The sequence below is a fragment of the Paenibacillus sp. ALE2 genome, assembly GCF_054113385.1.
This window is the reverse complement of the sequence record NZ_CM134213.1, coordinates 3040856-3098526: the sequence shown is the minus strand read 5'-3', so window position 1 is coordinate 3098526 and position 57671 is coordinate 3040856. Positions and strand designations below refer to the sequence as shown.

The 57671-nt window shown below is 46.1% G+C and carries 49 protein-coding genes (2 of these 49 running past the window's edge); 9 read left to right on the top strand and 40 right to left on the bottom strand.

The features are described 5' to 3' along the window. The 3 genes in view from ACXHJ1_RS13585 to ACXHJ1_RS13575 are tightly spaced (at most 17 nt apart) and all read right to left on the bottom strand, a layout consistent with a single transcriptional unit that may run on beyond the window. Window positions 1–904 carry the 5' portion of a UDP-glucose--hexose-1-phosphate uridylyltransferase gene (locus tag ACXHJ1_RS13585; protein ID WP_457904759.1) on the bottom strand. 740 nt of this gene lie to the left of the window's left edge, so the window shows 904 of its 1644 coding nt (coding positions 1–904); its start codon is at window positions 902–904; its stop codon lies off the left edge, out of view. A gap of 17 nt (window positions 905–921) precedes the next feature. After that, window positions 922–1911 carry a UDP-glucose 4-epimerase GalE gene (gene galE / locus ACXHJ1_RS13580; protein WP_457904758.1) on the bottom strand — a complete coding sequence of 330 codons (990 nt, stop codon included), beginning with the start codon at window positions 1909–1911 and terminating at the stop codon, window positions 922–924. A gap of 1 nt (window position 1912) precedes the next feature. Continuing rightward, entirely contained in the window at window positions 1913–3091 is a 1179-nt protein-coding gene (locus ACXHJ1_RS13575) for a galactokinase (RefSeq protein WP_026065404.1), read from the bottom strand. Between the two features lie 220 nt (window positions 3092–3311). Here ACXHJ1_RS13575 and ACXHJ1_RS13570 point away from each other — a divergent pair, with 220 nt between their 5' ends. Then, complete coding sequence (locus ACXHJ1_RS13570; protein ID WP_457904757.1) at window positions 3312–4178, top strand: helix-turn-helix domain-containing protein; 867 nt, start codon at window positions 3312–3314, stop codon at window positions 4176–4178. Window positions 4179–4315: 137 nt separating this feature from the next. Here the strand turns inward: ACXHJ1_RS13570 and mgrA are convergent, their stop codons facing one another. From mgrA to ACXHJ1_RS13550, 4 genes are all read right to left on the bottom strand, one after another. After that, window positions 4316–5335 (bottom strand): L-glyceraldehyde 3-phosphate reductase, encoded by a 1020-nt coding sequence (gene mgrA, locus ACXHJ1_RS13565; protein WP_017426735.1) that lies wholly within the window; start codon window positions 5333–5335, stop codon window positions 4316–4318. A gap of 84 nt (window positions 5336–5419) precedes the next feature. Next, window positions 5420–6160, bottom strand: a complete 741-nt coding sequence (locus ACXHJ1_RS13560) for an NAD-dependent protein deacylase (RefSeq protein WP_117289402.1) — start codon at window positions 6158–6160, stop codon at window positions 5420–5422. After that, entirely contained in the window at window positions 6157–6927 is a 771-nt protein-coding gene (locus tag ACXHJ1_RS13555; protein WP_107734579.1) for an HAD family hydrolase, read from the bottom strand. The genes ACXHJ1_RS13560 and ACXHJ1_RS13555 overlap by 4 nt, the downstream gene beginning before the upstream one ends. A gap of 14 nt (window positions 6928–6941) precedes the next feature. Next, a complete protein-coding gene (locus ACXHJ1_RS13550; RefSeq protein ID WP_107734578.1) occupies window positions 6942–7748 on the bottom strand; it encodes an alpha/beta fold hydrolase in 807 nt (268 codons plus the stop codon). Between the two features lie 314 nt (window positions 7749–8062). On the opposite strand from ACXHJ1_RS13550, the gene ACXHJ1_RS13545 reads away from it, so the two are divergent. The 3 genes from ACXHJ1_RS13545 (at window position 8063) to ilvD (ending at window position 11549) form a co-directional block, all read left to right on the top strand. Then, window positions 8063–9097 (top strand): acyltransferase family protein, encoded by a 1035-nt coding sequence (locus tag ACXHJ1_RS13545; protein WP_340865293.1) that lies wholly within the window; start codon window positions 8063–8065, stop codon window positions 9095–9097. A gap of 173 nt (window positions 9098–9270) precedes the next feature. Then, a complete protein-coding gene (locus ACXHJ1_RS13540) occupies window positions 9271–9519 on the top strand; it encodes a KGG domain-containing protein (protein WP_013372595.1) in 249 nt (82 codons plus the stop codon). 341 nt (window positions 9520–9860) lie between these two features. Beyond that, window positions 9861–11549 carry a dihydroxy-acid dehydratase gene (gene ilvD / locus ACXHJ1_RS13535; RefSeq protein WP_016819075.1) on the top strand — a complete coding sequence of 563 codons (1689 nt, stop codon included), beginning with the start codon at window positions 9861–9863 and terminating at the stop codon, window positions 11547–11549. An 84-nt stretch (window positions 11550–11633) separates the two neighbouring features. Here the strand turns inward: ilvD and ACXHJ1_RS13530 are convergent, their stop codons facing one another. After that, window positions 11634–13082, bottom strand: coding sequence for a polysaccharide deacetylase family protein (locus tag ACXHJ1_RS13530; RefSeq protein WP_457904756.1), 1449 nt, complete (start codon window positions 13080–13082; stop codon window positions 11634–11636). Between the two features lie 178 nt (window positions 13083–13260). Here ACXHJ1_RS13530 and ACXHJ1_RS13525 point away from each other — a divergent pair, with 178 nt between their 5' ends. Next, window positions 13261–14415 carry an AI-2E family transporter gene (locus ACXHJ1_RS13525; protein WP_016819077.1) on the top strand — a complete coding sequence of 385 codons (1155 nt, stop codon included), beginning with the start codon at window positions 13261–13263 and terminating at the stop codon, window positions 14413–14415. On the opposite strand, the gene ACXHJ1_RS13520 is transcribed toward ACXHJ1_RS13525, so the two are convergent. From ACXHJ1_RS13520 to ACXHJ1_RS13470, 11 genes are all read right to left on the bottom strand, one after another. Continuing rightward, window positions 14403–16178, bottom strand: a complete 1776-nt coding sequence (locus tag ACXHJ1_RS13520) for a peptidoglycan D,D-transpeptidase FtsI family protein (RefSeq protein ID WP_244944226.1) — start codon at window positions 16176–16178, stop codon at window positions 14403–14405. The two genes, ACXHJ1_RS13525 and ACXHJ1_RS13520, sit on opposite strands and share 13 nt — an antisense overlap. Window positions 16179–16436: 258 nt before the next feature. Beyond that, complete coding sequence (locus ACXHJ1_RS13515) at window positions 16437–18686, bottom strand: methyl-accepting chemotaxis protein (RefSeq protein WP_457904755.1); 2250 nt, start codon at window positions 18684–18686, stop codon at window positions 16437–16439. A gap of 224 nt (window positions 18687–18910) precedes the next feature. After that, the gene (locus ACXHJ1_RS13510; protein WP_013372602.1) at window positions 18911–20242 is read right to left on the bottom strand and encodes a peptidase U32 family protein; all 1332 of its coding nucleotides are present in this window, start codon (window positions 20240–20242) and stop codon (window positions 18911–18913) included. A gap of 32 nt (window positions 20243–20274) precedes the next feature. Continuing rightward, window positions 20275–21204 carry a peptidase U32 family protein gene (locus tag ACXHJ1_RS13505; RefSeq protein ID WP_016819081.1) on the bottom strand — a complete coding sequence of 310 codons (930 nt, stop codon included), beginning with the start codon at window positions 21202–21204 and terminating at the stop codon, window positions 20275–20277. Between the two features lie 11 nt (window positions 21205–21215). After that, window positions 21216–22244, bottom strand: a complete 1029-nt coding sequence (gene mltG / locus ACXHJ1_RS13500; RefSeq protein WP_193190004.1) for an endolytic transglycosylase MltG — start codon at window positions 22242–22244, stop codon at window positions 21216–21218. 94 nt (window positions 22245–22338) lie between these two features. Then, on the bottom strand, window positions 22339–22644 hold the full coding sequence (locus ACXHJ1_RS13495) for a DUF1292 domain-containing protein (RefSeq protein WP_457904754.1): 306 nt from the start codon (window positions 22642–22644) through the stop codon (window positions 22339–22341). Continuing rightward, entirely contained in the window at window positions 22641–22943 is a 303-nt protein-coding gene (locus tag ACXHJ1_RS13490) for a DUF1292 domain-containing protein (RefSeq protein WP_013372606.1), read from the bottom strand. Before ACXHJ1_RS13490 ends, ACXHJ1_RS13495 begins: the two co-directional genes overlap by 4 nt. Window positions 22944–22956: 13 nt before the next feature. Beyond that, entirely contained in the window at window positions 22957–23373 is a 417-nt protein-coding gene (ruvX, locus tag ACXHJ1_RS13485; RefSeq protein ID WP_016819084.1) for a Holliday junction resolvase RuvX, read from the bottom strand. 9 nt (window positions 23374–23382) lie between these two features. Then, window positions 23383–23643: an IreB family regulatory phosphoprotein gene (locus ACXHJ1_RS13480; protein WP_007431624.1), complete on the bottom strand. Its 261-nt coding sequence runs from the start codon at window positions 23641–23643 to the stop codon at window positions 23383–23385. Window positions 23644–23779: 136 nt separating this feature from the next. Continuing rightward, entirely contained in the window at window positions 23780–26413 is a 2634-nt protein-coding gene (gene alaS / locus ACXHJ1_RS13475) for an alanine--tRNA ligase (RefSeq protein ID WP_457904753.1), read from the bottom strand. A 350-nt stretch (window positions 26414–26763) separates the two neighbouring features. Then, window positions 26764–27831, bottom strand: a complete 1068-nt coding sequence (locus tag ACXHJ1_RS13470) for an AI-2E family transporter (protein WP_107734572.1) — start codon at window positions 27829–27831, stop codon at window positions 26764–26766. Between the two features lie 211 nt (window positions 27832–28042). Between ACXHJ1_RS13470 and ACXHJ1_RS13465 the strand changes: the two genes are divergently transcribed. Beyond that, window positions 28043–30016, top strand: a complete 1974-nt coding sequence (locus tag ACXHJ1_RS13465) for a methyl-accepting chemotaxis protein (RefSeq protein ID WP_016819087.1) — start codon at window positions 28043–28045, stop codon at window positions 30014–30016. Window positions 30017–30193: 177 nt separating this feature from the next. Here the strand turns inward: ACXHJ1_RS13465 and ACXHJ1_RS13460 are convergent, their stop codons facing one another. The 4 genes from ACXHJ1_RS13460 to cymR all read right to left on the bottom strand — a co-directional run bounded on the left by ACXHJ1_RS13460 (window position 30194) and on the right by cymR (window position 33035). Next, window positions 30194–30406, bottom strand: coding sequence for a hypothetical protein (locus tag ACXHJ1_RS13460; protein WP_013311529.1), 213 nt, complete (start codon window positions 30404–30406; stop codon window positions 30194–30196). Window positions 30407–30416: 10 nt separating this feature from the next. After that, the gene (locus ACXHJ1_RS13455; protein ID WP_016819088.1) at window positions 30417–30938 is read right to left on the bottom strand and encodes a PRC-barrel domain-containing protein; all 522 of its coding nucleotides are present in this window, start codon (window positions 30936–30938) and stop codon (window positions 30417–30419) included. 135 nt (window positions 30939–31073) lie between these two features. Beyond that, the gene (locus ACXHJ1_RS13450; protein ID WP_019688315.1) at window positions 31074–32225 is read right to left on the bottom strand and encodes a cysteine desulfurase family protein; all 1152 of its coding nucleotides are present in this window, start codon (window positions 32223–32225) and stop codon (window positions 31074–31076) included. 390 nt (window positions 32226–32615) lie between these two features. Further along, window positions 32616–33035 carry a cysteine metabolism transcriptional regulator CymR gene (gene cymR, locus ACXHJ1_RS13445; RefSeq protein ID WP_013372613.1) on the bottom strand — a complete coding sequence of 140 codons (420 nt, stop codon included), beginning with the start codon at window positions 33033–33035 and terminating at the stop codon, window positions 32616–32618. Window positions 33036–33340: 305 nt separating this feature from the next. Between cymR and mnmA the strand changes: the two genes are divergently transcribed. Further along, window positions 33341–34462: a tRNA 2-thiouridine(34) synthase MnmA gene (gene mnmA, locus ACXHJ1_RS13440; protein WP_025365607.1), complete on the top strand. Its 1122-nt coding sequence runs from the start codon at window positions 33341–33343 to the stop codon at window positions 34460–34462. 522 nt (window positions 34463–34984) lie between these two features. On the opposite strand, the gene ACXHJ1_RS13435 is transcribed toward mnmA, so the two are convergent. Then, a complete protein-coding gene (locus ACXHJ1_RS13435; protein ID WP_016819093.1) occupies window positions 34985–35335 on the bottom strand; it encodes a hypothetical protein in 351 nt (116 codons plus the stop codon). 14 nt (window positions 35336–35349) lie between these two features. After that, the gene (locus ACXHJ1_RS13430; RefSeq protein ID WP_045244584.1) at window positions 35350–36555 is read right to left on the bottom strand and encodes a WXG100 family type VII secretion target; all 1206 of its coding nucleotides are present in this window, start codon (window positions 36553–36555) and stop codon (window positions 35350–35352) included. Window positions 36556–36842: 287 nt separating this feature from the next. On the opposite strand from ACXHJ1_RS13430, the gene ACXHJ1_RS13425 reads away from it, so the two are divergent. Next, window positions 36843–37673, top strand: a complete 831-nt coding sequence (locus ACXHJ1_RS13425; protein ID WP_457904752.1) for a PPK2 family polyphosphate kinase — start codon at window positions 36843–36845, stop codon at window positions 37671–37673. A 106-nt stretch (window positions 37674–37779) separates the two neighbouring features. Here ACXHJ1_RS13425 and crcB (ACXHJ1_RS13420) read toward each other — a convergent pair whose 3' ends face one another. From crcB (ACXHJ1_RS13420) to ACXHJ1_RS13355, 14 genes are all read right to left on the bottom strand, one after another. Then, window positions 37780–38145: a fluoride efflux transporter CrcB gene (gene crcB / locus ACXHJ1_RS13420; protein ID WP_016819117.1), complete on the bottom strand. Its 366-nt coding sequence runs from the start codon at window positions 38143–38145 to the stop codon at window positions 37780–37782. Beyond that, window positions 38142–38543: a fluoride efflux transporter CrcB gene (gene crcB, locus ACXHJ1_RS13415; RefSeq protein ID WP_117289406.1), complete on the bottom strand. Its 402-nt coding sequence runs from the start codon at window positions 38541–38543 to the stop codon at window positions 38142–38144. The genes crcB (ACXHJ1_RS13420) and crcB (ACXHJ1_RS13415) overlap by 4 nt, the downstream gene beginning before the upstream one ends. 87 nt (window positions 38544–38630) lie before the next feature. Continuing rightward, on the bottom strand, window positions 38631–39941 hold the full coding sequence (locus ACXHJ1_RS13410; RefSeq protein WP_019688318.1) for a replication-associated recombination protein A: 1311 nt from the start codon (window positions 39939–39941) through the stop codon (window positions 38631–38633). A gap of 267 nt (window positions 39942–40208) precedes the next feature. Next, complete coding sequence (locus tag ACXHJ1_RS13405) at window positions 40209–42341, bottom strand: HelD family protein (RefSeq protein WP_457904751.1); 2133 nt, start codon at window positions 42339–42341, stop codon at window positions 40209–40211. 133 nt (window positions 42342–42474) lie between these two features. Next, window positions 42475–44301 (bottom strand): ABC transporter ATP-binding protein, encoded by a 1827-nt coding sequence (locus ACXHJ1_RS13400; RefSeq protein WP_457904750.1) that lies wholly within the window; start codon window positions 44299–44301, stop codon window positions 42475–42477. Between the two features lie 97 nt (window positions 44302–44398). Further along, window positions 44399–45697 carry an NCS2 family permease gene (locus ACXHJ1_RS13395; protein ID WP_016819122.1) on the bottom strand — a complete coding sequence of 433 codons (1299 nt, stop codon included), beginning with the start codon at window positions 45695–45697 and terminating at the stop codon, window positions 44399–44401. Between the two features lie 172 nt (window positions 45698–45869). Beyond that, a complete protein-coding gene (locus ACXHJ1_RS13390; protein ID WP_016819123.1) occupies window positions 45870–46619 on the bottom strand; it encodes a tRNA threonylcarbamoyladenosine dehydratase in 750 nt (249 codons plus the stop codon). Between the two features lie 158 nt (window positions 46620–46777). Next, complete coding sequence (gene aspS / locus ACXHJ1_RS13385) at window positions 46778–48556, bottom strand: aspartate--tRNA ligase (RefSeq protein ID WP_019688323.1); 1779 nt, start codon at window positions 48554–48556, stop codon at window positions 46778–46780. A gap of 85 nt (window positions 48557–48641) precedes the next feature. Further along, window positions 48642–49886, bottom strand: coding sequence for a histidine--tRNA ligase (gene hisS / locus ACXHJ1_RS13380; RefSeq protein WP_013372628.1), 1245 nt, complete (start codon window positions 49884–49886; stop codon window positions 48642–48644). 658 nt (window positions 49887–50544) lie between these two features. Then, window positions 50545–51015 (bottom strand): hypothetical protein, encoded by a 471-nt coding sequence (locus ACXHJ1_RS13375; protein ID WP_017427782.1) that lies wholly within the window; start codon window positions 51013–51015, stop codon window positions 50545–50547. A gap of 61 nt (window positions 51016–51076) precedes the next feature. Next, window positions 51077–51583: a type 1 glutamine amidotransferase domain-containing protein gene (locus tag ACXHJ1_RS13370; protein WP_019688324.1), complete on the bottom strand. Its 507-nt coding sequence runs from the start codon at window positions 51581–51583 to the stop codon at window positions 51077–51079. Between the two features lie 229 nt (window positions 51584–51812). Next, the gene (locus ACXHJ1_RS13365; RefSeq protein WP_123797531.1) at window positions 51813–52037 is read right to left on the bottom strand and encodes a hypothetical protein; all 225 of its coding nucleotides are present in this window, start codon (window positions 52035–52037) and stop codon (window positions 51813–51815) included. A gap of 69 nt (window positions 52038–52106) precedes the next feature. Beyond that, window positions 52107–52553 (bottom strand): D-aminoacyl-tRNA deacylase, encoded by a 447-nt coding sequence (gene dtd, locus ACXHJ1_RS13360; protein ID WP_013372633.1) that lies wholly within the window; start codon window positions 52551–52553, stop codon window positions 52107–52109. 137 nt (window positions 52554–52690) lie between these two features. After that, window positions 52691–54868: a RelA/SpoT family protein gene (locus ACXHJ1_RS13355; protein ID WP_016819128.1), complete on the bottom strand. Its 2178-nt coding sequence runs from the start codon at window positions 54866–54868 to the stop codon at window positions 52691–52693. A gap of 269 nt (window positions 54869–55137) precedes the next feature. Between ACXHJ1_RS13355 and uraA the strand changes: the two genes are divergently transcribed. Next, the gene (gene uraA, locus ACXHJ1_RS13350; RefSeq protein ID WP_017427785.1) at window positions 55138–56448 is read left to right on the top strand and encodes a uracil permease; all 1311 of its coding nucleotides are present in this window, start codon (window positions 55138–55140) and stop codon (window positions 56446–56448) included. A gap of 146 nt (window positions 56449–56594) precedes the next feature. Here the strand turns inward: uraA and ACXHJ1_RS13345 are convergent, their stop codons facing one another. Beyond that, window positions 56595–57671, bottom strand: the 3' portion of a protein-coding gene (locus ACXHJ1_RS13345; RefSeq protein WP_457904749.1) for a methyl-accepting chemotaxis protein. It continues 972 nt past the right edge of the window; only the last 1077 of its 2049 coding nucleotides appear in the window; its start codon lies beyond the right edge, outside the window — the gene reads right to left on this strand; its stop codon occupies window positions 56595–56597.

The following is a 57671-nucleotide window of genomic DNA, read 5'->3' as shown; positions in this document are numbered from 1 at the left end:
GAGTTAGGATCGACCCTCCGACAATAGGCAGATCCGCATTAGAGCCAATGAAATAATGCGGAAACGCTTTCGTAAAGGCCAGCAACCGTCGCAGCGTATCCTTTGTAAGCTTCATAGGTACATGATCATGATGGAACACAATGCAATGCTCGTTGTAATACACATAAGGTGAATATTGAAAAAACCACGGTTCCCCATTCAATTCGACAGGAATAATACGCAAATTTTGGCGGGACGGATGGTTTACTCTCCCGGCATATCCAACGTTTTCATGGCACAATTGACATTTGGGGTAAACAGGCGGCGGTAAAAGCTTCGCCATTGCAATTTCCTTGGGACTTTTTTCTGGCTTGGACAAATTAATCGTAATTTCCATATCTCCGTAAGGCGTTGACTGATTCCAGTACACATTGCTGGCTACCCGATCCATTCGAATGTAGTTCGAATCGATGGATAATTGATAAAAAGCATCTGTAGCCGCTTCTATACCACGTTCAGCCTCCGTTTGATGAAAGTCACGGATGACTTCAGACGGTCTCGCCATTAGCTGACCCATGATTTTGGAATCCAGCAAATCACGATACGTATCCGTGTTTTCAGGGATAATCCCTATGGCAAAACCATAATCTATCAATACATTAAGCACAGGCTGGAGAGCTTCAGGGGCAATAATGCCCCCTGCTTCCCCACCGGAATAAGGCTCCGAAAACCCGAACTGCTCCAATAGCAGATTACGACTGTAATCCGTATCTTGCAGACCAATCAAGCCCTTCTTATGTGCGAATGCAACCAGTTGCTCCACCGCATATAGAGCCGATTGCTGTACAGTTTCGTCGATGTCATGGGCCAGGTGCCGGGAAAGTTCCCGGTCTTGGCCTTTATCTACAGATTGGCGCTCGCTCATATGTCATCGTCTCCCGTCTATTCGTCGCCGTAGCCTTGAGGGTGCGACTGATGCCATCCCCATGCTCCGCTAATAATATCCTCCAGCTGGGTACGTTTTGGACTCCAGCCCAGCACCGAACGGGCCTTGTCAGAAGATGCAACCAATATTGCTGGATCGCCTGCACGGCGGGGTTCTGTCACAACTGGAATGTCGAGTCCAGTAACCTTGCGTGCCGTTTCAATAACTTCCTTCACAGAGAAGCCCTGCCCGTTGCCCAGATTGAATATGTTGCTGTCATTACCTTCACGCAAGTAATTCACTGCGCGCACATGAGCATCCGCCAAATCACTTACATGAATGTAATCACGGACACACGTACCATCAGGTGTCGCATAATCCTCACCAAACACAGCGATATGTGGACGCTGTTTTAATGCTGTCTGGAGCACCAATGGGATCAGATGGCTTTCTGGTCGGTGATCTTCACCGATTTTGCCGCTCTCATGGGCACCAGCCGCATTAAAATACCGTAAAGACACGTATTTGATGCTTAATACTTTATCAAACCAGGACATCATGCGCTCCATCATCAGCTTTGTTTCACCATACACGTTAGTTGGCTCAGTACGGTCACCTTCTTCAATCGGCACCTTTTCCGGTTCGCCATAAGTAGCGGCAGTCGAGGAAAATACGATCTTGCTTACGCCGGCATCTTTCATCGCCTCCAGCAAGCTCAACGTACCAAATACATTGTTGTCATAATACTTCCCAGGATTTTGCATGCTTTCCCCAACCAGCGAGTTGGCTGCAAAATGAATAACAGCGTCGATTTTATTTTCAGAGAACAGTTTGGACAGAAGTTCTTTATCTCTCAAATCACCTTCATACAACTTGCCTCCAAGTAATGCTCCTTTGTGTCCGGTTTGCAAGTTATCCAGCACAACAACTTCTTCTCCCAGATCCAACAGTTCTGCTACGGTATGTGAACCGATATATCCAGCTCCACCTGTGACTAAAATGGCCATGTTATTCGTCCTCCTTCAGTTCTTTAACTCCGTCTCCTGCCTTGCATACATAAAAGCTGGCTTCCAGCCCTGTACGGGTCTGATAAGCTTCGCCGACTTCCTTCACAAAACGTTCCACATCGTCCTCATGAACCAATGAAACCGTACAACCTCCAAACCCAGCCCCTGTCATGCGAGCACCCAGCGTGCCAGGAATGCGTCGTGCTTCTTCCACCATAACATCCAGCTCGGTGCAGCTGACCTCATACAGGTCACGTAATGAATCGTGAGAAGCGTTCATTAGCTGACCGAAAGCTGCAAGTTCATTCGCCGCAAGAGCTTCGACAGAGGCCAGCACACGAGCGTTTTCCTCCACCACATGCTGTGCCCGGCGGCGAACTGTTTCATCTGCAATATGATGCTGAAGCTCTCCAAAGCGAGCCTCATCCAGCTGTGCAAGGTATTCCAATGACGACTCCTGCTGCTGCAAAATGGACAGTGCTTCCGCACATTGACTGCGACGCTCGTTATAGGCTGAATCTACCAAACCGCGGCGCTTATTTGTATTGCCGATCACAAGCTTATAAGCTCCTGTGCGGAATGGCACTTTACGGTACTCCAGCGTATCGCACATCAGCAGGATTGCATGATCAGCCGCTCCGTTCGCTACAGCGAACTGATCCATAATGCCGCAATTGACACCCACGTAATTGTTTTCTGCCCGCTGGGACAACAAAGCGATTTCGACAGTGTCGGTTTTCTGCTTTTCGGTAGTCAAGAAAGCGTAGCCTGTCACGACCTCAATCGAGGCTGAGGAGGATAATCCAGCTCCGTTCGGTATTTCTCCATGATAGAGCAGATCGTATCCGCTAGAAGGATACACTCCCTTTTGAGCCAACTCCACCAGCACACCCACCGGATAATCCACCCACTCATCCGTTTTGCTTTTACCTATCTCTCCGCGGGGGATAGACACTTCATACGACAGGTTTGTCGAAGCAAAATGAATTTGGTCATCATTGCGCGCACGAAGGATCAGCGTCGTACCAAATTCAAGCGCAGCCGGGAGTACATAACCACCATTATAGTCGATATGCTCTCCAATCAGATTGACGCGCCCAGGGGCATGAAATATCAGCAGTTCATTGCTGCTTTCACCATATTTTTCAATAAAATGTTTCTTTAATTCAGTAGAGTTCATATCCGCATCCACCTCATTCACCGTTAGTAAAAGTCTCCCTGATTTCCCTGTAATATCTTAATCAGGTTGACATCTCTTATGATTTCAGTATAAATGAAAGCGTCACACAATGTAATGCATCCATGTGTTTAAGCTATGGATAAATGTGACTTGGACATGTACAATGTAAGTATACCGCATCCGCTAAACTATTCACAAATGCAGGAAGGATGACTCTATTTTGCAAGCGCATTCATATAGTTATGCTGTCGCCTCTAATCCGGTGTTTTATGAAAATAGCCCGCTGCATGTGCTTTTTGCAGGAGAGAGCCAGACCAAATCCGGTCATGCCGTTGGGCCGAAAATCTATGATTACTATCTGCTCCACTTTGTAGAGTCGGGCAAAGGCATCTTTCGAACAGAACAGCACACATATCAGCTTAAAAAAAACGATTTTTTCCTTATTCATCCCGGTCAGCTGGTGAGCTATACCTCTGATGAAGAGGAACCGTGGCGCTATCGTTGGTCTGCCTTTACCGGACACCATACGGAGCAGGTGGTGCAAGAGGCAGGACTGCGTGTTCATCAGCCTGTTTTCCATGCTGTTGAACAAAGTCCTATTCCCGGTTATTTGGAACAAATGCAATTGGCCTTTTACAGCAGAAAATCTAGCTCTCATCTCTCAGCCTTGGGCTACTTGTACCTAATTATGGGGGAAGCAAGTAATTACCTGAGTGACTGGACTGATCCGTCTGGGGCGGATTCGCAAATTCGACGAACAGTCAAACAAATGGTTCAATATATGTCCACTCAGTACGCACATCCCGTATCCATTGAGCAAATGTCTGAAGGGCTTGGTTATAACCGTGCATACTTATCACGAATATTCAAAAAAGAAACGGGCGTCTCCCCCGTCACCTATCTGCTTAAGCTACGGATCGACAAATCACGTCAACTGCTGCGTGAACGTCCTGAGCTGTCGGTCGAGCAAGTGGCTGCATCTGTAGGTTTAACCGATGCTTTATACTTCTCACGTCAATTCAAACGTTTCTGTGGTCAGTCTCCAACCGAGTACCGGAGCAAGGTTAAGCAGTATCCTCAGTTGTAAAGTAAGCTTTGGCAGGTTTCCCTAGCTCCCTGCCAATAACAAACAGCCCGCATCCTTCAAGCGAATGCGGGCTGTTAAGTATATATCGTATAAGAGAATGTGAAATTAGGTCAATGACTCCGAAATGCCTTTTGTCATTAGGCTGTGCCGCTGTCTTGTCCGTTCCCGGCATTTAGAATCGAATCAATCCGGTCCAGCTCCTCCTGTGAAAACTCCAGATTGGATAAGGCTTCAACATTTTCTTCGATTTGGCTTACACGGCTAGCCCCAATCAGGACAGAGGTCAGACGTTCACCGCGTAGAGCCCATGCCAGTGAGAATTGAGCCAAACTTTGTCCACGTGCAGCAGCCATCTGGTTCAAGGCGCGCACCTTGCGAAGAGTTTCAGGCGTCACATGGTTCTCATTCAGGAAAACCGATGTGCTTGCTGCACGTGAATCCTCGGGGATTCCGTTCAAATATTTATTGGTCAGCAGTCCCTGAGCCAGTGGGCAAAAGGCAATGCTGCCTATCCCGTTTTCGTCCAGTACATCTTGTAATCCATTTTCAATCCAGCGGTCAAGCAGAGAGTATCTCGGCTGATGGATCAACATCGGTGTGCCAAGCTCCTTCAAAATACGAGCTGCTTCTGCCGTTTGCTCTGCACTATAATTAGACACACCCACATACAGCGCTTTACCGGAACGTACGATATGATCCAGTGCTCCCATCGTTTCTTCCAGCGGCGTATTCGGATCGAAGCGGTGAGAGTAGAATATATCGACATAGTCCAGCCCCATTCGCTTCAGACTCTGATCCAGACTGGATATCATATACTTGCGAGATCCCCAGTCACCATATGGACCTTCCCACATATGGTAGCCTGCTTTGGTGGAGATAACCAATTCATCCCGGTACGGCTTCATATCACTGGCTAACACTTGTCCGAAAAATTCCTCAGCTGAACCCGCAGGAGGACCATAGTTATTAGCTAAATCAAAATGCGTAATGCCCAGATCAAAGGAGCGAGTAATCATGCTGCGACCATTCTCCGCGTTGTTAATCCCGCCAAAATTGTGCCACAAGCCCAGCGAAATAGCGGGCAGTTTAAGACCTGATCTCCCTGTACGGTTATATTTCATACTTTCATAACGATCTTCGCCAGCTAAATAAACCATGCTATCACAGCCTCTCTCGAAACATTGTTATGTCCATCACAACATCATCATAGCGCTTTTATCCGGGCGTTGACAAGAAAACGATTACAAGCCCAATTGATGAGCAAGTTTTTCCATAACCTTACCGATCGGTTCAGTGATTAAAAGATCCGCCTTGTGATCATATGAGGTGGGGTCTGTATTCAGCAGCACTGTATGTTTTCCGCGAAAATAAGTAATCAAGCCTGCCGCAGGATGGACTGTTAGTGACGTTCCTCCAATTAACAGCAGATCTGCTTGAGAAATGGCCTGAATGGATTGCATAAGGGTATCTTGATTCAACTCTTCCTCATATAAAACGACATCCGGTTTAATCATTCCTCCATCTAACGGACATTTAGGTACAATCTCGGAACTGTTCATCACTTCATTTAGACCGTAAAAGCGGCCGCATTCCATACAGTAGTTGCGATGTATCGAGCCGTGAAGCTCCATTACATTCATACTCCCTGCAGCCTGGTGTAATCCGTCAATATTTTGCGTCACAACCGCTTTAAGACGGCCTTGCTTTTCCAAAGACGCGAGGAAATGATGACAGCCGTTCGGCTTCGCATCGGGATGCAGCATTTTGCTGCGATAGAAACCGAAGAATACTTCAGGATGCTTCACAAAAAAAGAGCGGCTAAGCATAACCTCGGGAGAATAAGGTAATTTTTCCTCGCTCTGATACAAGCCTGCTGCTGAACGAAAATCTGGAATACCACTTTCCGTCGATGTCCCTGCTCCGCCGAAAAAAACAATATTATGCGATTGCTGTATCCAATCCGCCAACGTATTAACTTTCATGCTCTACGCACCTCCAGCTCTTTATATCCACGAACCACCTTATCCGCATCCAGCAAATGACCGGAACGCTCCGGTTCCGGCGCAAATCCAATGGCTAGCCGTACTCCGGCACGCTTGCCCATCTGCATATCCCCATTACTGTCTCCGATCACTACCACGTCCGCTGGCGACAGCCCTAGTAACGCGCAAGCTGTTTCAGCCATTTCCGGGTCAGGCTTGCCGTATGTAACCCTATCATGTCCGATGATCTCGTCAAAATAGGATGTCAGCCCCATCCACTCCAAATGCTCTTGTGCAGCCTCTGTACTGTCAGAGGTCACAACCGCCAGCTTCAATCCGGCAAGGCGACTTTGCTCCAATAAGGTCCGCAACCCCGGAAACACCTTCGCTGCCCGATGTCGGCGGACGTCAGCCATCGCTGTTTTATTAAATTCGCGGACAAGCCGCACAGCTTCATTCCACGGAACACCGGCAGTATAAAGCTGCCAAGCCAGCACACCTGTACTTTCATCCACCGTCCCCATTGCCAGCGGACCAGAAGGATCGTAACCGATCACACGCCCCTCCTGATCGTGAACAGTGCCTAGAATGTTGCCTTTCTCCATCGTAAAACCGGCTCCCGCCACGACAAGATGCTGCTCCATCATATCCAGTATAGAACGAGCCCAAGGGCCCCACAACTGAATAAAATCCAGTAGTGTGCCATCTTTATCGAATAAGATGCCACGGCATGAGTATCGCTTCCCCTGCACGATCAGCTCAGACATGCATCACACCTCCTTTACGGGTTCTTAGGAGCTGAATCTACACTCTCTTTCATCCAGTCCTGTAAAGCCGTTACCGTCTGATTCCATTGCTCAACGGCGCTAATTTTCGCAGGGTTATCCCCTTTCTGGGCACCGTAACTGCCAAATTGGGCATGGTTCCCCCCTTCGACTGTAAAATACAGCGTGTTGGCAGGTAAATAAGTTCTCCCACTTTGGACATTTTTCATCTGGATGACTCCATCATCACTTCCTAGTAGAGAAATCACTGGCAGATTTTTATCCTTTAAATTACCCTTGTTATCCGGGTAGGAAGCAAGGAAAAATACACCTTTAACCTGATCAGGATGTGCAGCTGCATATCGGGCCGCCATCACACCACCTAACGAATGTCCTCCAATAACAAAGGCTTCCTTCGGGTACGCCTTTAGCACTTCATTCGCCAAATCCGGTGAGATCAATGCAAGGTTCAGTGGCATTTTTACAATGATCACATGGTGACCCTTTTCTGCCAGACGGCGTGCCAAGGGCGCATAGCTTTCGGGTTTAACCAACGCTCCTGGGTACAAAATGACTCCTGATCCACTTCCTTCGGTAGGCTCAAAACTTAACCAATGCTCTTGCTCATCTACTTTCACAGTATCTGCTATTTCGGCTAATGCAGCAGCAGCCGTCTCGTCAGGCTGATAAGGCGTAAATACCTTCCATGCTCCCCAACCCGCAATTAGCACAATGACAATTAGGATGCCTAAAAGAATTTTCCATATTTTCCGAGATCCGCGTGTTCCATAGGAGTTGTATGATCTTCTTGTTCTTCTTCTCATCGTATAAGTTCCTTTCGACTTTCGTACCTCGTGATTCGTAACTTGAATCTAAATGGTGTCGCTGTATTTGTTAGCATAACTATAACCTTGTTAGGGTAACATCGTTGCCTGTACAGGGTCAAATTAGCACACGTTTCCAGACATAAGCCCATCTTTATTCCGTGTTCAAGCTTTCGCCACATAAAAAGGACATGATAACGCTTACTATTGTGAATAAAATCACAATGTTACAATCCAGAGTATCGTACCTTGTTCCTTGTAAAGAATTATTTTTTAAATAGTTTAGTCGGCAGAAGCCGTTCGGAGGGAAACACATGACGACAAGCCATGATGTACAAGGGGAAAGCTTTTTTCTCAATTTGCGATTTCTGTTGATTATATGCGTATTTGCAGGAAACGCCCTGGAGCCATTAGTCGGTTCACTTCATCTTGCCCAACAATGGTTCAGCTGGATATTCATGTTTCATATGCCGTTGTTTGTTCTCGTTACAGGCTACTTTGCCAAAACCACTTTAACGGGTCTCGCAGGACAAAAGGTTCTGCTTCAGATCGGTATGCAATATCTGATTTTCCAATCCCTTTATTCAATTTTGGATGTCGTAATCTTTCACGTTCCCCATATCCATCATTCTTTTTTTGCTCCTTATCTGCTGCTTTGGTTCCTTGCCAGCCACATCTGCTGGAGACTGCTGTTGCTATCTTTCCAGAAAATACCACCAGTCTTCCAACTGGGTATATCCGTGCTGCTGGGTATCCTTGTCGGATATCTCCCCGTAGACGGTATATGGCTAAGCGTATGCAGAACCTTTGTTTATTTGCCTTACTTTGTAGCAGGTTATCATTTGAATTATGCCGACGTTCGACGCTTCTTCACAACACCTGTCCGTATAATCGCCGGTATTGTATCTCTTTTACTTATGGTACTGGCTGGAACGTCGTATTTTGGCATCCCGGCAGGCTGGCTATATGGCAACATGACTTATGGTGAACTGGGCCATACCGAATGGTACGCAGGGATTTACCGTATCGGCATTTATGGAGTTCAATGGATAGCATCTATGGCGTTTCTAAGCTTTGTTCCAGCCGTCACAGGACGTATAACCGAGATGGGACGACGTACATTATATGTCTTTTTGCTGCATGGCTTAATCGTCCGTTCCGTTGTTGCAAAGGGGGTCTACGAGTATATAGATACTCCTGTGGAAGTCATGTTGATTCTAGTGTGCGCCACAGGTCTGTGCTGTCTGTTGACCATGCCTTGGGTTCGAACTGCAACACGGCCTCTGATTGAGCCACAGGTAGAGTGGATGTTGAAGCCCGCTCCTTATCTTTTTAGACGGTCTGCGTAACTTTTTATCCATTTATATTTCACAATCAGCACGCGACAACCCACTTACAGACGAGAATGGAAGTGGGTTTCCCCCTCTTTACTTCGCGCATAGTGCCTGTTTCATACAGGCAAGATGTGGTAAGTAAATGATACGCGCAACAAAAAACAACTTTTAATAAGGAGTGATTTGTAATGGCACGTAATCAAAATCAGGGTAAAATGAGTCGCGAAGAAGCAGGCCGTATGGGTGGGGAAGCTACCTCCAAGAAGCACAATAAGGAATTTTATCAGGAGATTGGCAAGAAAGGCGGACAAGCAACCGCAAACTCACATGATAAAGAGTTTTATCAGGAAATCGGCAAAAAGGGCGGCGATGCTACAGCTGAGTCGCATGACAAAAATTTCTATAGAGACATCGGTCGTAAAGGTGGCAGAAATTAAAATATAGTTTTATATTCCACCCCCCTTTAACATAAAAACAAGTCTGAGCCCTTCCGTTTATTACGGAATGGGCTTTTCCTATTTATCCGATAGGCTAATATATCAGGATATCAGAGTTTTGAAGAATCCAATTCAAATCCTTACAGATGCAATATATAGATAAATAAAACTGTTCCTATCTATATATTGTTGCTTACAGAACACTTCTATACTTTTTTCAAAATCCTCATATATGTAGAAATATGCGCACAACTATGATAGACTCTTTAGAAAACATCTGCGCTATTACGGCGTTCATTGAACGCCATACCATTTTTATACTTTGGGGGGAAACCAGCATCATGACAGCTAAGACGAAAATGCGTTCCGATATGATTAAAAAAGGCTTTGACCGCGCTCCTCACCGCAGCTTGCTGCGCGCAGCGGGCGTCAAAGAAGAAGATTTTGACAAACCGTTTATTGCGGTATGCAACTCGTATATTGACATCGTACCGGGCCACGTCCATTTGCAGGAATTTGGCAAAATTGTCAAGCAGGCCATTCGTGAAGCAGGCGGTGTACCTTTCGAATTTAACACTATTGGTGTAGATGACGGCATTGCCATGGGACACATCGGTATGCGTTATTCTCTGCCAAGTCGTGAAATTATTGCAGACTCTCTGGAAACTGTCGTTTCCGCTCACTGGTTTGACGGCATGGTATGTATTCCTAACTGCGATAAAATTACCCCTGGCATGATGATGGGGGCATTGCGTGTTAACATTCCGACTATTTTCGTCAGCGGCGGTCCTATGAAAGCTGGTAAAGATAAGAACGGACGCTCTATTTCCCTGACTTCCGTCTTCGAAGGTGTAGGTGCATTCCAGGCTGGCAAAATCGATGATCAAAGTTTGCTTGAGCTAGAACAATACGGCTGTCCAACTTGCGGCTCCTGTTCAGGAATGTTCACAGCGAATTCTATGAACTGTCTCGCAGAAGCGATGGGACTGGCTATGCCAGGTAATGGCACCATCCTCGCCGTAGCAGAAGAACGCAAAGAATTCGTCAAACAATCTGCGCGCCAATTGATGGAATTGATTAAGCTTGATCTCAAACCACGTGATATCGTGACGAAAGAAGCCATTGATAATGCATTTGCACTGGATATGGCAATGGGTGGTTCTACGAATACCGTATTGCATACATTGGCACTTGCCCATGAAGCTGAGGTTGACTACCCTATCGAACGCATCAATGAAGTCGCGAACCGTGTACCTCATTTGTCCAAATTGGCACCTGCTTCCGACTATCACATTGAGGATGTTCATAATGCAGGTGGCGTAAGCGCAGTGCTGAATGAGCTATTGAAGAAACCGGGCGCATTGCATGGTGACTGTATTACTGTAACTGGGAAAACCCTTCGTGAAAACGTAGAGGGTCAAGAAATTTTGGACACTAACGTCATCCACAAATTGGACAACCCTTATTCCGAGCGCGGCGGTCTAGCTGTATTATTCGGCAATTTGGCACCACAAGGCTCCATTATTAAAGTCGGTGCGGTTGATCCTTCTGTTGGCGGTTATCACAAAGGCCCTGCCATCTGCTTTGATTCACAGGAAGATGCACTGGCTGGCATCGCTAACGGTAAAATTGCCGAAGGACATGTTGTTGTTATTCGTTATGAAGGTCCTAAGGGCGGACCTGGTATGCCTGAAATGCTCGCTCCGACTTCACAAATCGTGGGCATGGGGCTTGGTGCCAAGGTTGGTCTGATTACAGACGGACGATTCTCAGGTGCTTCCCGTGGTATCTCCATCGGTCATATTTCCCCCGAAGCAGCAGAAGGCGGACCTATCGCTTTTGTTGAGGACGGCGATATCATTGAGCTAGACCTGAACAATCGTAAGATTGAGCTTCACATTACGGACGAAGAATTCGACCGTCGTCGTGCCAATTGGAAAGGCTTCGAGCCGAAAGTAAAGACAGGCTACCTGGCCCGTTATTCCAAGCTGGTGACGAACGCAAGTAACGGCGGAATTATGAAAATCTAAGTGCTTTGCCAATATAGATTATTATATGAACTACTAAAAAGCCACTCGACCCCTACAAAGGATCGAGTGGCTTTTTTTATTAGGTCAACTGCTTGATCCTGTATCCGCTGTTTGTGAAGCCCTAATCGAAGCATACATAGGCTCACCTTCTTCTATCATTTCACTGTTGAGTGTATGAACAACATCCCTTTGATCAGTTGGATCAAAAGCCTGGTCTGCCCGGTGCGAATCCCCCGGTTGGAAACGATCAAACAAGGTATCAATGGGCATCACGATTAGTTTCGGTATCATGACCTCTTTTTTTTCATTCAATTGTTCTGAACCCGAAGGATGGATAATACGAAATAACAGCTTTAAATATACAGTAGATGCATGCTTAAACAGTCCTTGGGGAAGCTCCCGAACTTGAAAGCCTAATTTTTCAGGTCCTCGATGAATCATACTTACTGCATAGATCGCCTTTACACCCTTCATACCAGAATCATGTACAACCCGTTGAGTAAGATCAGGCAGTTGCCTTTTCACAACTCGAATCAATTGAATCGCTAGATGTACCAAGGACTTTGCCGACGATCCCAATTGAAACAACATTTTATTGTCAAAATGAAGCTCAATTATGGGATCCCCTTTTTCCAGCCACCTACCATTCTCCATGTTAATATTGGGTCCATGATAGATACGGCGACGATAATAAAAGATCGTGTTATCCTTGCTAACAGGACGAAGGCGGAACAAGGCGTGAAAAAGGCGCTCGTATTGTAGCCATCCGAATACCATCGTTCTTTTCATCCAATCTGTACTGGACAAGCAGGAGACAGTGGAATGATAGCCAGATTGACGGCAAAACAATGTATCCACGCGGACGCTGCGTAATTGCCGTTCCTGGGCGACCCTCAATAGCTTTTCTAGCGCAATGAGCATATTCTGTGGCGCTTCTGCGTCTGCCCCCAAGGTCGTACCACAGTCATGGAGCAGCATCACCTCGCCACCCCTCAGCTTTTTGAGCATTCTTTCTGCTAATTGTTTCGCTCCAATGCTGGCCTTCCAGTCACCAAACATAGAGGACCATAATACGATTCGACGACCATTGTTTTTGGAAATATCAAAAAAGTTCACAATCCCCCAAGGTGGACGATAAAAGGTCGTTCCTTCGCCAGTTACTCGACGAATGACTGACTCTGTCTGGGCAATTTGTCTTCTAACAGTAACAGGCCGCATAAGCCAATTCGATTTGTGCACATAATTGTGAATACCGATCAGATGACCTTCATCATGCATGCGCTTCAGAAGCTCAGGGTGTTTTTCGGCATTCAACCCTACAACAAAAAAAGTAGCCTTGGCATCAAAACGCTTGAGTAAATCGAGCAACTGTGGTGTATAGACTGGATCAGGACCATCATCAAAGGTTAGCGCATATTCTTGGTCACTTTTGCCACGCCTAAACACCCGGAAACCAAATATACGACTCACCAGCGCCGGAATAAAAGCATAAAAAGTTGAAATGTAAAACATCCATAACAGCAAAGTCTGCACGTTTTATCCCCACTTTTCTATTCTGAACTTCCAAGCAGGCCTCCTGAGGAAAACTCACTTACTTATATGTTATCACAATGATGTAAGCATGCCGAGATTTTGCCATTGCTACTGGTCAGCATTGAGATTCAATTTAGTGTACAATAAATAAAAATCTTAAAGGAGTCGTTGTATACATATGCTTCCATTGTACAAAAAATATTGGCGTACTGTTTTTGATATCGGTCTGATCGTATTAACCGTGTATTTAATTATGTTCGTATCCAGCAAGCTGTATCAGCTAGCAGCACCTGTGTTCCTTTCATTCGTCGTGTTTTGGTGCATTGAACCTGCTGCCCGTTATTTTCATCGCAAAGGCATGAAAAAACCCTTCGCCTCCGCACTCTCCGTATTGCTGTTTATCATCTTATTAATGGCTATTTTTTTCGGATTGGGCCTGATCCTGGTTACTCAATTTACAAAAGTCGCGCAAAACCTCCCACATTATACCCAGATTATCCAAACGGAATTCACGCGGATTCTTCATCTTTCTCAAGATAAAATTGCTGCCTTGCCTCCGGGTGTTACCGAACGTGTGAATGATTATTTTGCGACTGCTACCACCATTGCTACGAAATGGGCACAGCTAGGGTTATCTTTTTTCATTCAATTTCTCAGCTCTTTCACTGTTTTTATGGGCAACTTTGCGGTTGCCATCATTTTAGCGTTCTTTTTGAGTATGGAAATTAATCTCTGGAAAGGAATTGCCCGCAGTAAAACACCGAAGACACTAAAAACGGCGTACCTTTTTCTAAAAAATCATGTACTTAAAGCCATTTCCGCCTTTCTCAAGGCTCAAGCCTTACTGGTAGGAATTACCTTTGTGCTCGTATTTATAGGTTTACTCATTTTGCAAGTAGATAATGCCCTATCGTTGGCGCTCGTAGCAGCTTTGTTTGATATTCTGCCGTTGTTGGGTGTACCTGTTATCTTTATTCCGTGGGCAGTGTATTTGTTCATCACGGGGAATACCGGCTTGGCTGTAGGCTTGCTTATTGTCATGGCTGTCACCGTGATTGTGCGCCAGTTGGCGGAGCCCAAAATTACTGGTAATTCTATCGGCGTCTCATCTGCCTATCTAATGCTTTCCTTTGCCATTATATCGTTATCCATCTTCGGATTGGCCGGATTAATCCTATCCCCCATTCTGATCATTTTGCTCAAGGAATTGTGGCAGCAAGGTTATTTGCAGCAATGGATTCGGTTTCCGACTGAGGAATTTGACGAGCCTCCTTTTATCGTCAAAATTCAGGAGGAAGAGCGTGAAGCTACTCGCAGGACTCAAGAGGATTGAGCTAGCAGATCCATGACTTGGCCGAACAGTGCTGTGGCCTGATTTGCAGCATGCGTTGAAGCATTTTGCACAAGAACGGCAACCGCATAACGTGGCCGCTCTATCGGACCGTAACCAATAAACCACTGGTGATTTATGGGGCGACCGTTTTTTAAAGCTTGGGCCGTACCCGATTTACCGGCCAGCTTCCAGGTTTTGTTACGCAAGGAGGCACCTGTACCGTGTGTCACAACTTGTTCCATTGCTTCACGAAGCGTATGAGCCGTGGATGTGCGAATCGAGCGGCTGCCTTGGGGTAAAGGAGCAGCGTGAGCAGGTAGCTCCAGCAAGGTGCTTCCGTCTGCGTAGCTGACGCGTTTTACGATGCGCGGTGCATGTACTTGACCATCGTGCAGCAAGGTGACGATGAGGTTAGCTGCTTGGAGAGGCGTCACCAGCACATCACGCTGGCCGATAGCTGTCTGCACACGTACGCCTGGATCAGATGCATTTGTATGGGAGCCGAATACGGCTCCCTTTTCTTCGTGATCCATCGGTCTGAATTGAGGTAGTCCTGCCAGATCCCGGTCCTGCCAGCCCACGGTTCGACTCAATCCTAGTGCAGAGGCTGCGGCCTGAATTTGCTCGGCGTTAAGCCGTTCGCCGAGATGGGCGAACACACTATTACAGGATACGGCAAGCCCTTCCTCCAGGTTCAGGGTTCCGTGTCCTTCTTTTTTCCAGCATGACAAGCCGTACTTGCCATAGGCTCCATGACAATGAAATTGCTCCTGCGGTTGAACCACACCTGATTCAAGTGCAGCCGCAGCCGTAACCAACTTAAAAATAGAACCAGGCGTTACTGCTTTGAGAGCACGATTAGACCAGTCTGTTTTCTGCTGCGGATCAACATGAGCGGGATTATAGAAAGGACGAGACACCATCGCCATCACATCCGCGTTGCCTGCATCAAGCACAACGACTGCTCCTTCTGCCAAGTGGTTAGATTCTGTCAGCTTCTCAATCTGTTCCTGCAACGGGAGATCAATTGTAGTCTGCACCTGTAATGGATAGTGACTATTGGATGGAGCACTGACACGAAGCGGGACATGAGTCAATGGACGACGTTGGGCATCTACAAACCGAGAGACGAATGTCTCACCAACGCCGCTTAGCAGCGGCTCTAGCGTTCTTTCCAGGCCAGCTGCCCCCATCGGTAGTTCACTTGCTCGTTCACCACGTTCATACATAAAACCAAGCCATTGTCTGCCATTGGGCAAGTCCCTATAACGTTGCGCATACGGTACAAGCTCTATGAGCGAAGGGGCTAACTTCAGCAGTCTGCCCGCTTCATTCGGATGGATTTGTACAGGCTCTCCACGTCCATCCCTCCATATGAGCGGAGATTGCAGCCCCTTCCATTGCGTCAACAGTTGCCCTTTACTCGTATGCAATAACTTGGCCAGCTCCTGTCCATGCGAAGCTGCTCGGCCATCTACATCGGGAAAAAGCACTGGCGTCCATACGACTCCTCCAGTCAAGGGCTGCCCGTGTCGGTCCGTAAACTGTCCACGCCCAGTATCAATAGCGATTCCTTCCTGTCGCTGACGTACTGACATTTCTTTAAGCGAATGCCCCCCATAAAGTGACAAATGAATACCCGCTGTTCCCTGAATCCAAGCCAGTCGGAAACATAAAATCAGTAGCGATACCATGATCCCCAGGGCTATATATGCAATTCGACGGTGACGAATGAAACTGCTATGACGCCTAGACACATCCATCCTCCTTTCATCATTTTTCCAGTAGTATGTCCGGTGATGGAAAAAGAAAACCCACTCAACATGTAATGTTGAATGGGTTACCGAATTTATTGGATATCTAGTGATGAATATGGGCTACAACCTAAAATTTCATCTAACGAATAATATACCGTTATAAAAATAGTAATGGCTAGAACCACCCAGGCCCACTTTGTGTTTGTATTCATAATCTGCTTTCCTTCTTAAGAGATTTCCCTGATAACCTTGATTTTACAACACCTACACTGTAAACCTTGAAAGCTGTTCTTTCAAATTCACTGAAACTCCTTCCAGCTTATCAGACAAGCCTACCAGCTGATTACCGATATTGGCCTGCTCATTACTGAGAGAAGCGACTTCCTGCGAAGTAGCAGAGGATTGCTCGGCTACCGCACTAACATTGGTCATTGCCTCAGACAAAGTAGTCTGCGATTCACTCAGATGATGAATGGAGGCGGTGACTGTTCCCAACCGAAGCGCGAACTCGCCCATTTGCTGCTGCACCGATTGGAAAATGTCCGTCGTTTCTCGTACGGCTCCCATCTGCTCCCGGAACAGCGGGTACACTTCAGATAACGCTTGCACCGTTTCATTCATCTCATTGACGATATTATTCGTAATCCCTGTAGCTGTACGAATGGCTTGACGTGATTGTTCTGCCAACTGACGGACCTCATTTGCAACCACCATAAAACCACGCCCGGCTGTCCCTGCTCGTGCCGCTTCAATCGTCGCATTCAGGGATAGAATGTTCGTTTGTTTAGCAATATCCTGCAATACGTCCAGCACCTTAAAGACATCGGAAGTTGTCTTCTTCAGTTCATCTACTTTGCCTACCAAAGCATGCGTAGTTTCTTCCGTAACTTTAGTCTTGCTCAATAGATTTTTCAGCTGAATTGTCCCTTTTTCACTGGACTGTTCAACTTCTTGTGCGACCAGACTCATTTCATAATTAGAAGTCATAACCGTATCCATTTTCTGGGATATATTCCCCGTTAATCCGCTACCACGTTCCGCCTCTGTTGCTAAACTGGTGGCACCATGAGCAATCTCTTCCGTCGCAGCTGCAATTTCTTTGGCTGAAACGGCTGTCTTCTTCGAGGCATCACTCAGTTCCGTCGCTGTATTCAGTACCTCCTGTGCTGATGCATTCGTCTGTTCTACCAGCAGTGTAATTTGCTCCATCATTGTATCAAAGCTAGCGGACAACTGCCCAATTTCATCCTGAGCCTTATAGTTCGTTCGGATTTGCAAGTTGCCTTTGGCGCCTTCAATCATTAAATCCTTCAGGTGTGTCAGTGGACGAGCCACGAGGCGCACGATCCATAGGCCGATGAACAATGCAATGAGTGCAGCCACCGCAGCAAATACCCATGTCGTAGTTAGAATCCCCTTAGCGTCTCTCACCAGCTCAGATACAGGTACTACACCCACGAGAATCCATTTGGAAGTTCCCAGTGTATTATGAACTGTAAGCACACTTTGCTCTTTGCCATCTGCTACCTGCTCCATAATTTGATTTCCTTCGATCCCTTCAAGCTTGGAAACGTAATCCAGCTTTGTCTTTCCTCCGGCCAAGCTCTCATTGTTAGAACCTACAAACTCCCCCTTGTCTGTCACTAAGCTAATCATACTGCCTGAGCCCAAATTAACACCTTTTAACTCGTCCTCTACCGCACTAGCCTTTAAATCCATAACCAGAACATAAGTCCCTCCCAACCCGGACATGCTGTTCATGGATCGTGCCAGACGAAAGGTCTTGCTGCCATTGTCATTCACCTGCGTAGGTAGCCAAACCATTCCCTTGTTTTTCAAAATATCCTTAAACCATGCTTCCTGCCGTACATCCTTTTGTGTTCCGGTACCCATTGCAGCTAAACTGGTTTCTTCCGGGTACAAATACAATGAATCTATCGCTTTATTTGTAAAAGCAATATTGGTTAATTTCTTGTTTACTTCTCCCATAGCAACAAAAGATGCAAAGGGATTTTTATCTTGCTTTACAGCCTTTTGCAACTGATCACTTAATTCAGTATCGAAAAATACCTGTGTCGATGTGTCTTGAAAGCGCTCTAAAATAATATCAAGCTTTTCCGAAGTTTGCTGAACCGTTTGCTGATACGCTGTAGCTGCATTTTGCTCAATCGTGCTTTTAGCTCTGTAGTACGAGAGCATTCCCAAGCTGACCACAAATAACATAATGGCCGCAAAAAAGATCAGAAACAACTTCATCCCAACCGAACGGATCGGATTATAGTTTTTGACTAAATGCATAAAATCCTTACTGTATCTTTCAGGCTTAAGTAAACGCTTTAAATTGTTTGTGCATTTACGTAAGACCTCAGGTACCCAGGGAGTCCCCTTCGAAGACATCACAACCGTCTCCTCCCCTTTATCCGTTGTTACTTTACTTCCTTTTAAACCTTTCATTTGATCCTTTTTCTTGGGTTGCCTTTTTGCTGTATTCCCCTCTTTTTTCCGAAAACCCATTCCTCTCACCTACCACTATATAATTAGTTTCTTGTTCCACGTCATCCATTATGTATCTATTATCTATATAGTCTCTATCGGAACTATTCGACAAGGAATGTAGCTTTCCTTTGAGTACCCACTAAATTTTGTGAAACTTTTTTCCTAGAAAACTATTCAAAAAAAAGCCTCTCCAACCGATAGGAGAGGCTTTTGAATCTTTTAACTTGTGACTTAAGACTTATTTACTTCTTTTTACGCATCATATCAAAATATGATACAGGCTGATCTACCTTCATTTTGATTCGTTGAAGCGGATGACGTGCAGCATCTAATTCGTTGCCTTCCTCATCCCAGATCGTTCCGACCGTTTGCTTGAAAAAGGTTCCGTTCGGACCGAAAAATTCAATTTCATGACCTGGTTTAAAATGGTTGCGTTGTTGAATCGTTGCGATGCCACTTGCAGCATCGTAGTCCATGACCAGTCCGGCAAAATCATAAGGGACCGCTTTTTCTTCCGGCTCATAAATATGATCCTCATGATCCGGTGTATCATAGAAGAATCCAGTATTTAACGGACGATTGGCTGCCTTGTTAATTTCTTCAATCCATTCTGGTTTGAGTACATAATTTTCCGGATCAGCCATATAGGAATCAATCGCTTGACGGTAGACATTCACGACCGTAGCCACATAGTGGATGGACTTCATACGTCCCTCCACTTTAAAGCTGTCTACACCCACATCAATCAGATCAGGAATATTTTCAATCATACACAGATCCTTGGAACCCATAGAAAAAGCATTATCGCTCTCTTCAAACAATGGAAGCTGGTTAACGCCAAGCTGGAACTGTTTTAGTACATTGTTGTCCTGTGCCTCTTCCTCAGATATCCAAACCTCACCTGGACGGGCATCCTCAAACAAATCATATTTCCAGCGGCAAGACTGACAACATCCTCCACGATTAGAATCTCGGTCTGTAAAATGATTGGATAACACACAGCGACCGGAAAATGAAGAGCACATTGCACCGTGGACAAAAGCTTCGATTTCGATGTCCACATGCTTTTTAATTTCTTCGATTTCCTCCAAGCTGGTTTCACGTCCGAGTACCACACGCGGCAGTCCCTCGTCTTTCCAGAACTTTACCGCTTGCCAATTCAGCGTGGACTGCTGTGTGCTCAAATGCACTTCCAATCCGGGAACTGCCCGCAATGCCACGGATACAATAGCCGGATCAGCGACGATAACAGCATGAATTCCTACTTCATACAGATTGCGCAAGTATTCCTCAATTCCGGCAATATCTTCATTGTGAGCATAGATATTAGTCGCCACAAGCACCTTAGCACCGTACTTGTTGGCGAATTCCACACCTTCACGCATTTCTTCAAAACTGAAATTATCGGCGTTAGAACGCAGACCGTATTTTTGCCCACCTATATATACAGCATCCGCGCCATAGTGAACGGCAAACTTCAGCTTTTCTAGATTTCCGGCAGGAGCCAACAACTCCGGCTTATCCAAACGATTTCGTTTACCTGTATATTTTCTCGTTTTGGTGATCGTTCCCATGACGTTCCCCCCTCTGTAATTTCATTTTGTAATTAATAAACCTGCTCTTTGTAGAAAAATCCGAAGGAAAGTTCCCGTTCAGGGTCTTGAAGGCGGCGAACCTCATCCAGCCAGCTTTCATCATAAACATAAGCATCCGGGTCGGCTGTATAACTGTCTATAGCTTTACGGTAAGCACGGACAACTGCCTCATTGTAAGCGGTAGGTTTCAACAAGCCCTCGATCTTAAAGCTGTGCACGCCCGCCTCCATCAGAATATGCAGATCCTCCATGATACAAAAATCATCCGAACTCATAATATGTGTCCCGTTGATATCTTCGTAAATGGGGAACTTCTCTTCCTTCCGCTCTGCTTCAATCAGAAACAAGCCACGCCCTCTACCGAGATCACCTTCTACCGTGCGACCTTGGTGCAGCATATAGCTTTGAACAAGCTTACGCTTGGAGTGATAAATATTGGTCATTCCATGTACCTGAACCTGTGCTTCTATGTTCAACTTTGGAATCATTTCCGTAATTTCATCCATACTGAGCTCACGAGCCAAGATGACACGTGACGCCCCTTTTTCACCCCAGTAGTTGGCGGTTGCGAAGTTGGTAGAAATCATCTCTCCGTTCCAGAAGAGTTTCAGATGAGGGGCATATTCCTTCACAGCCATGAGCACTGCTGGATCATTAAACTCAATGGCGTCTACGCCGCATCCAGCTATGGTCTGCACATATTCGGGAAGAAGTGGCAATAGCTCATTCGTCATCAAATTCGTCATAGATACATATACCTGCGCTGCATGCTTCCGTGCCTCTTCCACAACCTCACGGATTTGGTCCGGGGTAAAATGTCCTGGCAGTCGCATGCCAAAGCGGTCATCTCCAATCAGCAATGCAGTTGCTCCAGCCTCCAGCATATGGCGGGCATCCTCCGGAGAGCTGGCAGTTGCCAGCAGTTCGGGTTTGTAAGCCATAGGCTCACCTCCTAATTTGTCTTACGGTTACTTATCTGAATGTTATGCAAATGTTCTTTATATGTTTTGGCAAATAAATGTTTATGTGTCCCATCTTTTTTGGTCACATAAAATAAATAATCTGTAGATTTTGGCTGTAGAGCCGCCACCACTGATTTCAGACTGGGACTTGCAATCGGTCCTGGCGGAAGTCCCTGATGCATATACGTATTATAAGGACTTTCTACAGCCAAATCCTTGTAATACAGTCGTTCCTTTTGCTTGTCCAGCATATATTGAACTGTAGCATCAATTTCCAGCTTTTTATCCTGTTGAAGACGGTTATAAATAACGCCAGCTACGACAGGCCGCTCATCGTCTACAACTACCTCGCGCTCTACCAGAGAAGCAACTGTCAGCAGCTGATGCAGTGTTTCACCCCGTTGCTGCAACCCGGCATCCAAGTCAGAAATGGTATCCAGACGTTTTTGCGTCTGCTCCAGCATCGTCTGAATGATATCCTTGGTTGTGCTTCCTTTTTTCAGTTCATAGGTTTCCGGGAAAAGATAGCCTTCCAGCGCATAGCGAAGCCCCGTCTGCTTTGGTATGTCCCGCACCAGCGTGACGTCAAAAGCGGACGGATCGTTGGCCAGCTGCAAAAATTGCTGCCGGTCCGCCAGTCCTTCCTTTTGCAGTTTATCTGCCATCTGTCTAATCGTAAAACCCTCCGGGATTGTAAAACGAATCATTTCCTCTTTGACTACGTCCCCAGCCGATAGCTTGGCAATCAACTGATCAAAGGTTGCGCCAGGCTGCGCTTCATATTTTCCAGCCTGAAATGCGTTTCCTTGCTGTTTGAATTTTACATAAGCCTTAAACACGAGCGCATTACGTATAAGTCCCTTTTGCTCCAGCGTATCTGCAATAGCCGATGTTCCCGTACCCCTTACCACCGTAAAAGCAACGGGTTGTGTTTTGGGCTGAACAGGCTGCATGGCATTCCATATATAGAAGATTGCACCTCCTGCTATACAAACAAGCACGAGAAGCAATGTAAGCATCCTTGTCCTTCGCTTCACATCCACCCAACTCCTTCACAGCCAAAAAGGGCGGACTGGTCCGCCCTTTCAGGTTTGATCTCCTCGTTATCCAGACTTACAGCTCTTCCGGCAACGTACATTCGTCGTACAGCTCAGAAATATCTTCCCACTCATCATCATCTTCAATGGTGGTGATGGAGATTTCGCCGTCTGTGGATGAGCTTACATGATATAATTCATGTTCGCCAGCAGCAGCGCCAGGTCTACGCAATACGGCGTACAGTTGCTCACCTACCTTGAACTCTGCTTCCAACTCCATGCGTAACGCATGACCCTGTTCATCCTGCAACTCTACGTCACCATCAAAAGCTTCTTTCAAATCAGAGGTCCAGCTCAGGTCTTCACGTGAATAGCTCGTCATTTCCCGTCTTCCTCTTCTTCTTCCTCTACAAATGTATTAAAGGTCTCTTCGACGATTTCCCATTCGGCATCGTCTTGGATCACAAACAATTTAATATCATCGCCTTCTTCCTCGTAGCGGAAGGCGTACACATCGGACTCATCAGCTTCAGGGTCCACTGGCGCAACCATCATGTACTTTGCTTCGGAACCATCTACCTCAAACTTCATAATGACCTCGAACTCTTCCTCGTTGCCCTCGTCATCGGCAATATAAATAATTTCCGGCTCTTCTTCCATACCCAATTGATTTTCAGCCATTACGAAATCCCCCTCACCTTGTACTGTGTGCGTCCAAATAATTTTGCAAGATCAGGCTTGCGGCCAGTTTATCTACCACCTGCTTGCGTTTTTTGCGGCTGACGTCGGCCTCCAGAAGCGCACGCTCTGCCGAACGCGTCGTCAGCCGTTCATCCCAAAGGTGAACGGGTAAACCCAGTAACTCCTTGAGCCGGTTCGCAAACTCAATGCAAATCTCACCGCGTGGACCCACGGTTCCGTTCATATTTTTCGGCAAGCCTACAACAACCTCGCCAATTTCATGTTCACGAACCAAATTTGCAATTTTACCGAACTCGCTGTCGTCACCGCGTCGTTCTATGACTTCCAATCCTTGGGCGGTCCAGCCGAAGGCATCACTTACGGCGACCCCAATTCGGCGATCCCCGTAATCCAATCCCATTACTTTCATGCCTGTCTCCTAACGATGCTTAGCGAGATAGAAACGAACCAGCTCTTCAATCAATTCATCGCGTTCTTTTTTGCGCACCAGGCTTCTAGCATTATTATGCCGTGGCACATAAGCCGGATCACCGGATAGCAAATACCCGACGATTTGATTGATCGGATTGTATTCTTTTTCTACCAACGCATCATATACGGTCAACAAAATCTCCTGAGCAGAAGCTTCCTTCTCATCCGCCTTGACATTAAATTTGACCGTTTTGTCCATGGAATCCATTGTTGACACCTCGCTTCCACAAAACATGTGTACATGTTTATGCCAGCTTATTCTTTTATATCATACCATAAGCAAAGCCCTTCAAGGAAATGTCTAAGTCCGTTTTTTTCCAAAAATCCGCAAAAATTATCGAACTTTATCCTTGTGAGGCTGCTGACACCAATTCATGTGCACGTTGAAGTGCTTCGTCCAGCTTGCTCGCATCCTTACCCCCGGCTTGCGCCATGTCAGGTCGTCCGCCGCCACCGCCGCCGCATACGGCCGCAATTTCTTTCACGAGCTTACCTGCATGAAGTCCTGCCTTGGTATGCTCAGCTGGGACAGCAACGACAAAATTAACTTTGTCGTCCATTGCAGCGCCTAGCACCAGCACAGCTGCAGGAAGCTTACTTTTCAGCTCATCAGCAATTGCACGCAGCGCATCCATGCTGGAGGCCTGCACGCGTGCAGCCAACAACTGCACTCCGCCAGCTTGCACAACCTGATCAGTCAGTTGACCCGCCTCAATAGCGCTCAGCTTGCTTTGCAGTGATTCATTTTCACGACTGAGGTCTTTGATCTGTTGCTGCAAAGATTCGATGCGTTTTGGCACCTCGGACAGCTTGGATTTAACCAGCCCAGCCGACACCTTCAACAGCTCTAATTGACCTTCCATGTACTCAAAACCAAAACGTCCGGTCACTGCTTCAATACGACGTACACCTGATCCGATGCCGCTCTCGCTAACAAGCTTGAACAAGCCAATTTGCGAAGTATTGCTGACATGACATCCTCCGCACAGCTCGATGCTGTAATCGCCAACCTTAACGACCCGTACAATATCACCATATTTCTCACCAAACAACGCCATCGCTCCAAGCGCCTTGGCTTCGTCAATCGGTTTCAGTTCAATAGTCACATCCAGTTGGCTCCAGATGGCACGGTTAACCCGCAGTTCAATATCTGCCAGCTCTTCTGGGGTAATGCTACCAAAATGGGAGAAGTCAAAACGCAGACGCCCAGGTTCTACCAAGGAACCCGCCTGATTGACATGGTCACCCAGTACTTCTTTAAGCGCTTTGTGAAGCAAATGCGTAGCCGTATGATTCTTCTCAATTTCTCCACGTGAAGCCTGATCTACTTCAGCTTTTACCGTGTCGCCTACGTTTAGCTCACCGGCTTCTACAACGACCTGATGCACATGCTGACCTTGCGGCGCCTTGAACAGCCCTTCAACCTTCGAGGTTACCGTTCCACCACGCAGTAAGCCATGGTCACTGACTTGTCCGCCGCTTTCGGCATAAAAAGGAGTCACATCCAGCACGACCTGACAGGACTGCCCTTCACTAACACTCTCCACCAGCATATCATTATATACAATTGCCACAATTTTGGACTCAGTTATGAGGTCATTATATCCAACAAATTCACTTTTAACCGCCAGATCGGACAAAGCTCCGCCCTGAATCTTCATGCTGGCATTGTCTTGGTGAGCGTCACGCGCACGTTGACGCTGTTCCTGCATCGCTTCATCAAAACCTTCACGATCAACTTTCAAGCCCTGCTCGTCCGCATAATCCTCTGTGAGATCAAATGGGAACCCATACGTATCATACAGCTTGAAAGCATCTGCTCCGCTAATGACATTGCGGCCTTCGGCCTTTGCCTGAGCACTGATATCAGCCAAAATAGCTAATCCGTCTGTCAATGTTTCATGGAAACGCTCTTCTTCTGTTTTAATCACCTTGATGATGAAATCACGCTTGTCCACGACTTCAGGATAGTACACGCCCATGATGTCCCCAACGGTTTCCACTAGTTCAAACATAAATGGTCGGTTCATGCCCAACATCTTTCCATAGCGAACAGCCCGGCGCAGCAAACGGCGAATGACGTAACCCCGTCCTTCGTTGGAAGGAAGTACACCGTCACCAATCGCGAAAGTCACGGTACGAACATGGTCAGCAATGACCTTGAGAGCCACATCACTGTCCACATTGTCGTTATATTTAACTCCTGCCATGGCAGCCGTTTTCTGGATTAGTGGCTGGAAGATATCCGTATCAAAATTGGAATCGACATTTTGCAAAATGGATGCAAAACGTTCCAAACCAGCTCCTGTATCTATATTTTTATTGGGAAGCGGCGTGTAGCTGCCATCTTTGTTATGGTTAAATTGTGAGAATACGAGGTTCCACACTTCCAGATAACGCTCATTTTCTCCCCCTGGATACATTTCAGGGTCTGTCATGTCGTTGCCGTAGGCTTCGCCACGATCATAAAAAATTTCCGTACAAGGTCCGCAAGGGCCTTCACCGATATCCCAGAAATTGTCTTCCAGTTTGATGATACGTTCAGCCGGAAGTCCAATTTTTTCATTCCACAGCTTATACGCTTCTTCATCCTCAGGATATACCGTTACAGCCAGACGTTCTGGATCAAAGCCAATCCATTTCGGGTCTGTCAGAAACTCCCATGCCCATGTGATGACTTCTTCCTTGAAATAGTCGCCAATAGAAAAGTTCCCAAGCATTTCGAAAAACGTATGATGACGACGCGTTTTACCGACATTTTCAATGTCGTTCGTACGAATACATTTTTGCGAATTGGCGATACGTGGATTTTCTGGTTTTACGCGTCCGTCAAAATAAGGCTTAAGCGGCGCCATACCCGCATTAATCCATAGCAGGGAAGGATCTTTGTGTGGAACAAGCGGTGCGCTTGGTTCAATCACATGTCCCTTACTTTCAAAAAACTCCAGCCATTTGGAGCGGATTTCACTAGCTTTCATATAAGTAGCCTCCTAATTATGGTGTCACTGGTTTCTGGCACAGGCCATAAAAAATAGAAAAACGCCCCTGAACGGATCAGGGACGATTGTATCGCGGTACCACCCTGGTTATCGCCGTCCCCTCTGTACGAAATGCCACATGTGCAAGCGCACACCAACATCTGCTTAACGGACGATCGATCGCCTTGTTTTCACTGGTAACGGGAGCATCCCGGCGGGTTCAGCCCGCACTCCGAAATGAGCTTTCCCTACTGGATAAACACATTTAAACATACTCAATTCAGTATATCCGTGTCATTTAGCCGTGTCAACGCGATTTCAGACAGCATGCATCCGGGATATAGACGAAATTAGATTGTTTTTCGCTTCACGTAATATGCAAAAAAATGCTGAAGCCCTACCTTCAAAACAGCCATCACTGGAACTGCCAAGATCAAGCCAGCAATTCCCGCAATTTCCCCACCCACTAGCAGAGCGAAAATAATGGCTAACGGATGCAGATGCAGCGTTCGCCCTACCACCTGAGGGGATATTACATTACTTTCCAGAACTTGAATACAGGAATTAACGACTACCACTAAAAGCACCATTTTTAAAGAAACCGTAGAAGCCATAATTACTGCCGGGGCAGCGCCCAAAAAGGGGCCCAAATATGGAACAATATTAAAAAGAGCCACAACTCCGGCCAGCAACAGCGCATAAGGCATGCCAATCAGCATATATCCAATATACGCCATTACGCCAATAATGACGCACACCAGCAATTGGCCCCTGACATAGTTGCCAAGCGCCTGATCAATTTCCTTAAGCACCGATACAATCGCCTTACGACGAGAACGCGGGAGATAAGAAACAATCGTCCGTTCAAACACGTCAAAATCCTTTAAAATATAAAAAATGAGAAAAGGTACGATGAACACATTAAACAACATGTTGATCATCCCACCGATGTTGTCCATAAAGGTAGAAATCCCAGTAGCCATCCGATTCTCCAGTTGGAAAAACCATTGATTCATCCCCGTACGCACCCCTTGGGGTAAAATACTGCTGTCCATATTCGTCATTAGTCCCTGTGCATGCATGGTCAGCTCTGGCAGATGCTCATTCAGTTCATCCAGTTGTTCAATGAACATCGGAATCAGATTCATCAGGATCACAATAAGACTGGCCAAAAACACAGCGTAAATAAGCAGTACAGCTACACTACGAGGCACCTTTCGACCGCCCAGCATACTCACTACAGGATTAAGTACATAGGAGATGATCATCGCTACCGCAAACGGAGCAATGATTGTTTTCAGAAATTCATACAAATGAAAAAACAAAGGTCTCAGCAGCCAGATAAAATATAGAATGACAAGTCCCAGCAGCGTCCATATGCCGTACCGGAACAGTCTACTTTTCGTTAATTGGTCCATTTTGTGCCCCCTTACCGGACTAGCCTCCTTTAAGTATATGCCTGTACCTGTACTTTAATCCTTCCCGCCAGTCTGAGATGTCCCATTAATAACCATTGTGAAAAATTGATGAAAATGGATGAAAACAATAAACAAAGTCATTCGATCTGACGATATAAGTACAAAGCACTATCCTAAGCTTTCACATTTCTGAAACATCGGGGGTCGTTACATGAACTTAAAAATGAAGCTTATTCTCCTTTTCACTTGCATTGTAATCGTTGCAGCTGGGCCTTTGTCCGTCATTAGCATGACAAGTGTTAAAAATCAGGCCAATCATGATATCCAAGAGCTTATGAACAGCAAAGCTTCCGAAACCGTCAATCAGCTCGACGGATGGACAGGCGGCAAAGCTGAAATTATTGAAACATTAGCTGCGAGTCTGGAATCCAGCGATATTTCATCAGATGCCAAAATAGCATCTCTGAAAGCAGCTTTCCAAAACTATAAGGATCAAAATATTTCCAACATTTATGCAGGGTATGAAGATGGATCTTACTGGGATGGATCTGGCTGGTTTGAAGAGGGTTACGATCCTCGCGCTCGTCCGTGGTACAAGGACGCCAAAACCAAGGGAGAAATGTACTATTCCTCACCTTATACTGATGCAGGCAGCAATGACTTCACCATTTCCATTGCTAAACCTCTCAAGGATGCCAACGGCTCGATCACCGGGGTAGTCAGCGAGGATATTATGCTCAACGATATGACAAAAATGATTAAAGGCATAGACTTGAACGGATTGGGCTACGCATTTCTGATTGACCAAAAGGGAGTCGTAATCGCGCATCCAGACAACAAGCTGGCTGGCAAAAACCTCAAGGAAACCCCCGAGTTAGGATCATCGACCGCGACCCTGCTCAGCACAGCTTCGGGAAAAACAGACTATAGCTACAATGGCAGTGACCGTCAGCTTTATTTTAAAAGAATGCCTAGCACAGGCTGGATTGTAGGCCTGTCTATTTCTAAAGATATTGCTTTTCAGGAATATTACTCTACTCGTAATCAGTTGATTATTACTGTTGCTATCATTTTAGTCGTTGCTATGCTGCTGGCGATCTGGGCGGCAAACAACTTTATCAAGCCGATTCGCAGACTCCAAACAAATGTCAAACGGATAGCTGAAGGCGATATGACCGCTCGTGTGGATATTAAGGGTAAAGATGAAATTGCCAGTCTGGGGACAGATTTTAACCTCATGTCAGACAATCTCTCTCACCTGTTGCGCAAGGTATCAGATACAGCTAGCGATGTCAGTTCTGCTTCCCATGATATGCACCAACACGCCAAAGATACTGGAACCATTGCGTCACAAATCTCCAGTGCAGTTCAGGAGCTAGCGCAAGGAGCCAGCGACCAAGCCGAGGCGGTATATTCCGGTTCTGAGAAGCTGACACACATGACAGGCTCCATCAACCAGATTGGCGAAAGTGTCAAACGGACCCAAACTGCTGTATTCGAAACAGATTCTGCTGTGCTGGCCGGCTATGAAACTGCAGAGCGTCAAGCGAAGCTGGCAGCCGAATCCAGACAAACGACCACCGCGGCAGGAGAAGCGGTAGATTCGCTCACGCTGAAAACCCAGGATATTGGGCGGCTGGCCGGGGCCATCCACGATATCGCCGCACAAACAAACCTACTGGCCCTCAATGCATCCATTGAAGCGGCACGGGCCGGGGAACACGGACGAGGTTTTGCCGTCGTCGCGGGAGAAGTGAGAAAGCTGGCCGAACAAGCAGGTAGCTCCAGTGACAGTATCATGAGTAAGCTGGAAGAAATTAAAATTGCGGGAGTACAAAGCGCGGAAGAAATGAAGAAGGCTCTTGCTGTAACTGTAGAGCAGGAGCATGCTGCCATTGCAACGAGACAGGCGTTTGAATCCATACGTGGCGCTTCTCAGCACATGCTTGCCCAAATTGAAGATGTTTCTGCTGCAGCAGATCATCTGCGTGTAAATGCCGGACATATTTCTGATGTCATCTCCAGCGTTGTCGCTGTTTCTGAGCAAAGTGCAGCATCTACCGAGGAAGTAGCTTCCTCAGTACAAGAACAAGGTCATGCTATGAACAATATTGCCGACCTTTCTGCCAAACTTGATTCTCATGCAGATCTTTTATTGGAAGAGGTCAAACGATTTAAATTGTAAAACTAGCCATCTTCACAAGAAAGGATATACAAAAGAGGGTGCCCCCAGGCCAATAGCCGTTCGGGACACCCTCTCCATTTTTTATTAAGCATGATCCAATCCACTTAGCTATATGTTAAGCCATAGGGGGAAGATCACACCTCTTCGTAAACAGCCTGTCCACTTCCCGAGTCAAGCTTAGGAAGAAGCGTGAATTTGCGGCAAGTCCTGTTGTGCCATCTCATCTCCAAAGAATAAGTCGTCCAGCGAACTGAGCGTTCCATCCTCTTCCACTTGGTAGACAGACATTTTTTCACCATTCACTTGAAGTTCGATAAAGCATCCCCAGCAATAAAATTGATGGGAGCCAATTTTTCCGATATCTTTGGAATTACAATTCGGACATCTCAATAAACTCACCCTATCCATTAACAGAATATATGGCTTTTTCCAGACGCTGCTCGCTTAACGGGGGAACCATAACAGCATTTTCCCCGATGGACATATCTTCGGTGCAGGGCAGCCATTTCCGCCCTTCAATAATATCCGATACAAAACCATCGCTGATTTCCAAGCCTATTATGTTATTGCCCATTTCCTGGTCAAAATAAACATCCGAGATGTGCCCGAGCATAAGCCCTTCCTCTGTTAGCACGGATAAATCCTTCAGTTTACCGGGTCCAAGCAAGTACGTATGTTGTATATCATGGGCCTCTGTTTTACGGACGGCCTGCTGATTGCGAATCATAATCGCATCCTCACCATAAGCAACGATGTCATCCCAGGCCACCATTTTGACATGAGATGAAAAAAGCCCTTTACCTTCTAGCTCAATCCCTGTAATTCGCCAATCAGCTGTCAACATAAAGTCATGTATTTTACCAATCTGCTTCCCGTCCTCGACATCGAAAACAGCAAGTCCGATCATGTCTTGAAGCCTCATATATAGGGTCCCTCCTTACTATGCAGTCCGAACGAAGGTGCGGTGTTTTTCCTACATGCCTGTCAATACCTTGCTTCCGTTCATGCAATGAAATGGAAACCGCTCCTCCCTTCTTACTAAAATGCGGAGAAATCCCTAGTACCTAGTACGCAGCCGCTTCCATATAGTTTCAATTTTCTTGGCCGTGTATTCCATTTCTTCCGTAGTATTACCCAAACCGAAGCTAAATCGAATCGCTGAATTCAAAACATCTTCAGGAAGATCCATCGCCTGCAACACATGTGATAGCTCTAGAGACCCTGAAGTGCAGGCTGAGCCGCTGGCCGCTGCGATTCCTTCCATATCGAGATTCATCAGCATGGTCTCTGTACCAATGGCCGGAAAGCTAATATTTAGCACATTAGGCACAAAATATTCAGGATCGCCATTGATTATAAACTCATGACTGCCCAGAGAGCTTTCCAACGCTTTTAGCAGCGTTTGGCGAAGAGCCATATCATGTGCTCCTCGCTCTTCAATGGAAGCATTGGCAAGAGTTGCGGCTTTAGCCAGCCCAGCAATGCCGGCGATGTTTTCTGTTCCTGCACGGCGTTTCTTCTCCTGAAGTCCTCCATACATTAGCGGCTGAATGCGTGTACCCTGACGGATATACAGTGCACCCACTCCTTGCGGTCCGTTAATCTTATGGCCAGACACACTAAGTAAGTCAATCGGGAGGTTCCCGCAGTCGATGGATATATGCCCGAAGGCTTGAACTGCATCTACATGAAATATAATTCCATGCTCTCTCGCAATCTGTCCTACTTCTTGGACCGGCTGAATGACGCCCACCTCATTGTTGGCATACATCATGCTGATCAAAAAAGTATCCGGGCGAATAGCTGCCTCAATGTCCGCAGGATTCACACGCCCAAAACCATTGACTGGGACATAGGTCACCTGGTATCCTGCTTTTTCCAGCTCATCGCAAGCATGAAGCACGGCGTGATGTTCAATCGCGGTTGTAATAATATGGCCGGAAGTACGACCATCTGCCGTAGCCGTCCCAAACAGGGCCAGATTATCACTCTCTGTCCCTCCGCTCGTAAATATAATTTCTTCAGGCTTGCAGCCCAAAGAGGCCGCAACGGCATCCCGCGCTGCGCTGACGGTGCGCTTGGCATCGCGGCCAAAGGCATGAACGCTCGAAGCGTTGCCGAATTGGCCGGTCATGATATCCATCATAGTCTGCGCAACCTCAGGATGCATAGGAGTCGATGCGGCATGATCCAGATAAATTCTGTTCATGTTATCCACCTCAAATATAGAACATCTTGTTTTTAGTATTGCCGAAGTTCCATTATATACTTCTTTATTGATATAATGCACTTTAAAAGTTTTTGTAAGAGCATTTCAACTGCAAGTATTCAAGGAGACCCCCTTGATCCGATTATCGGTGTAAGAAGACAGCTACCTCGCAGAGGTCGTACTATATAAAGCTTTGGCCAAAGCTCAAGCTGCTTATGACGAAATCAAAAAAGGGATTGATCCGTAAAAAATAACTCTCAGACATGCTCAAGCTTGGTAATTTACAGGATAGACTATTTTAATGTATTTTATATAGAATTAAAGCCCCATATAATGGGGCTAAAACGTTTGATAAACCAAGATCTTTCTCGTTATATACATAATTGGAAATCAAATATAAAACATGTAGTTATCCAATTCATCATGTTCTTGGTATGTGATCAAGTCCTTGAGTGTAGTCGAATCCAGCACTTCAGCAATGCTGTCACGAATTCGCAGCCAGAGCTGACGTTTTGCCGGATCGTCTTCTTCCGTAAAATCAACTGGAGAAATCGGGCCTTCCAGCACACGAATGATGTCTCCTGCTGTTACGCCTGACGGTTCATTCGCCAAAATATAACCGCCATAAGCACCACGGATACTTTTTACCAAACCTGCATTACGCAAAGGCGCAATGAGCTGCTCCAGATAATGCTCTGATAGCTGATTTTTTTCGGCAATACTTTTTAAAGAAGTTGGACCTTCGCCAAACCTGGCCGCAAGCTCCATCATAATGGTCAGGCCGTAACGGCCTTTCGTTGATATTTTCAATTGTGGCACCTCGCTTATATTAACAATTCCGTTAAACACGCGGAATAATTGGAGTTGTAAACCTCTCTATTCCGATCCTAACCCTCAGCTTATGTTAACATATTAGGGCAGGTAAAGGGAAACATTACGGTAACAATCTTAAAAAAAAGTTGCTTTCGAGCGATTAGCAACAGATTTAGCCCGTTTTATGTAGCTTTCTTGCATCGTTCGCCGTGTCGTTTGTTCATCCAAACATCGTAACTTATTATCGTTTATGTTACAATAGGTGGGTTCTACAACAATATTGAAAGAATTGGGTGATGACCATGGCTAAAGCCAATCATGAAACCCGTGTCGTCGTCGGCATGTCCGGTGGCGTCGACTCATCCGTTACCGCGCTGCTGCTAAAGGAGCAGGGCTATGACGTAATCGGCATCTTCATGAAAAATTGGGATGACACGGATGAATTTGGCCGTTGTACGGCTGAAGAGGATGCGGAGGATGTACGCCGCGTCTGTGAACAGATCGACATTCCTTACTATACAGTCAATTTTGAAAAAGAATACTTTGATAAAGTATTCTCCTATTTTCTTGATGAATATAAAGCTGGACGCACACCCAATCCAGATGTCATGTGCAACCGTGAAATTAAGTTCGGCGAGTTTCTGAACAAAGCGCTGGATTTGGGAGCAGATTATGTTGCTACTGGACATTATGCACGGGTTGTGGAGGAAGACGGCCGCTTTACTTTGCTGCGAGGTGTGGATAGCAACAAGGATCAGACTTATTTCCTGAATGCATTAAGCCAAACACAGTTGTCGCGAGCCATGTTCCCGATCGGTCATCTGCCGAAACCAGAAGTGCGTAAAATTGCAGAAGCTGCGGGACTTTATACAGCCAAGAAAAAAGACAGCACGGGCGTATGCTTTATCGGCGAACGCAATTTTAAGGAGTTTCTGAGTGGATATCTGCCTGCAAAAGGTGGAGATATGGTGGATATTGCTACGGGTGAAGTCAAAGGACGCCACGATGGTCTGATGTACTATACACTGGGTCAACGACAAGGCTTGGGCATTGGCGGCTCAGGTTCAGGCGAACCATGGTTCGTAGCAGATAAGGATCTGGAGAAGAACATCCTGTATGTGGTACAAGGTGATCGTCACCACAGCCTGTATTCTACCAGCCTGATTGCCACGGATGTAAACTGGATTGAAGGCGCAGATGCACGTCCATCCGGCGAATTCCGCTGCACAGCCAAGTTCCGTTACCGTCAGCCTGACCAGCAAGTCACTTTACAATGGCTTGCGGATGGGACCGTGCATGTCGTATTTGATGTACATCAAAAGGCCATTACCCCTGGACAAGCAGTTGTATTTTATGACGGGGAACGTTGTCTGGGTGGGGGAACCATTGATAAGGTTGAAAAACTTCAGCCTGAAACGGTTTGAATGAATGACAATTAACATTGAATAGCCGTAATAAAAAAGTCGTCTCTCCTGATTTGGGAGGAGCGACTTTTTTCTGTTACATGTTTTTAGCCATAAGTCGAAGGGAATTGGTGATCTGCTCTTTATTATGTCTATCATGCTGAACAAACATTTCCTGTAAAAAGGTTTCCAAAGTATACAGGCTATTAGGAATTGGACGCACAAAAGCCGATTCTGGAACCGTTTAGAGTTTCGCAATCATTCGCTTACGCTGAGCAATAGCTTCATTTAGCATCATGTGGTTTCATATTTCTACCGAACGCTACAGATGAGTCGTTGAATGCCTGTACATCGGGATGTTCTTTGAGCGTGACTTGTCCCTTATCAATTATCTGTATAAGCGTCTTAGTGAAGCTTTTGTCCCAGCCCATAATATGACTGACCATATCTTGAATCGACCATGTACCTGCTATGGGTTCACAAAGTAACTCATCTGAGTACGGAGATAAAGCATTAGCATGGATAAGGACTTCTAAAAAAACACTAACTTATTCCCTCTGTAATTCTTTCAACTATTTCTTTATCAAAATCGTCGAGTTCAGACATTAACTGCTCGTACTGTTTTATAGATTCAGAAGTGTTCAATACTCGAAGCACGGCAATACTATAGTGTCCAAGCGTATCAATACCAAAAAGCTTATTTACCTTAGGGTCTCTGAACTGGCTAATATGTCTCAATTTTTCGATTATTTTCTCATTGCATAGTTTCTTTTTAGCGATCTGACTCATTGCATTCAACTGTACCTGATTATGCTGGATATCCAAACATTCCACCAATTGATCGTCGCCTATTTTTCCCTCTCGTATTTCTTTCGATAAAGTAAGTAGCTTCATTTTGTTATCTCCCATCAATCTAGTTTAACTGGCCCATAATTCTCTAAAAGATACTGCCGTTCATCCCTGTAATTGTTCCAAAGGTGTTCTGCAAGGTCCTTATTTCCAATCCTCTCTGCTTCTTTTATCTCGACCATATAGGCTCTAAGTTCCATAATAATCCTATTTTTGAATTCATATGTTACATCCAAACTAGGAAAACCTTTAGCTTTATCATCAAGAAAATGTTGGTACTCATGCCGCAGTGCACTAATTGAAGCATCCTCATATATATTTAATTGCCCAGGCTTCCCTGATCCCTTGGGGGCATACGCCATAATGTCTCTATCTAGAATCCTAACTTCAACTCCGGCTCCTTGCGTATTCTTAATAATGGTACTCCACTCTTCTGGATGAGAAAGTCGTCCGGGACCATATATATCCCTAAATGGATCAGCATCATTCTTACCTAACATCGTATCAGATAAACGATTCGAAGTCCCTTTAACTTCAATAGTAGCCCCAGATTTCACCTCATATTTTAATGACGAGCCCAATCCAATCTTAGGTTTAATTACTGAACTGACTCCCCCAAATATTCCCGCTGTACCGATCATGTTAGCCCAATGTTCCTTTGACCATGCATTTGTAGGAAACATTGCTTCTCTGATTGTTCCATGTACACCAAAAGTCCAGAAGTTAAAAAAATCATTCCCTGAATCAAACTGCTTTGATGCACGCTCTGCATATCCTTGATACAAACCTTTCGGAATTCCAAACGTCCAATAGTCTAAAAATCCACCTACAGAGTCATAGCGTTTTTCGTACCTGTCCTCCGCAGCAGCCATAAAATCCTCACCAAGCTCTACTAAACTATCTGCTGATTTTTCCAAAGCATTTCTAGTATCTGGAGTAGGGATAGCACATGAATTAGGTGGTGGTGGTAAGCAGCTTGAATCAATATTACCTGCTTCCAGCAAATCAGCTAACCTGAATTTATCCGCATGACGACGCAATTCTTTTGCAATAGAATCTGTCAGTGTAACAAAGTCATTCATATTCTTCTGAGATGTTTGGAAACTATAATAGAACTGCTCTTTGGTCACTCCATCCCAGAATCGTTCCATAGATGAAATTTGTTTTATTAAATTGATATTCATTTGGGTCACTTTTTGCTGTGCAAGTTCGAATTGCTTGGAGATAGTCATAAGCTGCTCAGGTGTTACTTTAATAGTTGTCATATTATACCTCTGTTGAGAGTTCGTCATGACATAATAACACTCTTCAAATTTATGGAGAACCATCTTAATTCCTAATTGTTATAAGAAAGATTAACCTTATTGCCTATGTCTAAAGACTTAAACTTAACTTTTTAATTGTTAAACCTGAAGAAAATTTCGTGACCAGAGGCATCATCAGTAGAAAAATCGCTAATAAAGACCATACATAAGGAATTTTTGATAACGCCCCCATTTGGGTATATGATGTAGACAAGATCATTACTTCAATTGAAAAGGAGCGTGCCTTTATGTCTGATTCATTAGGAATGCTGACACCGGGTAAGAAAGTTTCTTTGAAAGAATGGGACCCCAAGGATACGAAGAATATCAAAAATAAAGAAGAAATCCGACAGGAAACAGATCAATTGAAGGAACGCTTCGCGGAATTACAAAGCAAATTATTTACAGAGAAAAAACAAGCCGTTTTGTTTGTATTCCAGGGTATGGATTGCAGCGGAAAAGATGGCGTGATCAAGCAGGTGTTTTCAAATCTTAACCCCGCAGGGGTCACTGTACACAGCTTCAAATCACCTACGACTGAGGAATTAAGCCATGATTTCTTGTGGCGTGCCCATACCGTTACACCAGGACGGGGATATATTTCAGCGTTCAACCGTTCTTATTATGAGGATGTGCTGATTACACGAGTTCACGGACAGGTGTCTGATAAGCAGGCCAAACAGAATATGAAGCATATCAAGCATTTTGAACAGTTGTTGCTGGATAGTGGTGTAAAGGTGGTTAAAATCTTTTTACATATTTCAAAGCAATTTCAGTTGGAAAAGCTGATTGACCGGATTGAGAAGCCTCGCAAAAACTGGAAGCTTGATCCGAGTGATTTGCAGGAACGGAAATTTTGGAAGCAATATACCCAATACTATGAGGAGGTACTAGAGCTAAGTGCAACCAAGCAAGCACCTTGGTATGTTGTTCCTTCAGACAATCGTTGGTACAGAGATTATACTGTACTGCGGATTGCCGTCCAAACGCTAGAGGAAATGAAGCTGTCTGACCCTGATCCACGACCTGAACTCAAAGCCCTTTTACCTGAATTATACAAAGAACGAGATAAAAAATAGTTAAATAAGCACAGCACTAAGCTTCCGCCCTCCTATTCACGGCTGATAACGCCTTGAGTGAGGGTTTGGAAGCTTTTATGGTGTGCTCACATGTCATTTTAAAAATTTATAAGGTATAACTGACCCTGTACCCGATTGCTGCAGCTATAACTCCTACTATTACAGAAGATAATACATACATAGCCATACGTCGGTATTTTTTGTGTTCCATCAGTTGAAGAGATTCATAACCAAATGTGGAAAAGGTGGTGTAGCCGCCACAAAAACCGGTTCCCAGCAGCATCCAGAGTGCAGGAGACAAATTGTGTTGCGCAAACTCGCCATACAGCCAGCCGAGCAGCAATGAACCGCTAATATTAATGATCCACGTCCCCCACGGGAATACAGTACCCAACCTTTTTCCGGCCCACATGCCAAGCCCGTATCTAGCTAAAGTACCTACCATCCCACCTGCTGCCGCCCACCAAATCATAAAAGTTCCTCCTTAGGGGCAACCTGTGTCATTTTTGTGCCTAAACGGATACCTGCCCACGTCAAAAACAAGCCCCCGCCTACGCTAAGCAGCAAGTACAATATAGCCGTCAGCATACGATCGTGAACCGTGAGGCGTACAGCATCCACTGTAAAGGTGGAAAAGGTAGTAAATCCCCCTGTAAAGCCTGTTCCGATGGCAAGTCGCCAGCGGGGGTTGATCCGCCATGATCGCAAGGTCACCGTAAAAAACCAGCCGAGAAACAGGCAGCCAAGCCAATTCATTAACAGGACGCCAAATGGAAAGTCTGCCCCAGCCGCAGGCAATAATAATTGTATACTGTAGCGAGCAGAGGTTCCGAGCGCTCCACCTGCTGCGACGAATAGTACGTCTTTCATTTCTTTTATTCCCTTCTTCGCTCTTGCAAGATCATCGTGTAACCTGACAATGTCGTACACACTTCGTATATTAAAGTCACACATATATTAAGACTGCGACTCCCGCCAACGCTGGTTTTGCCTAATTTTAGACTCATTTCCTTGCTCAGTGGCCTGGTAAAAGGTCTGGCCTGCTATCGAATCGGGTAAATATTGCTGCCTTACATAGTGATTCGGATAATTATGCGGATATTGATAGCCAACATGGCCGAGTTTTTCCGAGCCTTTGTAATGTGCGTCGCGCAGATGTAGCGGCACCTCGGCCGATTTTATATCGTCCATGGCCGACATGGCCCGTGAAATCGCCGTGTATACGGCATTCGACTTGGGACTTTCCACGGCGAACAAAATGGCCTGTGCAATGTTCAGTTTGGCCTCAGGCCAGCCGTTATTGCGGTAGGCCTCAAGCGCACTCACCGCTTGCACCATCGCCTGCGGGTTCGCCAGACCAATGTCCTCGCTGCTCGCTGCAATGAGGCGGCGAATAAAAGTCATCGGGTCCATGCCGAGCTTCTCTACGGCATACAGGAACCAGAACAGCGCCGCGTCGCTGGAACCGCGAATGCTTTTGTGAAAGGCAGACAGCACGTCATATTGTGTGGACTCGTCTGCCTTGACAATCGGGCGGCGGATGGATTCCTCTGCCACTTCCAGCGTCACATGAATCGTGCCGTCTGCCAGCGGAGGGGTCGTGAGCGCCGCTAGCTCCAGTGCGTTCAATGCACGGCGGATATCGCCGTTCGCCATGGACGCGATGTGGTCCAGTGCAGCTTCGTCTACCTGAAGCTGCATATAGCCGAGCCCCTTGTCTGCATCGCTCAAGGCGCGGCGCATAGCAGCCAGCGAATGCTCCCGGGTTAGCGCTTCAAGCTGAAACAACGTAGAACGGCTCATTAAAGCGCCGTTGACGTAGTGAAAGGGGTTTTCCGTCGTGGCGCCGATAAACACGATCGTTCCCTTTTCCACCGCAGGCAGCAATGCATCCTGACGCGAACTGTTAAAACGATGGACCTCGTCAAGAAACAGAATAGTCTTTTTGCCATACATCGATTTATTCGTCTGTGCACGGTCAATGACTTCTCTTACATCCTTTACAGATGCTTCTACTGCATTTAGACGGACGAAATCACCTTGCGTGTGTTGAGAAATGATATGTGCCAGTGTCGTTTTGCCGCATCCCGGTGGCCCGTACAGCAATATAGAAGAAACCTGATCGGCCTCTATAGCTCTCCGCAGTAGCTTGCCTGGACCCACAACATGCTCCTGTCCAATATATTCATCCAGCGATGTCGGACGCAGGCGGTCTGCAAGCAACCGATTGTTTGGCGTTGACTCCTGGGAATATGAAAATAAGTCCATTTCATTCACTTCCTTATCATTTATGAACGAACACTTTCTTTTTTTATTGAAAACAAGTTCGCCCATACAGCTAAAAGACATGAAAATTCAATCGATCTACTGTATTAAAACGATTATAAACCGCCTCTTATTCTACCATATCGGTTAACAAGTTGCAGATAGCCTGGTCACGGTATAACTGTAGCCTTACATGTGATTCAACTAAAAAGAAAGAACAGCCTAGGACGAAAAATGAATTTCGTGGCTGTTCTTTGGTTGGCATGACCTTCACGCCTGTACGTAACTTGGAAGTGGACCGTCATGCAATAGCCAGAGCTCATGCAGCGCACGGGTACATCCCACATACAACAGCTTGGCATCCCAAGTCCGTTCTCCATAATGATCCTGGTCGGCATCGGCCACAATAACTGCATCAAACTCCAGACCTTTGGACAGATATACAGGCAATACAGACAAGCCGCCTTCATATTGCTTTTTACCACCATCAATCAAATGGACATCCAACCCCGCACTGGTGAAAACCTCATGCAGCTCCACAGCTTCTTTTAAGGTACGTGTCAGTACGGAAACCGTACGATAATCCTTGGAGGAAAGCTCTTTTAGAGCGGTAAGTAAACTCTGTTCACGCATGGACGAGTCGTAAGACACAGTACGCACCGGATCACCGCTACGAAATACCGGAACCGCTGTAATGCCGCCACGTACTCCCTGCTCCAAAATTGTATTTGCAAATTCTATAATTTCCAAAGTTGATCTATAACTCCGTGTAAGTGCAAAATACCCCGTTTGTTCAGGCACAAATAGTGAACTCATTTCCTCCCATGCATGTACACCACGATATTCATGAATTCCCTGCGATAAATCGCCCAGTATTGTAAAGGAATGCCCTTTTACGAACAAATCCAGGAGAGCGATATGAAAAGGTGAAAAATCCTGCGCTTCATCAATGACCACATGGTCAAAACGTTGAGATGATTCTACCTCATGAATCAGCACGTGAAGATACACCAACGCAGTCAGATCCTCTTCACGGATGATCTGATTTCGCAGGTCTGACTGTGTGGCCTTAAAGATGGGAGCCGGCAAAGAAGCCTTCATTTCCGCAGCGGTCTCTGCAGGTAATCCTTTAGTTGCCTGAAAAAGCTGCTTATAAAGCGTCAGTGCGTCATATTGTGGCCATTTTTTAGCATACGCCTTTTCCCGAGATCCGGCTTTTTTCTTTCGTTCCTTGAGCGCAGCCGCCGAAGGTGACTTTTTCAGTTCCATTTCAATCCAGCGATGGACTCTTGCCAGCACACGCTCCTTCCGCTTCGCGAGCGGATAGGGCTTATATTCCTCATTGAACCAATTCAAAATCTCAGTTCGCGGCAGCACCGCCCCATCCCAAGGTGAAAAGTCGCCCTCAGGCACCGAGATAGGCTCCAGTCGTTCCACAAAATCCTGAAGCAGCTTCATAAAATGAACCGATCCCTTAAATCTACCCGGCGCCTCATCCATAGATTCCGTTCTCAAGCTGCCACTTTCAAACCAATAAGATAACGTTTCGGTAGGATCTGCCAGAGGTAAATCCAGCCCCAGCAAGCCTAACGCCCAGTCTGCAAATGTACTTTGCTGAATATTTCCAACCCCCAGCTCTGGAAGTACATCTGAAATATAATCGAGAAACATGTGGTTTGGTGCGAAAATAACCATTTTGTCCGCCGACACCTGATCCTTGTATTGATACAGCAAAAATGCGAGTCGATGGAGCGCTACGGTCGTCTTGCCACTACCGGCTACCCCTTGAATAACGAGGGCTGTATTTTTAGCCGCGCGGATGATCTGATCCTGCTCCGCTTGAATGGTAGATACGATATCCCGTAAACGGTTATCCTTGTTCTCTCCCAAACGATAAACGAGAAACTCATCAGAAACGGCAGGCTCGTCACTTTCACGATTGTACGTATCAGCTACCCGTTCCAGGATTCTTTTCCGAATGACAACGTTGCGTTTCAGATACACCAAGCCCTCGACAGTTCCCTCAGGAGCTTCGTAGGACGCCGTTTCCTCACCACCTGTAAACGAATAAAATAAACTGGCAATCGGTGCACGCCAATCAATCACCAGCGGATATGCTGACGTTTCTTCACGCTCCACCCCGATCTTACCGATATAAAGTGGCTTGCGCTGACCTCTACCGCGCTCGTCAAAATCCATACGCCCAAAATAAGGCTCCTGCGAGCTTTTGGTCAAAGCCTGGCGTTTTTCCTCCCGTGCAGATTCCAATACTTGCTCCGTAAAGTCATGCCCGGTGTACACTGGCGTATTGCGAAGCCGTTCCAATCTCCGATCAATTTCCTCCATAGCAAGCGACAGCCTATGCTGTTCTTCTTGATAGGCACTTTGAAACTTATTCTCCATTTCAGTTACCTCCTAAGAATATCAAGTCTCGATTTCTGCATCTCATTCACTTGCTCCGATACAAAAAAAGGAAAGTAAGCGTAACACATTTGACCACAAAAATCCAACCTTATTTCCTAATACGCCCAATTCCCTACTCTTTCACAAAAGTATGAAGCTTTTCTCCCATCTCCACAAACTGCTTTTGAGCCAGCTCGCGGTACACCTGATGGGTTTCTAATAACTCGGCATGGGTTCCTGCACCAGTCACATTGCCTTTGTCCAACACGATAATTTGATCGGAGTGGACCACCGTAGACAATCGGTGTGCAATGACAATCGTCGTGCGTCCTTCCATCAAATTCGCTAAGGCCTTCTGCACCTCATGCTCGGATGAGCTGTCCAGGCTAGAAGTAGCCTCGTCCAGCATGAGGATATCAGGACTGCGAAGAAGCGCACGCGCAATGGCGATCCGTTGTCGCTGCCCGCCGGACAGCTTCATTCCCCGCTCCCCTACCTCCGTATCGTAGCCTTGAGGTAGATCCATAATAAATGCGTCCGCATACGCCATCATGGCAGCTCGTCTGACTTCTTCCAAATCAGCTTCGCGCCCCAAGCCATACGTAATATTATCTCTAACCGTTCCGGTCATCATCGAGCTCTCCTGTGATACATAACCAATTTTCGAGCGCCAGGAGGACAGTGTATAGGACGATATCGATTCGTCTCCATAACGAATTTCCCCTGTATCTGGCACATAAAAGCGCTCCAACAATGAAAACAAGGTGGACTTCCCACTCCCGCTCGGTCCCACGAATGCTGTCGTTCGGTTAGCCGGAATGACCAGGTTTGCACGATGAAGAACCTCTTCACCTTCGGTATAGGAAAAAGCGACATCACGAAATACAATATCTCTGCTCTCTTTTGCCGCTTCCTGCTTCAATTCAAGTGGTTCCTCTTCATGGTCTAAAATAGTCTGAATCCGTTCAGTGGCCCCAACCACCTTTTGCAGACGTGAATACAAGGTCGTGAATTGGGCCATCGGTGTAATTACCTGAAACAGTAGCAAAATAAAAGCCACCAAATCACCCGCGGTCAGTACACCCGATGCAACGCGAACACCACCAACACCCAGTATAATAACGAGCACCGCAGTCAGCAAAAAGGTAGAAACGGGACCTACAAGGGCCAATATACGCGACTCCTGCAACCCGAAGCGGAACATACGGTAAATGCGATCCTCCCCGGCCTGTGCCTCTCTGCTTTCCGTTCCGTAGGCCTTCACCAGCCTGATTTCGCCGATAACCTGACTCAGCACTGAGGTCAGATCGGCCATCTCATCCTGCTGTTTTTTGGAGATACGATACATTTTTCTGCCTACCGGAAATAAAATCAGGGCTGTTAGCGGAACAATGGTCAGAATAATGAGCGTCATCACCCAATCCAGATAAAATAACAACGCAATACCACCAATAATGGCAATCACATTAGAGATCAGATTCACGAGATACTCGGTAATTAAGTTCATAATCAGGCTTGTATCATTAGTGACACGACTCATCGTATCTCCTGACCGATTCCGGTCAAAGTATGGAATGGGTAGAGATAAAATTTTATGCCATAAGCGTTTGCGCAAATTAGCCACTATTTTGTGCCCGGCGTAGTTCAACATATAGATCGAAACTGCCGAAGCTACCGCTTGAAGCACAAAAGCGCCAAGCAGACCAATAATGACCATACGGTTCAATGAAGAAAAGGTTAAGCCATCGATCAACCCTTTGGTCATCATCGGTACGATTAAACCAGCAATCGTCTGAACCAGGGTCAGTATCAGGGCGATGATCAGAATGGCCTTGGGCGGATGCGCACTCGCAATCAGTTTGATAAACCGACCCATACCAGCCTTGTCCGGCCTTTTACCCGGCTTTTCCTTCATCCGATCTTCCTGCTCATCTTGTCGCCCATGTTGTTCTTTTTCCATAAACCATCAACCTCGCTTCCTGTCTGACCATTCTTGTTCAAACAACAACACCCGCGCTCTGCGCGGGTATGAACAGTACAACCTATCTTCGAGTTTACTACACCAGAGAATGAAGCACAAAGTTAGCCACAAACAGTACAGAAATGATATATAATGCGACAGGCACTTCCTTGCCCCGTCCTGCTGCCAGCTTGGCTACGGGATATGCAATAAAACCAAATGCCATCCCGTCTACAATACTGTAAGTAAAGGGCATCATCACCATGATCAGAAATGCAGGAAAGGATTCAGTAAAATCACTGAAATCCATCTCTCGCACATTTTGTACCATTAGGCCTCCGATAATGATTAATACAGGCGCAATGGCACTGTCAGGAATATAAGCCAATAGTGGAATAAAGAAAAATGTCGCTCCGAATAAAATTGCAGTTACCAGCGGGGTCATTCCTGAACGTCCGCCTGCCGCAATACCAGCCGTCGACTCCGCAGCGGCTACCGCGGGACTGCTGCCCAGAATACCAGCAAAAATATTGGTCACAGCCAATACACGCAAGCTATTCTTAAAAGAATCCGGTCTTCCAATCATGTTGGTCTGTGCAGTAATCATTCCAACATTCTCAAACAACACAATCAGTAACAGCAAAAAAACAGCGATCCAGAAGGCTACCGAAGCGATACCTGAAAAGGAAAGCTCCCCAAACAATTGCCCATACTGTCGCACCGTTTCAGAGGTTTTTACCGTGCTTGTTGGTTCTACAGCTCCCAGTACGTATGCAAGCCCAGTTCCTGCCAAAATGCTGATAAGCAAACCGCCCTGAACGTTACGCACAAATAATACAATCGCGAGTAGCAACGTTACACAGGCCGTAATCACCTTGGGATCATTGAAATGACCAATAGCCACAAAAGTCGTTTGATGTGCAATTACGATCCCACTTTTTTGCAGACCGATAAAGGTCAAAAATAGACCAATACCTACCGTAATTCCATGCTGCAAATTATGGGGAATCGCCTGACTGATCAGCTTGTACAATGATGTAAACGCCACAACGGCAAATATCACTCCTGTGACGGCAACCACCATCAACGCTTCCTGCCAGCTCAGCTTCATGGAATGTACGAGTGTGTAAGTGAAAAAGGCATTAATCCCCATCCCTGGTACAACGACCATGGGAGACTTTCCGCCAAAAGCCATCAGCAGACAGCCGATCATCGAGGTCAGCAGCGTCCCGAGCATTGCCCCTTGAAGAGGGATCCCGGCATCTGCCAAAATGGTTGCATTAACCATAATAATATATACAACGGAAAAATAAGAAATGGCACCCGCGGCTAATTCCTTTTTCCAATGATGCTCGGGCTTGAAACCGAGACTTCTGGACCATAGCCCATCCTTCATACCAAAACCCTCCAGCAAGTTGTTCAATCTGTTTGCAGTAAGCTGCTTTTTTCAAAACAAAAAGAGCTGTAGCCTACTGTGACACCAAGAAGTGATGCACAGAACTACAGGTCTTAGGTTGAAACATACTACTGTAAATCTAACGAATGTACTGTCATGCTACATTTCAAGCTTATACACCAGCGTGCTCTAACAGATCCTTGACAGCTACACTGACCATAATCAATCCTGCTACCGGAGGTACAAAAGCATTGCTTGCAGGTGGTTGCTTCGCTTTCCGGATTTCAGGTGCGTTGGCAGGTACAATTTTTTTGGTAATTTCTTCACGCGGCTTCATTGGCTCCTCATCAGAGAATACAACCTTGACGCCTTTGGTAATACCTTCTTTGCGCAGCTTGGTGCGGATGACACGGGCAATCGGGTCCATTCTTGTCTTGGAAATATCGGCAACTTGAAAACGGCTTGGATCCATTTTATTCGCAGCACCCATACTGGAGATCATCGGAATTCCCCGTTTCAAGCATTCTTTAATCAAATGAACTTTGTAAATAATCGTATCCGAAGCATCCAGCACATAATCCAGATCATACTTGAATAGCTCCTCATATGTTTCTTCCGTATAAAACATGTTCAGTGCAATTGCTTCACATTCAGGATTAATCAGCTTCACACGCTCTACCATCAGATCAGCCTTTTTTTGACCTACTGTTGTCGTCAGCGCATGAATTTGGCGATTAATATTGGTAATATCTACGACATCCTTATCAATCAAAATAATGCGTCCAACACCCGTCCGCGCCAGCGCTTCCACTGCAATCGAACCGACACCGCCGATACCCAATACAGCTACCGTGCTATTTTTCATAACCTCCAGACCTTCCGTCCCGATGGCCAGTTCCGTGCGTGAAAATTGATGTAGCATATGGTAATCCTCCCTCACTGGTCTAAACTCTATGCTTGAACTCCAGCATACAAACCACGAACCCATTATCCATAAAAGGGTAACGGGTTCAAGGCATTTTATAATCTATTTACATGCCAACAGATGGCAACTTGCACTTGCAAAATCCAACGCTTGTTTTAAGCTTTAGGTGCAACAGGCTTCGGAGCAAGACGAATATGAAGCTGATCCAATTGAGCTTGATCCACTTCGGCTGGTGCATCCATAAGCAGGTCTGTCGCGCTGGCCGTTTTCGGGAATGCAATGGTTTCACGCAGATTTGTACGACCTGCAAGCAACATAACAAGACGGTCAAAACCGAAGGCAATACCACCATGGGGAGGCGTACCGTATTCAAATGCATCCAGCAGGTAACCGAATTTATCCTTCACTTCTTCAGGCGGCAGATTGAGCGCTTTGAACATTTTCTCCTGAACTTCACGTTTGAAAATACGCATCGAGCCGCCACCCACTTCGTAGCCATTCAGCACGATGTCGTAGGCCTGAGCACGAACTTGACCTGGATCTGTGTCCAAGAGGGCCAGATCTTCTTCCTTCGGACGAGTGAACGGATGGTGCTCCGCTACATAACGTTTTTGTTCTTCGTCATAGCCCAGAAGCGGGAAGTCTACGACCCAGGCAAATTTGAATTTGTTATCGTCGATAAGCCCCAAATGACGGCCAATTTTCAGACGAAGCGCGCCCAAAACATCAGCAACTACTTTTTTATTATCCGCAGAGAACAGCAACAGGTCGCCTTCTTCGGCTCCCGTACGCTCTTTCAAGGCTTCGATTTCTTCCGGTGTGAAGAATTTAACGATAGGCCCCTTGAATTCGCCTTCTTTCACTTGAATCCAAGCCAAGCCCTTTGCTCCATAACGTGCTGCAAAAGGACCCAGGTCATCAATATCCTTACGGCTCCACGTGCCACATCCTTTGGCATTAAGGACTTTAACTTCGCCACCCTTTTCAATTACGGAAGCAAATACTTTTACACCACTGGTTGCCACGATATCATTGACATTTATCAACTCAAGACCAAAACGCAGGTCAGGCTTGTCAGAGCCATACTTGTCCATTGCCTCTGCATGTGTAATCCGTTGGAACGGGGTTTCCAGTTCTACCCCAACTGTTTCTTTGAACAATTTCACCATAAGACGCTCCATCATAGGCAGCAAGTCATCCTGTTGCATGAAGGAAGTCTCAATGTCGATCTGCGTAAATTCAGGCTGGCGGTCAGCACGCAAATCTTCATCACGGAAACAACGTGCCACTTGGTAGTAGCGCTCCAGGCCGCCTACCATCAGCAATTGCTTGTACAATTGTGGCGATTGCGGCAAGGCAAAAAATTCGCCTTCATGCACTCGGCTAGGCACCAGATAGTCACGTGCACCCTCTGGGGAGCTTTTCGTTAAAATCGGTGTTTCTACCTCAATGAAATCTTCACCGTCCAGGAAGTCGCGGAATACTTTTGCTGCTTTGGAACGCAGTTTCAACGTCTGATGCATTTCCGGACGACGCAGGTCCAGATAACGGTATTTCAAACGCAGCGACTCGTCTACTTCTACGCCGTCTTCAATGAAGAACGGAGGTGTTTTGGATGCATTCAATACTTCGATTTCAGTGACACGCACTTCAATTTCACCTGTAGGCAGGTTCGTATTGATCGTTTCTGCATCACGTTTGACAACAGTACCAGTAACCTCAAGCACATATTCACTGCGAACACGATCCGCAATTTGCAGTGCTTCACCGGAATAGGCCGGATTAAACACGATTTGTACAATTCCGCTACGGTCACGCAAATCTATAAAAAGTACGCCCCCTAAGTCACGACGGGTCTGTACCCAACCGTTCAATGTAACTGTTTCTCCGATATGCGCATGAGTCAATGCGCCGCATTGATGACTCCTTTTCATAATACACACTCCTGTTAGGTTTAGTAGTTAATGCTATATGACAGCCAGAGGGAAGCTCCCCCTGACTGATGTTACATCATGTTGTTTAGCCTAATTCTTCCACCAGCTGATCCAGCTTAACGGTACGTTGCTCACCGGTTTCCATGTTTTTCAGTGCAATTTCACCTTTAACCAGCTCATCATCACCCAGAATCGCCGTATATCTTGCTTTAAAGCGATCTGCCGATTTCATCTGAGCCTTCATTTTACGCCCCAGATAATCTCGCTCTGCGGAAAATCCAGCTTGACGCAGCTTGAACAATTGTTTGGTCACTTCCGTTTCTGCCGCCTCACCCAAAGCCACCATATAGATATCCAGCGGCTTGGCTTCGTTCAATTTGACACCCTGATGCTCCAAGATCAGCTGAATTCGCTCAAGCCCAATACCAAAACCAATCCCTGGCTGATCCGGTCCGCCCAGATCTCCAACCAATCCGTTGTAGCGACCGCCTCCACCAATCGTATCAATTGCACCAATGCCTTCGGCTTTGAATTCGAATGCTGTCAGCGTATAATAATCCAGCCCCCGTACCAGGCGCGGGTTCACTGTATATTCCACACCCATCGCATCCAAATTTTGCTTCACTTTCTCAAAGTGCGTGCTGGATTCCTCGTCCAAACTATCCAAAATCGAAGGTGCTCCGCCAAATTTGTCCTGATCATCTTTGCTATCCAGCACACGCAGCGGATTACGCTCGATGCGCGCTTGGCTCTCCTTGGTCAACGTATCCTTAATGGGCATCAGGAAGTCCACCAAATGCTGCCGATAAGCAGCACGACTGGCAGCATTACCAACAGAGTTGATTTCTACCTGTACCCCTTTCAGGCCCAGCTCACGACAGAACTGATACCCGAAAGCAATAACTTCTGCATCCAGCGCCGGGTCCATCGCCCCGAATGCTTCAATGCCAAATTGGTGAAACTGGCGCTGACGCCCAGCTTGTGGACGCTCATACCGGAACATTGGGCCGATATAGTACAGCTTAGTTACATCCGGTTCACCATACAGTTTGTTCTCCACATAAGAGCGGACAACCCCTGCCGTTCCTTCCGGACGCAGCGTCATGCTCCGTTTGCCTTTATCCTCAAAAGTGTACATTTCCTTTTCCACCACATCGGTCGTTTCACCCACACCCCGAACGAACAAATTCGTTTGTTCGAACATTGGTGTACGAATCTCTCGGTAATTAAAGCGGCGGCTAATCTCACGAGCTTTTTCCTCGACCACTTGCCATTTTTCTACACTGCCTGGCAGCAAGTCCTGTGTTCCCGTCGGTTTTTGAAAGGCCATTTACGTATCCCCCCGTCATTGTATTTCTTATAAAAACAAAAAATCCCTCGCCCTGTTATCATTAACAGGGACGAGGGATTGTCGTTTACAAATCACCCGTGGTACCACCCACATTCCGGAGTTTACCCAGACCACTAGCATATAAATGACTCAGTGTCCGTCAGCATTACACTGACTCCGCTCATACGTATAACGCCCGTAACGCGCAGTACGGCTATTATGCAGGATGGTCTGCTGTTTGGCATATGCCATGCATGACTCAGCAGAGATTCCTCATTGTTCGCCGCCTGTTCTCGAGGAGGTCATTCGTCCGCTCATCAAGGGAATTTTTACAGCCTGGAAATTCCTCTCTGCGCTTGTGGGTTCGGAGTACTTGGTCCCGTCATCAAATCATTTTTCATTATTTTATGATTTTAATGAACTGCTTCGACAAAGTCAAGACATTCCCCCTAGAATCAGACAAATAAGTCTTATAAAAAGAAAATAACCTGCGGAAACGGTCCGCAGGTTTAAAAAGATATATCAAAAGGGGGTCATGCTGTTATTATAAACAACGAATATTAAGGAATGATGTTTCGAATATTACAATTGTATTACAGCCACTCTAGTGTGACTAATTTCCTCGTATATCGACATTTTTGTGACATTCGCTCCCTTTTTAATCCAGCTGCGCCACATATGCACGATTGGAACGAAGCTTATAAATGATCTCATCATAATCGGCATCATTCACCTTGGCGGACAATACATACCGTAATTCATCATGATCACCGTTAATATACACATCTGTCGCACGGAGCAAACCTCCGTCATGATTCGTTGTTCCGCTCCGATCCTCATTCAGATCCCTTTGAGCTGCACCAGAGTTAACCTCGTCATTCTTTGCATCGGGTAGAATATTCTCGCCATAAGCCCCTGCGGCTGGAATCGCCGCACCCGCAGAACCTCCTGTGCTCACAGAGCCAGTATTGTTATAAGGGACCAACGGAATTAAAACCCTCGTCTCCCGACCGAGCGTCTCATCCAGAGCACCTACTTCCAAATGTTCAGTTCTATAAGCCTGAAGCGAAGCTCTGGCGCCCTCAGCTTCATCTTCTGTGCGAAAATAAGCCTGAATCTGTTTAGCCATATCAAATCCTCCTCGTTTGGGAATTGTACTGGCATAAATCTAGGAAGCATTCACGGTTAAATTACAATGCCTTTAACAACTCACGCACAAAAGCGGGCTCATCCTTAGGAGTCCGAGACGTAATAAAGTTACCGTCCACCACCACCTCTTGATCCTCAAAATGAGCACCCGCATTAATCAAGTCATCTTTCAATGGAGGGTAAGCTGTAATCGTCCGGCCTTGTAACAAATCGGCACTCGCCAAAATTTGCGGCCCGTGACAGATAGCTCCGATCGTTTTTTTGGACTCATTTATTTCAGTTACAAACTTCAGAACATTGGCATCCAAACGCAGATTTTCCGGTGATGATCCACCAGGAATAACCACTGCATCATAGTCACTTGATTTCACATCTGCAATGGCTTTTTCAATAGTGTAGCTTGCTTTGCCTTGCTTACCGTTCACTTTTTCACCTTGTTTTAATCCAATAATATCTGCCTCATGTCCAGCCTTTTTCAGTTCATCATAAGGGACCTTCATTTCGGAATCCTCAAATTGGTCAGCCAACAAAAATGCAATTTTACTCATTATCGTTCAGATCTCCTTTCCGGTTATCCTTAAAGCGAGCTTAAAGTTAGGTTTGTTTGTTTACCACGCTTTGTTATTACCCGCTTGATCTGTGTTTATAACAATTCCAAGCAGTGAAAAAGAAAAAGGAGCCCGTTGGCTCCTCCCTGATGTACTGCTACATAATTATTTTCGATCTCTTTATAACCGCTTGAGACAATACGTCGTTAATGCTGCATTTACAAATGACTTACCTACGCGGTAGGGCACCGCGTCCTGGCTTGTCCACAGCTGTAGCAACATGCTGTAATAACGCATCAGCATTACGAGTAAGGTTGATTGCCTCCCGCATACTACCAGGATAAAGTAGCACCGCGCTTTGATATCCGTCCATTTTTGGGGTCTGACGCATAGCTTCGTCTCTCCTGTCACCCTTAAGGCTTTCCAGATGGCTGCTTACCAACCGGGATGACATTATGGTTCCTCTAAACGGCTATTTTATTCTCTTCTACTCATGTTCTCAGATCATACCAAGAATGGATACCTACGAACGTTCGCTATCCAAAATCAACGTCACTGGACCCCAGTTGGTCAAAGAAACATCCATCATAGCTCCAAAAATCCCCGTCTCGACCTCCAGGCCCTTGGCTCGAAGCTGACTGTTAAAGAAATCATACAGCTTCTCCGCTTCCTCAGGTTTGGCCGCTCCCATAAAGTTGGGCCTTCTTCCTTTACGGCAGTCACCATACAACGTAAATTGCGAGACAGACAAAATGGCCCCCCCGACATCCAGAACACTGTCGTTCATTTTGCCTTCAGCATCTTCAAATATACGCAATCCCGCTGTTTTATCCGCCAAATAAACGGCATCGGCTGCCGTATCTCCCTGACCAATACCAACCAGCAGCATTAATCCAGTTCCGATTTTACCGACCACCTTTTGATTCACTGTTACCTGAGCGTCTTTACAGCGCTGAATAATGATCTTCATTGCCTATCCGCTGCTCCTTTACTCTTCCCCTTACAAGGTGTTCACAGTCGTACCATGGCTCTTTCAGCCACCTATGAGTCTTTGTACCCAAGATGTATTACAAAGGCTATATAAACCTGCGTGTATGCTTCACAAGTTTATTGCATAATCCGATGCACGGTGTATACATCCTTCACCCGTTTGATCCGTTCGACAACAGAATGCAAATGATCCGTGTTACGAATAAGAATTGTAATGTGAATCATTGCCATTTTATTTTTATCTGTACGTCCTGTCACGGCCGAGAAGCTAGTTTTATTCTCAGAAATGGCCTGAAGCACCTCGTTCAATAAACCATTGCGGTCATGCCCTGTAATCTCAATATCGACACTATAATTGACCTCGGCTGCTTCTTCCCACTCCACTTCAATCACACGCGCCTGATCTTCGCCCACCCCCGAAGGAATATTCGGGCAATCGGTACGGTGAACAGATACGCCGCGCCCGCGTGTTACGTAGCCGATGATGTCATCACCCGGTACGGGATTACAACATCGTGCAAAGCGAACGAGCAAATTGTCGACGCCTCTGACGCTGACACCGTTGGTCGGTGTTTTTTTTCGATCACCCTGCGGTTTGTACTCCTTAACCTCGGTCGTCAGCTCAATTAGACGTGCCTCTTCTTGTTCCTTGCGCAGCTTCTCTGTCAAACGTGTACAAACCTGCGCTGCGGTTATACCGCCAAAGCCAATCGCAGACAGCATATCTTCAGAATCATTAAAAGAGAACTTTTGTGCCACATCCTGAAGTTTGTCCTCGCTCATCCACACGGATGGCTCAATATCACGCTTCCTTAGCTCACGTTCCAGACTTTCGCGGCCTTTTTCTACATTTTCCTCACGCTTTTCTTTCTTGAACCATTGCTTGATTTTACTGCGCGCGTGAGAGGACTGAGCAATTTTAAGCCAGTCCTGACTAGGTCCATAGGAGTGCTTGGACGTCATAATTTCCACGATATCGCCAGTTTTCAGACGATAATCCAAAGGAACAATTCTTCCATTTACCTTAGAGCCAATCGTTCGATTGCCAACTTCGGTATGGATACGGAAAGCAAAGTCCAGCGGAACCGATCCAGCCGGTAACTCAATGACTTCTCCCTTAGGAGTAAAGACAAACACAAGGTCTGAGAAAAAGTCCATTTTGAGTGATTCCACAAATTCCGAAGCATCCTTCGCCTCGTTTTGCAGCTCCAGAATTTCTCGGAAAAAGGTGATTTTGTCCTCAAAGTTTGTGTTATTTGCCCCGTTGTTTTCTTTATAGGCCCAATGGGCGGCAATCCCGAATTCAGCGGTGCGATGCATATCCACTGTGCGAATTTGTACTTCTGTAGGCTCTCCGTTGGGACCTACTACGGTCGTATGGAGGGACTGATACATATTAGCCTTAGGCATGGCAATATAATCCTTAAACCGCCCCGGCATCGGTTTCCACAACGTATGAATAATCCCCAATGTGGCATAACAGTCTTTAATGTTATCCACAATAATTCGAATCGCAAGCAAATCGTATATTTCATTGAATTGCTTGTTTTTTGTCGTCATCTTTTTAAACACACTGTAAATATGTTTAGGGCGTCCAGACAAATCAGCCTGAATCCCCATCTCTTCCAGCTTCTCTCTGATACGCTGTATGACATTATCAATAAATTGCTCGCGCTCTGCCCGCTTCTTATGCATCAAATTAGCGATGCGGTAATACTGCTGAGGATTCAGATAGCGCAAAGCAATGTCTTCCATTTCCCATTTAATCGCTGAAATACCCAATCGGTTTGCAACCGGACAGAAAATTTCCAACGTTTCATAAGCGATTCGACGCTGGCTTTCTTCCGATTGATATTTCAGGGTACGCATGTTGTGCAGACGATCTGCCAACTTAATGACGATGACACGAATGTCCTGCGCCATGGCAATAAACATTTTTCGATAATTTTCGTTCTGCTGTTCTTCCTTGGATCGGAACTGGATACGCTCCAGCTTCGTCAAACCATCGACAAGCATCGCACATGTATCGCCAAAATGCTCGCGAATCTGCGCCAAAGACACCGTCGTATCCTCCACAACGTCATGTAAAAGAGCGGCGATAATGGAGATGGTATCCATCTGCATATTAACGACGATATCAGCAACCGCAAGCGGATGCAGAATATAAGGTTCACCGGACTTACGAGTCTGGCCGGAATGGGCCTGCTCGGCAAAATCATAGGCGTCCCTGATGCGGATAAGATCTGCTTCTCTGGTATAGGCCCCGGCCTTTTTAAGTAATTGCTCTATCCCCATTCTGCTCTATTCCGTGTCCTTTCTATGCAAAATGGAACCCGCCGATCAATGTCGCGCAAAGGTTCCCTTTTAAAAGTGATTTCCTACAATTATGACGCTTAGCACGCCACACGTCAACTATTACAGGTTTGGCACTGTCGCATTATTTTGTCACACATGGTTAAGTAAAATCAGGATTGTTGACGAAATGAAACGAATTATATTGAAAAAATTACGAAAAGTAATTAATGTATATAAGAATAATTGAAAGAACTAAGGAGTGAACTGCGTTGCAACGCGAAATTCAAGTTAATGAAAAGCTTCCAGCAGGACCTGGGATCCTGCTCAGCGTACAGCATTTGTTTGCCATGTTTGGCAGCACCGTGCTGGTGCCCAATATTTTTGGCGTCGATCCCGGCATGATTTTGCTCATGAACGGTATCGGAACATTGTTGTACATATGGATCTGCCGTGGCAAAATCCCTGCCTATCTCGGCTCCAGCTTCGCTTTTATCGCTCCTGTCAGTCTTGTGCTTAAAAGTAACCCTGGCAGCAATGGCTATGCAATGGCCCTGGGTGCTTTCATCGTTACAGGTATTATTTTCTGTCTCGTCGCACTGGTAATTAAATACGCCGGGACACGTTGGCTAGACATCGTTTTTCCACCAGCTGTCATGGGATCAATCGTAGCCTTGATTGGTCTGGAACTGGTTCCGGTTGCTGCAGGCATGGCAGGCATTATTAATGCCGATCCTACTAAAGCCTGGACGCCAGATCCCAAAACGATCACCCTTTCCCTCGTTACGCTCGGTGTTACTGTTCTGGGTGCGGTGTTGTTTCGCGGATTTGCCAAAATCATTCATATTCTAATCGGTATCGTGGTGGGCTATGTGCTTGCTTATTTCATGGGTATGGTCAATACGCAGGCTATTGCGGACGCTCCTTTGTTCGCTCATCCCGCAATTACCACTCCAACCTTTAATGCCTCGGCTATGCTGACGATTCTTCCGGTTGCTCTGGTCGTCATCGTAGAGCATATTGGTCACTTGCTAGTGACGAGCAACATCGTCGGACGTGAGTTGTCCAAAGATCCTGGTCTCCACCGCTCTTTGCTGGGTAACGGGATTTCTACCATCATTTCCGGTTTTGTTGGTTCTACACCTAATACGACTTATGGTGAAAATATCGGTGTTATGGCATTAACTAAAGTGTACTCTGTATGGGTTATTGGCGGAGCGGCTATTATTGCCATTCTGTTGTCCTTCTCGGGTACGTTCTCAGCGATTGTTTCTAATATTCCGTCTCCAGTTATGGGTGGCGTATCCTTGCTATTATTCGGTGTGATCGCTGCCTCTGGTCTTAGAATCTTCGTCGAGCAAAAAGTTGATTTCGCCAAGCCAACTAACATGCTGCTCGCCACCATCGTGCTTGTGGTCGGAATCAGCGGTACTACGCTCACTTGGGGTGCGGTCACCTTGAAAGGTATGGCCCTGGCGACAATCATCGGTATTATTCTGAGTTTGTTCTTCAAGCTGGTTGATGTGCTCGGCTGGTCGAATGATAAAACGCAGGAACCTTTAACTGAAAAAACACCAGATTAATATCTATTTTTCAATTTTAGAACGCCGCTCCATGTTAGTTATGGATGAACACGCTCAGGCTGTATAGACAAGCGTGTAAGTATCCTTCTTACATGGAACGGCGTCTTTTTATGCACGGCTTTTTTATTTATTTTTAAAATAAGATATCACACACGAAAACGGGATACGACCTGATTAAGCGTATCGGAAACACCTGTAAGCGACTTGGCAGAGCTATCCAGACCTTTCAGGTCCTTTAGCTGCCGTTCGGATCGTTCCGAGACTTGGCCTGTACGTTCAGCTGAAGCTTTCGCAATGTCTGCAAGATAACCAATGGAGGCTGCAACTTCCTCTGAGCCTGCCGACATTTCTTCAGAGGCAGATGAGACCTCCTGCACTTCTATCGCCACCTGCTGAATATCTTGATTCATCGCAATAAAACGTTCTTCCACCTCACGTAAAATAGATACGCCTTCATCCATCTCCAGAGCCCCCTGCTGCATTCCTTCCAAAGCGAATTTGGTTTCTTCCTGCATGGATCGGATTCGACTTGTAATTTGCTCCGCAGACTCGCTTACGTTTACGGCCAGCTTTCCGATTTCTGAAGCCACTACAGCGAACCCTCGGCCATGCTCCCCAGCACGAGCGGCTTCAATGGAAGCATTCAGCGACAGTAACTTGGTCTGCCCACTAATATCCTGAATCATTCCAATAATGCTGCCAATTTGAGCGGACCGCTCATTTAACGAGCTTACTACCCTGCCTGCCTCATCCATAGACATTTTTGCTTTATGCATTCCTTGGCTGACCACGTTCAACCGTTCATTTCCTTGTTGTGCTTTAAGTTCAATCTCAGTGGTAGCCTCGGATACATGCTGTATAGATTCAGCAATACGCTGTATGCCAACAGCCATTTCTTCCATCGCAGTCGCACTTTCTGCTGCTGCGGCCAACTGAAGCTCTGCCCCTTCCTTTACCTGCGCCAGTTCTCCTGCATTATGGTACGCATCTTTAGTCGCTCCGGAAATCTCCTGAGATATTTTTAAAGATACACCTGAGATCACACCTGACTCTTCGCTCAAGCGTGACGCCATTCCTCTGGTTGCAACAATCACCTTATTGATCCCATCAGCCATTTGGCCAAACTCATCTTTACGATGATGTGGTAATTCAACGGTATAATCACCAAGTGCCATTCGATTGGTCATCTGCCTAATTTTTTTAATTTCTTTGATCATGCCTGA

Bases quoted from the DNA above. Each gene is read 5' to 3' on its own strand.
- ACXHJ1_RS13435 (WP_016819093.1), bottom strand. From the start codon at position 35,335: ATGAAGCTACTTACTTTATCGAAAGAAATACGAGAGGGAAAAATAGGC.
- mgrA (WP_017426735.1), bottom strand. From the start codon at position 5,335: ATGGTTTATTTAGCTGGCGAAGATCGTTATGAAAGTATGAAATATAAC.
- ACXHJ1_RS13355 (WP_016819128.1), bottom strand. From the start codon at position 54,868: ATGGGGATAGAGCAATTACTTAAAAAGGCCGGGGCCTATACCAGAGAA.
- crcB (WP_016819117.1), bottom strand. From the start codon at position 38,145: ATGATTTGGTGGGCGGCAGCAGGTGGGATGGTAGGTACTTTAGCTAGA.
- alaS (WP_457904753.1), bottom strand. From the start codon at position 26,413: ATGAAAGCTAGTGAAATCCGCTCCAAATGGCTGGAGTTTTTTGAAAGT.
- ACXHJ1_RS13405 (WP_457904751.1), bottom strand. From the start codon at position 42,341: ATGGAGAATAAGTTTCAAAGTGCCTATCAAGAAGAACAGCATAGGCTG.
- ACXHJ1_RS13480 (WP_007431624.1), bottom strand. From the start codon at position 23,643: ATGGATTCCATGGACAAAACGGTCAAATTTAATGTCAAGGCGGATGAG.
- ACXHJ1_RS13520 (WP_244944226.1), bottom strand. From the start codon at position 16,178: ATGGATGTGTCTAGGCGTCATAGCAGTTTCATTCGTCACCGTCGAATT.
- ACXHJ1_RS13525 (WP_016819077.1), top strand. From the start codon at position 13,261: ATGCTTCCATTGTACAAAAAATATTGGCGTACTGTTTTTGATATCGGT.
- ACXHJ1_RS13370 (WP_019688324.1), bottom strand. From the start codon at position 51,583: ATGAGTAAAATTGCATTTTTGTTGGCTGACCAATTTGAGGATTCCGAA.
- ACXHJ1_RS13540 (WP_013372595.1), top strand. From the start codon at position 9,271: ATGGCACGTAATCAAAATCAGGGTAAAATGAGTCGCGAAGAAGCAGGC.
- mnmA (WP_025365607.1), top strand. From the start codon at position 33,341: ATGGCTAAAGCCAATCATGAAACCCGTGTCGTCGTCGGCATGTCCGGT.
- ACXHJ1_RS13410 (WP_019688318.1), bottom strand. From the start codon at position 39,941: ATGGACTTATTTTCATATTCCCAGGAGTCAACGCCAAACAATCGGTTG.
- galE (WP_457904758.1), bottom strand. From the start codon at position 1,911: ATGGCCATTTTAGTCACAGGTGGAGCTGGATATATCGGTTCACATACC.
- hisS (WP_013372628.1), bottom strand. From the start codon at position 49,886: ATGGCCTTTCAAAAACCGACGGGAACACAGGACTTGCTGCCAGGCAGT.
- ACXHJ1_RS13510 (WP_013372602.1), bottom strand. From the start codon at position 20,242: ATGGGAACGATCACCAAAACGAGAAAATATACAGGTAAACGAAATCGT.
- ACXHJ1_RS13545 (WP_340865293.1), top strand. From the start codon at position 8,063: ATGACGACAAGCCATGATGTACAAGGGGAAAGCTTTTTTCTCAATTTG.
- ACXHJ1_RS13575 (WP_026065404.1), bottom strand. From the start codon at position 3,091: ATGAACTCTACTGAATTAAAGAAACATTTTATTGAAAAATATGGTGAA.
- ACXHJ1_RS13430 (WP_045244584.1), bottom strand. From the start codon at position 36,555: ATGACAACTATTAAAGTAACACCTGAGCAGCTTATGACTATCTCCAAG.
- ilvD (WP_016819075.1), top strand. From the start codon at position 9,861: ATGACAGCTAAGACGAAAATGCGTTCCGATATGATTAAAAAAGGCTTT.
- crcB (WP_117289406.1), bottom strand. From the start codon at position 38,543: ATGAAAGACGTACTATTCGTCGCAGCAGGTGGAGCGCTCGGAACCTCT.
- ACXHJ1_RS13390 (WP_016819123.1), bottom strand. From the start codon at position 46,619: ATGCTACATCAATTTTCACGCACGGAACTGGCCATCGGGACGGAAGGT.
- ACXHJ1_RS13560 (WP_117289402.1), bottom strand. From the start codon at position 6,160: ATGAAAGTTAATACGTTGGCGGATTGGATACAGCAATCGCATAATATT.
- ACXHJ1_RS13375 (WP_017427782.1), bottom strand. From the start codon at position 51,015: ATGGCTAAACAGATTCAGGCTTATTTTCGCACAGAAGATGAAGCTGAG.
- ACXHJ1_RS13465 (WP_016819087.1), top strand. From the start codon at position 28,043: ATGAACTTAAAAATGAAGCTTATTCTCCTTTTCACTTGCATTGTAATC.
- ACXHJ1_RS13555 (WP_107734579.1), bottom strand. From the start codon at position 6,927: ATGTCTGAGCTGATCGTGCAGGGGAAGCGATACTCATGCCGTGGCATC.
- ACXHJ1_RS13470 (WP_107734572.1), bottom strand. From the start codon at position 27,831: ATGGACCAATTAACGAAAAGTAGACTGTTCCGGTACGGCATATGGACG.
- mltG (WP_193190004.1), bottom strand. From the start codon at position 22,244: ATGCTTACATTGCTTCTCGTGCTTGTTTGTATAGCAGGAGGTGCAATC.
- ACXHJ1_RS13550 (WP_107734578.1), bottom strand. From the start codon at position 7,748: ATGAGAAGAAGAACAAGAAGATCATACAACTCCTATGGAACACGCGGA.
- ACXHJ1_RS13505 (WP_016819081.1), bottom strand. From the start codon at position 21,204: ATGGCTTACAAACCCGAACTGCTGGCAACTGCCAGCTCTCCGGAGGAT.
- aspS (WP_019688323.1), bottom strand. From the start codon at position 48,556: ATGAAAAGGAGTCATCAATGCGGCGCATTGACTCATGCGCATATCGGA.
- ACXHJ1_RS13490 (WP_013372606.1), bottom strand. From the start codon at position 22,943: ATGGCTGAAAATCAATTGGGTATGGAAGAAGAGCCGGAAATTATTTAT.
- ACXHJ1_RS13425 (WP_457904752.1), top strand. From the start codon at position 36,843: ATGTCTGATTCATTAGGAATGCTGACACCGGGTAAGAAAGTTTCTTTG.
- ACXHJ1_RS13400 (WP_457904750.1), bottom strand. From the start codon at position 44,301: ATGGAAAAAGAACAACATGGGCGACAAGATGAGCAGGAAGATCGGATG.
- ACXHJ1_RS13365 (WP_123797531.1), bottom strand. From the start codon at position 52,037: ATGTCATCCCGGTTGGTAAGCAGCCATCTGGAAAGCCTTAAGGGTGAC.
- ACXHJ1_RS13395 (WP_016819122.1), bottom strand. From the start codon at position 45,697: ATGAAGGATGGGCTATGGTCCAGAAGTCTCGGTTTCAAGCCCGAGCAT.
- ACXHJ1_RS13455 (WP_016819088.1), bottom strand. From the start codon at position 30,938: ATGAGGCTTCAAGACATGATCGGACTTGCTGTTTTCGATGTCGAGGAC.
- dtd (WP_013372633.1), bottom strand. From the start codon at position 52,553: ATGAAGATCATTATTCAGCGCTGTAAAGACGCTCAGGTAACAGTGAAT.
- ACXHJ1_RS13515 (WP_457904755.1), bottom strand. From the start codon at position 18,686: ATGGGTTTTCGGAAAAAAGAGGGGAATACAGCAAAAAGGCAACCCAAG.
- ruvX (WP_016819084.1), bottom strand. From the start codon at position 23,373: ATGAAAGTAATGGGATTGGATTACGGGGATCGCCGAATTGGGGTCGCC.
- ACXHJ1_RS13450 (WP_019688315.1), bottom strand. From the start codon at position 32,225: ATGAACAGAATTTATCTGGATCATGCCGCATCGACTCCTATGCATCCT.
- ACXHJ1_RS13495 (WP_457904754.1), bottom strand. From the start codon at position 22,644: ATGACGAGCTATTCACGTGAAGACCTGAGCTGGACCTCTGATTTGAAA.